This is a genomic window from Microcoleus sp. B3-A4, from assembly GCF_036705385.1.
Classification (GTDB): domain Bacteria; phylum Cyanobacteriota; class Cyanobacteriia; order Cyanobacteriales; family Microcoleaceae; genus Microcoleus.
In genome coordinates this window covers 1-57,671 of sequence record NZ_JAUBUI010000009.1, presented here as the reverse complement: position 1 = coordinate 57,671, position 57,671 = coordinate 1, and the positions used below count along the sequence as shown (strand labels likewise).

At 46.1% G+C, this 57,671-nt stretch carries 52 protein-coding genes and 1 tRNA gene; 21 read left to right on the top strand and 32 right to left on the bottom strand.

Translation table 11 applies throughout. The features are described from left to right. Positions 1 to 117: 117 nt before the first annotated feature. The 3 genes from QUB33_RS06995 to QUB33_RS06985 form a co-directional block, all read right to left on the bottom strand. Positions 118 to 837, bottom strand: a complete 720-nt coding sequence (locus QUB33_RS06995) for a PHP domain-containing protein (protein ID WP_333348888.1) — start codon at positions 835 to 837, stop codon at positions 118 to 120. A gap of 398 nt (positions 838 to 1,235) precedes the next feature. After that, positions 1,236 to 3,761 carry a bifunctional serine/threonine-protein kinase/ABC transporter substrate-binding protein gene (locus QUB33_RS06990; protein WP_333348886.1) on the bottom strand — a complete coding sequence of 842 codons (2,526 nt, stop codon included), beginning with the start codon at positions 3,759 to 3,761 and terminating at the stop codon, positions 1,236 to 1,238. 468 nt (positions 3,762 to 4,229) lie between these two features. Continuing rightward, positions 4,230 to 4,991, bottom strand: coding sequence for a ZIP family zinc transporter (locus QUB33_RS06985; protein WP_333348884.1), 762 nt, complete (start codon positions 4,989 to 4,991; stop codon positions 4,230 to 4,232). 209 nt (positions 4,992 to 5,200) lie between these two features. Between QUB33_RS06985 and QUB33_RS06980 the strand changes: the two genes are divergently transcribed. Further along, positions 5,201 to 6,391: a transposase gene (locus QUB33_RS06980; RefSeq protein ID WP_333348882.1), complete on the top strand. Its 1,191-nt coding sequence runs from the start codon at positions 5,201 to 5,203 to the stop codon at positions 6,389 to 6,391. Positions 6,392 to 6,946: 555 nt separating this feature from the next. Here the strand turns inward: QUB33_RS06980 and QUB33_RS06975 are convergent. The 6 genes from QUB33_RS06975 to QUB33_RS06950 form a co-directional block, all read right to left on the bottom strand. After that, positions 6,947 to 7,699, bottom strand: coding sequence for a hypothetical protein (locus QUB33_RS06975; RefSeq protein ID WP_333348880.1), 753 nt, complete (start codon positions 7,697 to 7,699; stop codon positions 6,947 to 6,949). Positions 7,700 to 7,707: 8 nt separating this feature from the next. After that, positions 7,708 to 7,998 (bottom strand): DUF2254 family protein, encoded by a 291-nt coding sequence (locus QUB33_RS06970; protein WP_333348878.1) that lies wholly within the window; start codon positions 7,996 to 7,998, stop codon positions 7,708 to 7,710. 7 nt (positions 7,999 to 8,005) lie between these two features. Continuing rightward, positions 8,006 to 8,425: a mechanosensitive ion channel family protein gene (locus QUB33_RS06965; protein ID WP_333348876.1), complete on the bottom strand. Its 420-nt coding sequence runs from the start codon at positions 8,423 to 8,425 to the stop codon at positions 8,006 to 8,008. A 170-nt stretch (positions 8,426 to 8,595) separates the two neighbouring features. Then, entirely contained in the window at positions 8,596 to 9,717 is a 1,122-nt protein-coding gene (locus QUB33_RS06960; RefSeq protein ID WP_333348874.1) for an EcsC family protein, read from the bottom strand. 14 nt (positions 9,718 to 9,731) lie between these two features. Then, positions 9,732 to 10,106, bottom strand: coding sequence for a hypothetical protein (locus QUB33_RS06955; RefSeq protein ID WP_333348872.1), 375 nt, complete (start codon positions 10,104 to 10,106; stop codon positions 9,732 to 9,734). Between the two features lie 155 nt (positions 10,107 to 10,261). Then, on the bottom strand, positions 10,262 to 10,873 hold the full coding sequence (locus QUB33_RS06950; protein WP_333348870.1) for a hypothetical protein: 612 nt from the start codon (positions 10,871 to 10,873) through the stop codon (positions 10,262 to 10,264). Positions 10,874 to 11,365: 492 nt separating this feature from the next. On the opposite strand from QUB33_RS06950, the gene QUB33_RS06945 reads away from it, so the two are divergent. Further along, the gene (locus QUB33_RS06945) at positions 11,366 to 11,488 is read left to right on the top strand and encodes a hypothetical protein (RefSeq protein ID WP_333348869.1); all 123 of its coding nucleotides are present in this window, start codon (positions 11,366 to 11,368) and stop codon (positions 11,486 to 11,488) included. A 5-nt stretch (positions 11,489 to 11,493) separates the two neighbouring features. On the opposite strand, the gene QUB33_RS06940 is transcribed toward QUB33_RS06945, so the two are convergent. From QUB33_RS06940 to QUB33_RS06930, 3 genes are all read right to left on the bottom strand, one after another. Beyond that, on the bottom strand, positions 11,494 to 13,125 hold the full coding sequence (locus QUB33_RS06940; protein WP_333348867.1) for an alpha-amylase family protein: 1,632 nt from the start codon (positions 13,123 to 13,125) through the stop codon (positions 11,494 to 11,496). Between the two features lie 436 nt (positions 13,126 to 13,561). Continuing rightward, positions 13,562 to 14,140 carry a DUF3611 family protein gene (locus QUB33_RS06935; protein ID WP_333219208.1) on the bottom strand — a complete coding sequence of 193 codons (579 nt, stop codon included), beginning with the start codon at positions 14,138 to 14,140 and terminating at the stop codon, positions 13,562 to 13,564. Positions 14,141 to 14,597: 457 nt separating this feature from the next. Continuing rightward, positions 14,598 to 14,723, bottom strand: coding sequence for a hypothetical protein (locus tag QUB33_RS06930; protein ID WP_333348865.1), 126 nt, complete (start codon positions 14,721 to 14,723; stop codon positions 14,598 to 14,600). Positions 14,724 to 15,196: 473 nt separating this feature from the next. Between QUB33_RS06930 and QUB33_RS06925 the strand changes: the two genes are divergently transcribed. The 3 genes from QUB33_RS06925 (at position 15,197) to QUB33_RS06915 (ending at position 17,813) form a co-directional block, all read left to right on the top strand. Then, complete coding sequence (locus tag QUB33_RS06925) at positions 15,197 to 15,586, top strand: hypothetical protein (protein WP_333348951.1); 390 nt, start codon at positions 15,197 to 15,199, stop codon at positions 15,584 to 15,586. Positions 15,587 to 15,798: 212 nt separating this feature from the next. Next, entirely contained in the window at positions 15,799 to 16,650 is an 852-nt protein-coding gene (locus QUB33_RS06920) for a DUF1206 domain-containing protein (protein ID WP_333348862.1), read from the top strand. Between the two features lie 194 nt (positions 16,651 to 16,844). Then, positions 16,845 to 17,813 carry a TIGR03885 family FMN-dependent LLM class oxidoreductase gene (locus tag QUB33_RS06915; protein WP_333348860.1) on the top strand — a complete coding sequence of 323 codons (969 nt, stop codon included), beginning with the start codon at positions 16,845 to 16,847 and terminating at the stop codon, positions 17,811 to 17,813. 181 nt (positions 17,814 to 17,994) lie between these two features. Here QUB33_RS06915 and QUB33_RS06910 read toward each other — a convergent pair whose 3' ends face one another. The 3 genes from QUB33_RS06910 to QUB33_RS06900 form a co-directional block, all read right to left on the bottom strand. Next, complete coding sequence (locus QUB33_RS06910; RefSeq protein WP_333348858.1) at positions 17,995 to 18,222, bottom strand: hypothetical protein; 228 nt, start codon at positions 18,220 to 18,222, stop codon at positions 17,995 to 17,997. Positions 18,223 to 18,387: 165 nt separating this feature from the next. Next, positions 18,388 to 19,281: a DUF2382 domain-containing protein gene (locus QUB33_RS06905; protein WP_333348856.1), complete on the bottom strand. Its 894-nt coding sequence runs from the start codon at positions 19,279 to 19,281 to the stop codon at positions 18,388 to 18,390. 857 nt (positions 19,282 to 20,138) lie between these two features. After that, positions 20,139 to 21,377, bottom strand: coding sequence for a HetZ-related protein (locus tag QUB33_RS06900; protein ID WP_333348854.1), 1,239 nt, complete (start codon positions 21,375 to 21,377; stop codon positions 20,139 to 20,141). 31 nt (positions 21,378 to 21,408) lie between these two features. On the opposite strand from QUB33_RS06900, the gene QUB33_RS06895 reads away from it, so the two are divergent. After that, the gene (locus QUB33_RS06895) at positions 21,409 to 21,672 is read left to right on the top strand and encodes a hypothetical protein (RefSeq protein WP_333348852.1); all 264 of its coding nucleotides are present in this window, start codon (positions 21,409 to 21,411) and stop codon (positions 21,670 to 21,672) included. A 292-nt stretch (positions 21,673 to 21,964) separates the two neighbouring features. Here the strand turns inward: QUB33_RS06895 and dtd are convergent, their stop codons facing one another. From dtd to QUB33_RS06880, 3 genes are all read right to left on the bottom strand, one after another. Then, a complete protein-coding gene (gene dtd, locus QUB33_RS06890; RefSeq protein ID WP_333348850.1) occupies positions 21,965 to 22,420 on the bottom strand; it encodes a D-aminoacyl-tRNA deacylase in 456 nt (151 codons plus the stop codon). 860 nt (positions 22,421 to 23,280) lie between these two features. Continuing rightward, entirely contained in the window at positions 23,281 to 24,420 is a 1,140-nt protein-coding gene (locus QUB33_RS06885) for a CobW family GTP-binding protein (RefSeq protein WP_190693252.1), read from the bottom strand. Positions 24,421 to 24,872: 452 nt separating this feature from the next. After that, positions 24,873 to 25,274 carry a fasciclin domain-containing protein gene (locus QUB33_RS06880; protein WP_333348847.1) on the bottom strand — a complete coding sequence of 134 codons (402 nt, stop codon included), beginning with the start codon at positions 25,272 to 25,274 and terminating at the stop codon, positions 24,873 to 24,875. Positions 25,275 to 25,703: 429 nt separating this feature from the next. Here QUB33_RS06880 and QUB33_RS06875 point away from each other — a divergent pair, with 429 nt between their 5' ends. The 6 genes from QUB33_RS06875 (at position 25,704) to QUB33_RS06850 (ending at position 33,558) form a co-directional block, all read left to right on the top strand. Continuing rightward, on the top strand, positions 25,704 to 26,738 hold the full coding sequence (locus tag QUB33_RS06875; protein WP_333348845.1) for an aldo/keto reductase: 1,035 nt from the start codon (positions 25,704 to 25,706) through the stop codon (positions 26,736 to 26,738). An 839-nt stretch (positions 26,739 to 27,577) separates the two neighbouring features. Next, the gene (locus QUB33_RS06870; protein ID WP_333348843.1) at positions 27,578 to 28,879 is read left to right on the top strand and encodes a glycosyltransferase family 1 protein; all 1,302 of its coding nucleotides are present in this window, start codon (positions 27,578 to 27,580) and stop codon (positions 28,877 to 28,879) included. Positions 28,880 to 29,002: 123 nt separating this feature from the next. After that, entirely contained in the window at positions 29,003 to 30,256 is a 1,254-nt protein-coding gene (gene glf / locus QUB33_RS06865; RefSeq protein WP_333348842.1) for a UDP-galactopyranose mutase, read from the top strand. Between the two features lie 104 nt (positions 30,257 to 30,360). Next, entirely contained in the window at positions 30,361 to 30,717 is a 357-nt protein-coding gene (locus QUB33_RS06860) for an STAS domain-containing protein (RefSeq protein WP_333348839.1), read from the top strand. A gap of 208 nt (positions 30,718 to 30,925) precedes the next feature. Next, positions 30,926 to 32,809 carry a glycoside hydrolase family 2 TIM barrel-domain containing protein gene (locus QUB33_RS06855; protein WP_333348837.1) on the top strand — a complete coding sequence of 628 codons (1,884 nt, stop codon included), beginning with the start codon at positions 30,926 to 30,928 and terminating at the stop codon, positions 32,807 to 32,809. Positions 32,810 to 33,117: 308 nt separating this feature from the next. Beyond that, positions 33,118 to 33,558 (top strand): hypothetical protein, encoded by a 441-nt coding sequence (locus tag QUB33_RS06850; protein ID WP_333348836.1) that lies wholly within the window; start codon positions 33,118 to 33,120, stop codon positions 33,556 to 33,558. 134 nt (positions 33,559 to 33,692) lie between these two features. Here QUB33_RS06850 and QUB33_RS06845 read toward each other — a convergent pair whose 3' ends face one another. From QUB33_RS06845 to QUB33_RS06835, 3 genes are all read right to left on the bottom strand, one after another. Next, a complete protein-coding gene (locus QUB33_RS06845) occupies positions 33,693 to 34,742 on the bottom strand; it encodes a hypothetical protein (RefSeq protein WP_333348834.1) in 1,050 nt (349 codons plus the stop codon). A gap of 276 nt (positions 34,743 to 35,018) precedes the next feature. Next, a tRNA-Glu gene (locus QUB33_RS06840) sits at positions 35,019 to 35,091 on the bottom strand. 87 nt (positions 35,092 to 35,178) lie between these two features. Next, entirely contained in the window at positions 35,179 to 36,225 is a 1,047-nt protein-coding gene (locus tag QUB33_RS06835) for a M42 family peptidase (RefSeq protein WP_333348832.1), read from the bottom strand. Between the two features lie 189 nt (positions 36,226 to 36,414). On the opposite strand from QUB33_RS06835, the gene QUB33_RS06830 reads away from it, so the two are divergent. Together QUB33_RS06830 and QUB33_RS06825 are read left to right on the top strand one after the other, a co-directional pair. Continuing rightward, positions 36,415 to 36,537, top strand: coding sequence for a hypothetical protein (locus QUB33_RS06830; RefSeq protein WP_333348830.1), 123 nt, complete (start codon positions 36,415 to 36,417; stop codon positions 36,535 to 36,537). 293 nt (positions 36,538 to 36,830) lie between these two features. Continuing rightward, complete coding sequence (locus tag QUB33_RS06825) at positions 36,831 to 38,549, top strand: ATP-binding protein (RefSeq protein ID WP_333348828.1); 1,719 nt, start codon at positions 36,831 to 36,833, stop codon at positions 38,547 to 38,549. A gap of 200 nt (positions 38,550 to 38,749) precedes the next feature. Here the strand turns inward: QUB33_RS06825 and tnpA are convergent, their stop codons facing one another. Further along, a complete protein-coding gene (tnpA, locus tag QUB33_RS06820) occupies positions 38,750 to 39,151 on the bottom strand; it encodes an IS200/IS605 family transposase (protein WP_333348826.1) in 402 nt (133 codons plus the stop codon). A gap of 51 nt (positions 39,152 to 39,202) precedes the next feature. On the opposite strand from tnpA, the gene QUB33_RS06815 reads away from it, so the two are divergent. Next, positions 39,203 to 40,387, top strand: a complete 1,185-nt coding sequence (locus QUB33_RS06815; RefSeq protein WP_333348824.1) for a transposase — start codon at positions 39,203 to 39,205, stop codon at positions 40,385 to 40,387. Here the strand turns inward: QUB33_RS06815 and QUB33_RS06810 are convergent. Continuing rightward, the gene (locus QUB33_RS06810) at positions 40,365 to 40,655 is read right to left on the bottom strand and encodes a hypothetical protein (protein WP_333348822.1); all 291 of its coding nucleotides are present in this window, start codon (positions 40,653 to 40,655) and stop codon (positions 40,365 to 40,367) included. The genes QUB33_RS06815 and QUB33_RS06810 overlap by 23 nt on opposite strands. A 282-nt stretch (positions 40,656 to 40,937) precedes the next feature. On the opposite strand from QUB33_RS06810, the gene QUB33_RS06805 reads away from it, so the two are divergent. Further along, positions 40,938 to 41,699 (top strand): FkbM family methyltransferase, encoded by a 762-nt coding sequence (locus QUB33_RS06805; RefSeq protein WP_333348820.1) that lies wholly within the window; start codon positions 40,938 to 40,940, stop codon positions 41,697 to 41,699. Between the two features lie 1,195 nt (positions 41,700 to 42,894). Here QUB33_RS06805 and QUB33_RS06795 read toward each other — a convergent pair. The 6 genes from QUB33_RS06795 to rpmI form a co-directional block, all read right to left on the bottom strand. Next, positions 42,895 to 45,087 (bottom strand): diguanylate cyclase domain-containing protein, encoded by a 2,193-nt coding sequence (locus QUB33_RS06795; protein WP_333348818.1) that lies wholly within the window; start codon positions 45,085 to 45,087, stop codon positions 42,895 to 42,897. Next, positions 45,084 to 45,692: a chemotaxis protein CheC gene (locus QUB33_RS06790; protein WP_333348815.1), complete on the bottom strand. Its 609-nt coding sequence runs from the start codon at positions 45,690 to 45,692 to the stop codon at positions 45,084 to 45,086. The genes QUB33_RS06795 and QUB33_RS06790 overlap by 4 nt, the downstream gene beginning before the upstream one ends. Beyond that, positions 45,689 to 46,066 (bottom strand): response regulator, encoded by a 378-nt coding sequence (locus tag QUB33_RS06785; RefSeq protein WP_190658171.1) that lies wholly within the window; start codon positions 46,064 to 46,066, stop codon positions 45,689 to 45,691. Before QUB33_RS06785 ends, QUB33_RS06790 begins: the two co-directional genes overlap by 4 nt. Positions 46,067 to 46,303: 237 nt before the next feature. Beyond that, the gene (locus tag QUB33_RS06780; protein ID WP_333348813.1) at positions 46,304 to 46,834 is read right to left on the bottom strand and encodes a tetratricopeptide repeat protein; all 531 of its coding nucleotides are present in this window, start codon (positions 46,832 to 46,834) and stop codon (positions 46,304 to 46,306) included. Positions 46,835 to 47,106: 272 nt separating this feature from the next. Next, positions 47,107 to 47,463 (bottom strand): 50S ribosomal protein L20, encoded by a 357-nt coding sequence (rplT, locus tag QUB33_RS06775; protein WP_006634165.1) that lies wholly within the window; start codon positions 47,461 to 47,463, stop codon positions 47,107 to 47,109. Between the two features lie 19 nt (positions 47,464 to 47,482). Next, positions 47,483 to 47,680 (bottom strand): 50S ribosomal protein L35, encoded by a 198-nt coding sequence (gene rpmI, locus QUB33_RS06770; protein WP_006634164.1) that lies wholly within the window; start codon positions 47,678 to 47,680, stop codon positions 47,483 to 47,485. Positions 47,681 to 48,032: 352 nt separating this feature from the next. Here rpmI and QUB33_RS06765 point away from each other — a divergent pair, with 352 nt between their 5' ends. Beyond that, the gene (locus QUB33_RS06765) at positions 48,033 to 48,203 is read left to right on the top strand and encodes a hypothetical protein (RefSeq protein ID WP_333348811.1); all 171 of its coding nucleotides are present in this window, start codon (positions 48,033 to 48,035) and stop codon (positions 48,201 to 48,203) included. A gap of 482 nt (positions 48,204 to 48,685) precedes the next feature. Here the strand turns inward: QUB33_RS06765 and QUB33_RS06760 are convergent, their stop codons facing one another. From QUB33_RS06760 to pdhA, 3 genes are all read right to left on the bottom strand, one after another. Beyond that, complete coding sequence (locus tag QUB33_RS06760) at positions 48,686 to 49,867, bottom strand: NAD(P)/FAD-dependent oxidoreductase (RefSeq protein WP_333348809.1); 1,182 nt, start codon at positions 49,865 to 49,867, stop codon at positions 48,686 to 48,688. 386 nt (positions 49,868 to 50,253) lie between these two features. After that, entirely contained in the window at positions 50,254 to 50,598 is a 345-nt protein-coding gene (locus QUB33_RS06755; protein ID WP_333348807.1) for a clan AA aspartic protease, read from the bottom strand. Between the two features lie 339 nt (positions 50,599 to 50,937). Beyond that, complete coding sequence (gene pdhA / locus QUB33_RS06750) at positions 50,938 to 51,975, bottom strand: pyruvate dehydrogenase (acetyl-transferring) E1 component subunit alpha (protein ID WP_333348805.1); 1,038 nt, start codon at positions 51,973 to 51,975, stop codon at positions 50,938 to 50,940. Between the two features lie 447 nt (positions 51,976 to 52,422). On the opposite strand from pdhA, the gene QUB33_RS06745 reads away from it, so the two are divergent. The 4 genes from QUB33_RS06745 (at position 52,423) to QUB33_RS06730 (ending at position 57,621) form a co-directional block, all read left to right on the top strand. Continuing rightward, positions 52,423 to 54,741, top strand: a complete 2,319-nt coding sequence (locus tag QUB33_RS06745; protein ID WP_333348803.1) for an IMS domain-containing protein — start codon at positions 52,423 to 52,425, stop codon at positions 54,739 to 54,741. A 108-nt stretch (positions 54,742 to 54,849) separates the two neighbouring features. Then, on the top strand, positions 54,850 to 56,055 hold the full coding sequence (locus QUB33_RS06740) for a glycosyltransferase family 4 protein (protein ID WP_333348801.1): 1,206 nt from the start codon (positions 54,850 to 54,852) through the stop codon (positions 56,053 to 56,055). Between the two features lie 142 nt (positions 56,056 to 56,197). Next, entirely contained in the window at positions 56,198 to 57,184 is a 987-nt protein-coding gene (locus tag QUB33_RS06735) for a leucine-rich repeat protein (RefSeq protein ID WP_333348799.1), read from the top strand. Between the two features lie 170 nt (positions 57,185 to 57,354). Beyond that, positions 57,355 to 57,621, top strand: a complete 267-nt coding sequence (locus tag QUB33_RS06730; protein ID WP_333348797.1) for a hypothetical protein — start codon at positions 57,355 to 57,357, stop codon at positions 57,619 to 57,621. Positions 57,622 to 57,671: the final 50 nt, after the last annotated feature.

Sequence of the window (57,671 nt, the reverse complement as noted above, 5' to 3'; positions counted from 1 at the left end):
AATATGACCTGATAAACTGTTTGTTTTCGGGTCATTGTGATTGCTTTTATAAGAGGTGTATCCGCTAACGCTTAGACTGGTAATGACAGGATAAAGCACTTCTTATTTCCGAACTATCTAGATTCGGACTAGAAGACTCAGGCCGTGAGAGTCCGTGCCACAACTTCCCAGCAAACCATAAGTTTCTGCTAAATTTTGGACTAAAGCAGTTTGTTTGGGACTCGGTTTCCAAGGATTTGGATTACCGTAAGCATAGTAAATTTCTACACCGTCAATTCCGAAACGGACTGCTTCTGGGATTAGTTTCTCTGCGGTCGATCGATACCTGCAAGGATGTGCGAGAACTGCTAAACCTCCTGCTTCATGAATAGCTTCAATTACCCTGGCTGCTGAATAAGCATAAGTGCCTTCAGTGCTTTTACCTCGTAGGTATGGTTGGAGACTGGGATGTTGCGGATCGAAGGCGTAACCGAGAATGTGTACCTCATTGTTGAGCAATTCGGCATTAATTTCAGCGCCTGTCCAGAGACTAGGTGCTTCGCTATTTTGGTCGGGATGGTTTAATTTCCAATTATCCAGCCACATTTGAGCTTTAACGTAGCCTTGGGTGCTGTGGTGGTCGGTGATAGCTAAGCCTTTGAGACCTCCGGCTATGGCTTGTTCCATCAATTTCTCTGGCTGCAATCGCCCGTCGGAGTAGACTGTGTGCATATGAAAGTTATAGGAACCCGGACAGCTATCGGCATCAATTGTCTGAAAGACTTGTTTGAGTGCTGATATATTCTGGGCTTCTGGTTTGAGACTAGAAGCGGGGGAGCGAGCGAAATTGACAGCCATAAGCGTTATTATAGAAAAAACTAGCTTTGTTTAATATATCTAATAAATTGATATGTTGCACCTGTGGCAATAGTCGGCTGTAGGATTGAAACATCTGGCGGATTGTTGCGTTCGGCACAAGATATCAATTCACTCGCACATCTTGCAGAATTCTTTATCCAGAATTTTATCGTCGGGTGGGGCCGGGTTTATGAGATTATTGATTTTAGGCAATTATATTTGGTAAAACTCGTCCCTGAGGGTGTGTTGACAGTGCCACAAAATATCAATTACTCCCACATATTGCCTCATTCTTAACAACAGGCAAGATGCCTGTTCTACAAAGAGTAAATTTTCTTGTGGGGTGGGCCTCCTGCCCGCCCTTGAAAGGTTTGTTGACAATGCCACAAGATATCAATTCAATCGCACTTTAAACCTGCGGCTGCGGCTGTGGGAAATTCCATCGGCACAAAGGTAACGCCATATATTGCTGTAGAACAGGGTACAATATGCGCTACTCGTTTAGGAGGATTTTTCCGATTTCCAGTCTTTGAGTCAAACTCAATTATACCCGTGGCTCCCTCGGCTTTAAAGTTTGGATCGGCTAAGGTTTTTTGCATTCCTTCGCGAGTGGGTTGCGCCTGCATTTCTAGGGCTTTAATCAGCGTCCGGGCGGCGTCGTAGGTTAAGGCCGATCGAGTATTCACCGGGCCTCCCCACAATTTTTCCGCGTTTACAGGAAATTTTTTGTCAAAGCTTGCTAGCGGATGCCAAAACAAGGATATTCCCAGTTTTTCAACAGATTTTAACTGCTTTGCTACTTCTAGCGTTCTCGGCTCATACAGCGTCCACGGCCCGACAATCCAATTGCGATCGCCGTTAGCTTTTATCATTTCGATCGCATTTTCTACGGAATTAGTTACTTGACCGTCTGGAAAGAGTGCTATGGCTTTTATTCCGGCTTTCTCAACTTCTTCGATCGCTGCTTCTGTGTTGAAATCATTTTTGGATAAGTTCTCATAATTTCTGAGTCTATAAGTTTTACCTCCTTTGGCTTCAAATTGCTCGGTAAATTGTTCCCACAAAGAATAGCTAAACGGACTGTCGGGATTGTAAAAAACTGCTACTTTTTTTCGCCCTACGCTCAGCAATTGATTTACTAAGCCTTCAGCTTCTACGCTAGTTGTCGGAGCAGTCCGAAAGAAAAATTTTCGGGGTTTTCTGGTCAGTTCTTCTGTGGTGCTTCCCGGAGAAAGGGCGACTAATTTATGGCGATTGTAAATATCTACTGTTTCCACAGTCATGTCGCTGGTATAGTGTCCGATGATTGCTAGAATATCTGGTCGCTCGACTAGGTAATTTGCTCTTTGAACTGCGTAGGATTTAATATTTCCGTCATCAGCAATGATGACTTTAAGACCTTTTCCGTTAAGAGCTTTTGGTTGGAGAAATCCTTGACCGGGAAAATCTCGATCGCTCTCCTTGGAGATTAGACTTAAATTAACTTCGGTTTGAGCTTGAGCAATGCCGCGCAGCAGTTCTTCGGCTAAGTTGGCGTTGGCAATGCTACCGTCTTGATTTCTGCGGATGGGAACAACAATGGCGATGGTATAATACTCTGCACCGCTGGCTTCCAGCAGGGCATTGTTCATGTAAATTAAAGTTTCCGGATCTCTGCGATCTTCCCTCCATGACTGTTTGAGCAATTTAAAAGCTTCGGGATAATTTGAGTCGGCAAATTCGCCAATTCCTCTTTGTTTTGACCAAAGGGCGGAGGTTTGTACCAGAAGTTTTTCGCCAGAACTTACACCATCTGCGGATGCTGTAGTCGGCGTTGGCTGTGCGGAAATTCTGGGGATTAGCGGGGAACTTCTGGGGATTAGCGGCGAATTTTTGGGGCTTAAAAGTACGATCGCCAATGCAGTAGCAATTCCCACAGAACTTAACAACAATCGGCGAAAGTGCGATTTCCCGGAACCCGGAGTTTGGACTACCGGAGGTTCAGGTGGCTGAGGTTCAGCTACGGGAGGTTCAGGTAGGGGAGTTTCGACTAACGCAGGTTCAGGTAGCGGAGGTTGTGCAACTAACAAATCCAAGTGTTGCAAAATCTCATTCAGGGATTGGTAGCGCTCTCTAAAATTCCAGCGCACCATCTCAGTTAAAATATTTCTCAAACCGTCGCTAACTTGTACCGCAGGTCGATCGGGTGTTGAGTAATGCCAAATGACCTCGCCAGTTTCCCGATCGGGGAGAAAAGGGGGAGTTCGCCCGGTGAAAGCTTCAATAGCGGTAATTCCTAGCGCGTAAATGTCATTGTAAGGTTGCGGTAACAAGTGCGGATTGTATTGTTCTGCTGGCATATAACCGTTAGTGCCGATCGCCTGGGTTGTTAATATTTCACCTGTAGAGTTAACGCTAAAAGTGGCTATTTCTCTGACAGCTCCAAAATCAATTAAAACAATTTCTCCATTGGATTCGCGTCGCATTAAGTTATCAGGTTTAATGTCGCGGTGTACAATACCTTCTTGGTGAACAGATTGTAATATTTCCAGAACTTCCCGCAAAAAAACAACGGTTCTTTCCTCGTCGGTCCACCCCTGACCCGCAACGAGTTCTTGACGGAGCTTATATCCTTCAATGTATTCTTGAACTAAGTAGAAATGGTTGTTTTCTTCAAAGCTATCGAACAATTCGGGAATGTGCGAGTTATTCCTGAGACGGCGCAGGGCGCTAGCTTCGCTTTGAAACCGCCTCCTTGCTTGTTCCAAGACGCGCGGATCGTCCGATCGGGGAAAAGGAATTTCCTTAACAACGCACAGAGGATTATTGGGTTGGTTTATTTGTGCAGCCAGATAGGTTATGGCAAACCCTCCCCGTCCCAACAAAGCGGTAATTTGGTAGCTTCCGTGCATTCCGTGCAGGATATACCCTGGTTCTAAACACATAAATTTCCCAAAAACTCTTGACAGACTGTGGTTTTTAATGTTGATTTAAAGAAGCCTGAATTAGGTGAGGGATGTCTGGCACTCGGTAATTAGTAATTGATAATTAGTAATTGGCAATCGCTCGGCGAGTACCTAACTGACTTGAAAACAGCTTTACAAGCTTTTTCGCTGCCAGATGCAGGCTGATATTATATCAAAAACGGGCAATCGATCGAACTTGCTTTAACAAGTTAGCCCGGTGTGTCAGCCAGCGAAATTTCATTCGGGCGATCGAATATTGCAAGTCGGCCGGGGCGGGTTTACAGGATCTCGGATTTGTACTGAAGATCGGGCGCGAACCCTTTCAAGGCCGTACTCGAATATGCTGTACTTGTTATTCGAGTACGACCTTGAACGCTGCAGAAATTACGGTCAATATGACACACTCTACAGCAAGCTGATGACTAATGACTGATGAGTGCTGACTAATTAAGTTTCCCCTAACTTGCTGAGTACAAAAGCAACCAGAAACCCGCCGACAGTAATTAATCCGGCAAAATCGTGAGTTTCCTCGAAGGCTTCGGGAATCATGGTATCTGAAATCATTGCTAAAATACCGCCCGCTGCTACAGCGGTAGTTGCAGCGATTATTTCCCGAGAAAAGTGGCTAAAAAGCGTATATCCTAACAATGCTGCGATACCGGAAATAACTGCGATCGCGCCCCAAACTCCAAAAACGTAACCCATCGATCTCCCTGCTTTTTTCATGCCGGCGGCGCTAGAGAGTCCTTCGGGAATGTTGGAAAGAAAAATTGCCGCTACTGTCACCCAACTGACAGCGCCTCCAGAAATCATGCTGACGCCAATGACGATCGACTCCGGTATCCCGTCTAACAGCGCGCCGAGGGCGATGGCTAATCCGCAATCGCCTGACTCTGTTTTAGCTGGGTGCAAAGCGCCCGATCGCTTGCGGTGTTTTGCTCCCTGTTGACTCAAATACCAATTGGCGGCTGTGTAGACAGCAGCGCCCCCCAAAAAGCCGATCGCCGTCGAGTCGAAACCGCCGAGCTTGTAAGCTTCATCCATCAGTTCAAAGGATAGGGCTGAAATCAGCACACCAGCGCCAAAAGCCATAATTGTCGCGATCGCGCGCTGGGGAATGCTCACAAAGTAACCCACCGCCGCTCCCAGTAGCAGCGCCGAACCCCCCACTAAACCCCAAAATCCTGCCTGCAACCACACTGGAAACATCAGCCCTACCTTAGAGGAAAATTTTTTATGCCCGCATAAAATTATATATAGGACTTACGGATGGGGGCAAAAAACCGGGTTGTTTACCAAAAAATTGGGTCTAAAGCCCCGTCCTTCTAGGACGGCTTTAATTCTATTTCTTGTTGTAAAGATTGATGGAGTAAAGGCATAAACGAGAAAAGTATTTGCAGGTGTGGTAAACTAATCGCATGATAGTCTTAGAGTTTAAATTAAAAGGCAAAGCAGAGCAATATCAGGTCATCGACGAGATGATCAGAACAGCTCAATTTGTCCGAAATAAAACTCTTAGATATTGGATGGACAATCAAGGAATTAAGCTTGTTGACCTATACAAACAATGTGCCGTCATGGCAAAAGAGTTTGAATGGGCAGGCAAGCTTAATTCAATGGCACGTCAAGCTTCGGCAGAACGTGCCATTTTTGCTATCCAACGTTTTTTCGCTAATTGCAAAGCTAAGCAACCAGGAAAAAAGGGCTACCCACAGTTTAAAAAACATACTAGATCCGTCGAATACAAAACTTCGGGTTGGGCGCTTTCTGCCGACAAAAGGTGTTTGACTCTTAAAGACGGTTTCGCAGCGGGAAAGTTTAAACTAATCGGTAGTAGGGAGCTGCATTTTTATGCACCCAATGAGATAAAAAGAATCAGAATTGTGCGTCGTACTGACGGATACTACGCCCAATTCTGTATCAACGTGGAGCGAAAAGAGGAGCTTGTTCTCACTGGGAAAGCTATCGGAATAGACGTAGGACTCAACCATTTCTACACCGATAGCGATGGTCAAACAGTTGCCAACCCTAGGTATCTCCGAAAAAGCGAAAAAGCTTTAAAAAGATTGCAGAGACGAGTTTCTAGAAAAAAGAAAGGCTCTGGTAATCGGAAGAAAGCGATCAATAAGTTAGGAAGAAAGCACCTGAAGGTCACAAGGCAGCGTAAAGACTTCGCCATTAAGACGACGCCCGGCGTGGTAAAATCTAACGATTTTGTAGCCTACGAAGAACTTCAGGTTAAGAATATGGTCAAGAATCATAAGCTTGCTAAATCAATTAGTGATGCAGCGTGGTCACAGTTTGCTCAATGGCTGGAATATTTTGGGAAGGTGTACGGAAAAACGGTAATTGCTGTCAATCCTCAGTACACTTCTCAACAGTGTTCAAATTGTGGCAACTTGGTTAAAAAAACGCTGTCAACTCGCACTCATATTTGTAATTGTGGTACAACGTTAGATCGCGATCACAATGCGGGAATTAACATTGTGAGGAAAGGATTGAAGCAGGCAGGAAGTTCTTTAAATACGGCGGGGCACGCCGAAATAAACGCTTGGGGACAGAACAATCTCTACTATGAAGGTGGTGACGCCAACGAGCAAGTTGACTGAGTGATCCAAGAATCCTCGTGCCTTCAGGTCGAGGAGTGTCAACTAATTCACTAAGTACATTGCTCATAGTTAGAGTTGCTAGTGTTCCCATCAACATTAACTTTTTTACCCCAGGATGCGATTGACTCGAAACCAGCAATAGCCGTAGGCTTCTAACGGAATAGAGGGCTAATTTTTTTAACTACCATTATTCAATCAATAATAATAACGATCTTTGCTCCTTATCGCCGTCTACGCTGACGGATATCCTGGCCCAAGAATTAGATAATTGAACCAACCAATCGTTGCTGCAATCCTGTAAGAAATTACCCGGGTTTTGACTTCGTTTGTGCTGTGTAGGATGTCTAGATAAATTAAGAATGAACTGGCAGCAATGGCTGCGAATAATTAACGTTAATTGCTCAGAAATTTGACTAAAGCTAAGACTGTTAATACCGTCGCATTTAGTAGCAGTTATCGGAAAAATTATCCCGGTAATTTTCAACGGCGTCTGAAAGAACGATTTACTCCTTCTAATGGTTTTAAGCTCGAACGTTTTGGCTTCCTGTGATTCCTCTACAAAGCCAATAAAAGAGCCGTGTAAATTCCAGCACCAAGAGCAAATGCCCAAAAGCGACTTTCTCGTTCTTCTGGCAATTCTTCTTTGAGGACGTTGAGAACAATTCCTCCGGCTAAAAAAGCAAATAAAACTGCGATCGTAGTTTTTCCAATTTCAGTAGCGCTACCCAACACCCACCCCACAATAATAGCTGCTGCTAGTATCCAGCGTCCGATGCGGTCATAAATATGTTTGTGGTGTTCCCGCAAACCAGAGTCGTTCACTGCAAAGTGCAGTGCCATTGCACAAGAAAACAACAGCAGATTGGTAATGCCCGGTTGTTCCCGATGCAGCAGCAGATAGCCAATCAGAGCGTTGTAGATGGAAAAAGAGCCTATGTGCAACCAAAAAACAGCAGGACTGGTCACATCTTCTTCGCCACGCAGACGAGATAAATTTGCCATTTGCTCCAGGCCGTAAAATACAGTCAATCCTAACAAAGCTATTAAATAAACGTGGTGTTCTAGATAGGAAATAACTCCTGCTTCTACTTTCTCTAATACCCCTTGGTGCAGATTTAATTCCGGTAAAATATGTACAAAGACATAAGCTACCGAAACCCCACTCGCCGCTGAAAGCCAGCCACTGCGAGGAATAGGAGCAAACCGCAACTTGCCGCAAAATAAATGTGTCAGCGCTAAACCAATGGCAATCAGCGCGCTTAAAGCTAAAGTATTAGGAGCCGATCGTAAAGCTGTTGTTATTACCATAATTCTGCTCAACCAAATAAATTCTGTTTTAAAGCTTTAATGACTTGGTGATACCGCTCTTGCACATCTTTCTGGTCTTGCTCGTGAGAGATTTGTTCGCGGCTACTATTTAAAATCATCTCCGCCTGACGGCGTAAAGCTTCTCGTTGTTTGAAATTGCGGGTGTAAGTGGCGATGCAAGCTATAGCTTCCAATAAGCGAATTGTTACCGCCACATCTGATTTACTGTACTGGCGAATTTGGTTAAAGGCAGCATCGACTAACCTTTCAAACGTCACTCCTTCAACAATGACGCGCAAATTTTGGTCATCGTCGTAGCGATACGGCGAGGGAAAATCCCTTTTGGAACGGTTCCGTCAAAAGAATTAGGATACCAGCTAGGAAGTTTTGTAAGATATCGCGAAATGCAAAACCAATCGCTACCCCGCTAATTCCCAGCAGTTGCACCAAATCGCCTGCTTTAAATGTGGGAATTACAATCGACAAGGCAATAAACAGACCAACCAGAACAGTAATACCCTGCGCTAACCTTCCCAACACCAGTCCCAAATTCCGCGATTGGCGGTGGTTGCGGGTAAGCCGCCTGACCGCTGTCTTAATTGACCGGCCAACAAAGAAAAAGATTGCAAAAACAATTAACGCTAGTATCATATTAGGCAGCAGGACAATGAAGTCATCGATCATGCTCTCAATCTTGTCCCAGACTGCGGATATTTCTGCTGTCATAAAACTTCCTCTTGCATCAGTCGTTATTGATAGTATTAAAATTAGCCATGTCAAACTCTATCTTAAGGCTGTATATTACTGTAACGTGAGGTTAATTTAGGATTTACACAGCGACAGTAAATATTGGGGATGGTGCGTTACGCAGAAAGCTAACGCACCAACAATTTTTTTCAAGTGGATATCGAAGCCACATCTTGACCGTTGAGTTTTTGTGCGATCGCATCCAGCACCTTCTGTTCTGCTTCGGAAACCTCTCCCTTACTTTCGGCAATGCGACGGCATTGAGCTAATAGCGGTACTGCAAAGTCGGGGTTAAGTTGCTCTAACAATGCACCCAATGGTTTGGGGGACTTGATGTTAGCAGCAATCCTTTTGAGAGAATCGGCATTTAATTGCAAGACCTTCAATTCTGGCAGAATATCTTCCCAGTTTTTGTTGGGATAAGTTGCCAAAATCATGTGAACCATAATTTGATCCATCCCTGCTTGCTGGGCGATCGCAACATCGAGATATTTCTCGCTTTGTTGCTGGATCGCTTGCAGCGTTTCGGTTCCAGGTTCTTCAGTCTCTTCCCTCACCTTGGCTTCGTAAAACTGGCGCGCCGCATATCCCAGCGCGTACAGCATCGTAGCATTCGTACTCGCACCAATCATCGCGCCAGCCAGCGGTACGTTGCGTAAAAAGCCCAAACCAGCTCTCATTGCGTTGCTACCGCCTAGCGCTAACCCAAAAATTGCCAAAACCTCGCCTTTTCGGGCTGGCTGTTGCAAATCCATCCCATAAGCGGCGGCAATTTCATAAACCATTTCGGTTTGAATCGCAGTAGTCGCGGCTAAATCGATCGCCAGCAGTGCAGCCGCGACACCGGGTAAAATGCTGCTAGCAAATCCGACACCACCGGCGTGGAGCGCTTTTTCCACCATAATGCGATGGGCAATTTCGCTGGGATCTTCATTGGGATACTTTTGTTGGAGTTCCTTGACTTGAGCTTCGGCTTTGGCTAAGTCGATGCGATCGCTCACCCCAACTAACCAATCAAGCCTGAGTACCCCTGCGACTTGTTTAACAAACGGAAGATTGCCAACATAAGTTACCGCATCTCCGGTTCCTTGCGTCGCTTGTCCAATCAATCGATAAGTTTGTTTAGCAGCCGCTTCCCCCCAATCAACTGCTGTGTCAACAACCGCTTTGCCTGCATTCAGTGCAGATTCTGTTGCCTCAGCAATGAAATTTAACAAACCAGAATTTTGCTGTGAATTAGTTTCTTTTTTTGGCTTTGATTGGTGATCCATGACTGTTTTTTTAATTAACTACAATACGCCAGGTTTTGAGTTTGGACGTAGCCTCTCAGCAGGACTGTAATCGGCACCCAACCATCCCTTCCTAAACTTTCAATCGTCACTCTTCGTCCATTCTCACCAAGACTTTGAATCGTCACATTTCGCGCGGAATCCATGATGCCAATCACTTCGCTGTTAGCCGTCGGTTGTCGCCGAACCTTAAGACCATTCCTCGCAATAACCTGGCGACAGCTATCTGGTACTTGCGTTAGCAAATATTCACCTTGAATCTGTGTTTTATTTGTATCAGTGGCGAACGAGGGAGCAACTAAAACCGTTGCCGTTAACAAGATCGAACTTGTTAACCTTGTATATTTTTGCCATATCCTCTGCTCTTGCATCGCTTTATCTCCTTTTAAATCTCTATGCCAAAACCTTAGAAAAGGTTTTTAGCTCGTTCATCTTCTCTAAGAAAGAATGAATCACCATCCCAAGGGTATAAAATAATTCGACTCGCTGCTGTGCTTGTTGAATTTTCTGGTTTTATTATCGCTAATCAAGCATAAACCCGAGGTTTGCGAGCGCCAACAGCAGCACCAATCATTGCCCCTGCCAAACCCAGCAAAGAGCCAAGTAGAAATGACCAAGCAGCTTTAGCTGTATTACCACCGATATCGCGAACTTGATTTGAGTCTACATTCGGCGCTTGATTCGGTATATTAACGCCGTCCTGTTGTTGTACTTGATTGGCAATTTCTCCAGCATTAGCAGCGGCAGCGCCAACAGCACCCGATATCCCGCTTGCTAATAACCAAGAACTAAGTGCTAAGGTAGTTTCCCACAGAATTGCTGCATTCAAAAGTGCTGTTTTCTTGGTCATCGGGCCGCAGCTTTGAGCCATCACCCAACCTCCCAAAAATAGGGAAATCAGCAAACTGATAATCGACAAAATTACGACCCCAAAACCAACGGAACCTGCATCCGCCCCTGTTGCACCCGCGCTTAATCCGATCGCGATTGCCAAAGCGCTTAAACCCAGTTGAGTGTCCAGAGCGATCGCAATTCCTGCCAAAATTGGCCCCCACCTCACTCGATCGTGGTAATCCACCAGCGGATTGACGATTGTAGGCTCAGTGAGTTGACTGCCCGATCGATCTGGATAAGTCATAAAAGATTAACCCCTGCGTTACGTTGTGACTTTTTCCTTGGGGGTAATTTAATTTTACTTAATCATCATTACCAGAATATCTACCGATGGACATAATATTTTTAAGTTGAAAATTTTAAATATCAAAAGTAGAAATTTCGCTCATAAAATCGAAATTTCCTTAAAAAAAAAACCAGCAGCTACTTTAGAGATGCCCTTAATTTTGTAGGATATCCTGTAGTTAAGGTGATAATAAAACCTAATAAATTATTGTGATAGTTGGTGCCAGAAAGGTTTTAGGTTGGCTCCACCAAACCTACGAATGATTAGATAAATTTCTCACATTAAGTACAGGGAAGCTAAATTCATCCACCTAAAGATAGAAAGCTATAAAAAAAGCTCGCTATCTTGATGATTTTCAATTTGCAGAATCCTTCATAACAAGGAAGTATTAGAAGTGATACCTATCTAAAGTAAGTGCACAAGTTGATGTAGATAGTACAGGAAACAACAATGTTACTTTACAAAAGTGAGGATTTTAATCCCAACTACCGCCAAGCAGCTTTTGATGACGACGATATCAAAGGGCTGGATGTGTATGGCGGAAGTACCGTTGATAACTCCCATCAACATTAACTTTTTCAACCCTGGATTCGATTGACTCGAAACCAGCGATAGCCGTAGGCTTCTAAGGGAATAGAGGGCGAGTCGGCACCGAGAGGTTCATACAGGCGATCGCCAAATAAATCGAACAAATGGCTGTATTCCTGAGATTTCAGCGTAGCGGTACAAGGTTTGTCGGCTAGATTGTGGACAGCAATCACCGTCCTGCCTTGCCAGTCGCAGCAGTGGGCTAACACCGAGGGAGAGTCGGTTTCCAGAATGTGCCACTTGCCCCTACCCAACTCAGGACATTGCTTGCGGATGCTGATTGCACGTTCCATCCAGTTAATTAATGACGCAGGATCGCGCTGCGCTGCGAGGACATTGACTTGTTTGTAACCGTATTCTCCGTTGGCGATCGCAGGTCTGGCAAGGGCATCAGTTGCAGCCGTCGAGAAGCCACCATTCGCTGCATCTGACCATTGCATCACCGTGCGGACGCTGCCTCGACCTTCCAGCGAAAGATCGTCGCCCATGCCAATTTCTTCGCCATAGCGCAGCATGGGTGTACCAGGCAGGGTGAACAGCAAGCTGTAGACCAGTTCAATCCGGCGGCGATCGCCTCCCATCATCGGTGGTAAGCGACGACGAATCCCGCGCCCGAAAATTTGCATAGTTTTCTCAGGGGCAAACGCTGCAAAAATTTCCTCTCGTTCCGATGAAGTAATGCGGTCTAGCGTCAGTTCATCATGGTGGCGCACAAAATTAAGCCACTGACAAATAGGAGGAATATCCGGTAAGGTTTTTAGTCCCTCGCGCAATGCTGTGGATTCTTGACGCGCCAGGGCCAAAAACAGATGCTGGTTCAGCAAAAAGTTGAACAGGATGTGCATTCTGTCGCCCTTAGCAAAGTAGATAGAAATTTGCTCGCGATCGACATTTGCTTCTGCCAGCAACACTGCATGACCCCGACGCGATGACACAAACTCTCTCATTTCTTCCAAGAAACCTCGCAGGCTTTCGGGGTCTGCACCTTCGATGCCAATTCCTTTAATTAAAAAGGGAACAGCATCAATGCGAAATCCAGACACGCCCAGTTCTAGCCAGAAACCCATAATTTTGCAGATTTCTTCTCGTACCGCCGGATTGGCAATATTCAAATCAGGCTGTTCTTTATAGAAGTGATGCAAATAGTAAGCGTTTGCTTGTTCCTCGTACTCCCAAATACTGTCCTCGGCATCGGGAAACACCAGCAACTCTGGATCAGTTTTGGGTGGATTTTCTGACCACACGTAGTAATTGCGATACTTGGAGTTTTTATCGCTTTTGGCTGCAAGAAACCAAGGATGCTGATTGGACGTATGATTTACTACCAGATCGATCAGCACGCGAATTCCTCGTTCCCTTGCTTGGTGCATGAATTCGACAAAATCTCCCAGGGTTCCGAGTCTCGGATCGATGTTGTAGTAATCCATCACGTCGTAACCATTGTCCCGGTTAGGGGAAGGATAAAACGGCAGCAACCACAAACAAGTAATTCCTAGCGCGGATAAATAGTCTAGGCGGTTGATAAGTCCCTGAAAGTCGCCGACACCATCGCCGTCAGAGTCCATGAAGGTTTCAACATCGAGGGAGTAGACAATTGCGTTTTTATACCAGAGGTCTTTCATTGCAGTAAATTTATTAATAGAGAAACTGTGTAACATGGCTTTGTTCCGAAACCCGATCACAGGGTTATTTAGGAAGCTGAATACCACGGTTATAGCTCATCTTTCGGAATATGAGCCTAAGTCCTGTTGTCCCAATTAAAAATATATCTATCCATCTAAAGGTAGATGAAATATCTATCAAGATAATAAATAAATTACGTTTTTTAAATAAAAAAACGGTAGATCGAGCTGACTACCATTAGCAAGATCGATCGCTACCAATTTCCGATTAGATGTTCATCCAAATAGCCAAGTTGTTTAGCTTGTAGCTGCACTGCCTTAGCTCTCTTTCACCAAGACAGTGCAAAACCAAAAACCTTAGTTAAATCGACCAGCGCTTGTAAGTCCTGACGGCAGAGGAGTTGTGTTTGCCTTTAGCGATCGCTAATTTTGCCAACTACTCTTCTACCCAATTGAGTAACCCAAGAGAAGTAACAGCTCCAAAAAAGTGAGCGCCAATCAAATTGACGTTGGCCATCGTCACAAAAATATCTAGGGAACGAATCACATTTTCGGGCGCATAAGCTGCCATCGCTTGCGGTTGACTAAGAGTTTTTGCTAGGACTACAGCAACTGTTTCTTCAGAAGCAACAAACGCGATTAATACCCCCACCAAACTAGAAACTAATCCAATCCGTAAGGTGTGAGTAATATGTTCTTTGCTGGGATATACCTGGGAATTTTCGGCGTGCAAAAGTCGCCCTAAAAGCCTATAGCGAAAATCCCAAAAAATTCTAAAGCACAGCAATAACAGACCAACTACCGCTAAAAATATGCCGAACCCAATACCTGCATTATTATTGGTTTGATCGCTCATGTTGCGACCCAACATAGCAAACAATAAAACAATGCCGGAAACAGCACCCAAGAATAACTGTATCCAGAAGCTAAATCTACTAAACAAGCGAAAAGTTGCGACGAATTCTGTTTGGGTCAGCGGTTGCGACAGGGATTCTGGTTGATTCAGTTGAGTCATTATATACACCTTATTGCTGAATTGAGCGTCAAAGCAAACGACGTAACAAATAGGTTCTGCTTGTCTTCCTGTCGCAAGCGATCGCCTTGTGGTTAGCTATTAGAGTTTTTCTGAAAAGTCAGTTAAGGGCAGGACAGGATGCCGGATGTTTGGGAACCGAATTCGGCAATTTCCGGTAAATCAAAAGTTGAACTCAACACAGACACTGCCATTGTGGTTGATTTAATTTTCCTAAAATCCTCCCGGTTCTGAACAATCAACTTCTTGCGACAATGGGAATTTAGAGTCTTAAAAATCGACTTAGGCAAAACGTCTATTGTCTTTGTTCACCATTTCAAAATCTTGTTTCTATCTCTATTTAATCTAACTAGCCCAGCCTTGCCATCTGTCTGATGCCATAAGAAAATATCCACCTGATGGAAGATGATTGAGGAAAAATTTATGATAATGCTTTGAGTTAAGTGCGAGCGATCGGACTATTGGCGATCGATGTTTGATTCCCAACTGCCGCACAGGGGCGCATCCATTCTTGCAACGTCCATAACCTAGTTAAGGCAGCTATTCCAGATTCCCAACTATTCATATGCGAGTTTGGATGTATTCGTTGCCAGCAAGATTACCCGGACAAATTTTTGCTCGCCTTCCCAGTATTGACGATTTAACCGAACAAAATTAAACGAGTTTTATGTGAACCACTTCGCATATTTATCTGTTGTATTCCCACTATCTAAGCCTGATTATCCATAGCTTATTAATTATATTTTTGACCATACTCCTGGTAAATCAGATGCCATACCGCCACGGAAATATCAGCCTTTTTGCGGCTTTTTACCGTCAGCGAGCCGATGCAATTATTTCAAAATTAGAAAAGGGTTTAATGGGTTGGTTGGCAGGCATTGCATAAAGCATGAGTTTTAGTGCTATAGCAATCCTTGCACGATTCCTAAATCTTTTACCCCACCCCAACCCTCCCCTTAGTAAGGGGAGGGAGTAAGAAATTCACAAATGATTTAGGCTTGCTATATTACGAGTATTATTGGTTTCTTTGCTTTGCAAGTGACACTGCTTTTTGTTGACGGAATTGTGGCATTTATCTTCGCTTTTATTCCCTGTAAAGGCGATTTTTTAAGCGTAATTTCAGCACGGCTGCCTTTATTAGATTCGCCTTGGAAAGCAGGCGAGGTGCTGTTGCTATATTTCCTAATTCCACAAATTGGAGCAGGCTGCTTTGTCACCCCTATTCTTATGAATAAGCAGGTATATTGGCTTTCCAATTACACCTTAGCACTCAAGACAGTATTTAGATTGTTATTGGTTTTTTGGGGAGTATTTTTAACACCGCCAATTATAATTGTTATTAAAACTTTGGTTAAAGAACTTTTAATCAAGGATATACTATACTGCTGGCAGACTGCTCCATCAGGGAAGCTGTCTCATAGCCCATAAAGCTAGATTTGTCAAGGGTAATAAATGTGAAATCTATCTATCAATCAACCGAGGAAAATCCCGCTTAAGACTGATGAAAAATAGCTCTAAACAAGCTAATAATTAAATCACTAGATAATAACATAAATTATTTGTTTAAAAACTCAGTTAACTGGAAAGGAATTCACCATAGGCGTATGCCAGTAGTCGTTAACAACTAAAGTAGAAAAAATATGAAACGGGACAACTCACCCACCGACAGCATTAAAGACTCTATTGGACAGGCAGCTTCTCATCCCTGGTTTGAGCGACTGGCAAGATTGGGATATGCTTCCAAAGGCTTAGTTTACTTTATTGTCGGTTTTTTAGCAGCACAAGCAGCCTTTAGTATGGGCGGCAGGACAACCGATACTAGCGGTGCATTATCAGAAATTGTTAACCAACCCTTCGGTAAATTTCTGCTATTTCTTGTAACGATTGGCATTATTGGTTATGCCCTTTGGCGTATCGTTCAGACAATTCTGGACCCAGAACACCAAGGACAAAAGATGGATGCCAAGCGAATTGCCCAACGCATTGGCTACGCCTTAAGTGCTTTAGGTTACGCAGGTTTGGCTTTAACGGCTGTAAAACTGATAATGGGTTCGGGCGGTGGTAAGAGCGATACAACCGAAGATTTGACAGCCCAAATTTTAGCGCAACCGTTTGGACAATGGCTGGTAGGATTGGCAGGCTCAATTGTTATTGGTGTAGGTTTTTCTTATTTCTACGAAGCATATAAAGCCAAATTTCGCCGCCATTTCAAGCTAGATGAAATGAGCCCAACCGAGCAAAAGTGGGCGACACGGTTGGGCCGATGTGGAATTGCTGCCCGTGGAATTGTTTTCGTTATAATCGGTTTTTTCTTAATTCAAGCAGCAAGGCTATCGGATGCCAGTCAAACGAAGGGATTGGGCGAGGTGTTGGCAATTCTGGCACAACAGCCTTTTAGTCCAGTGATTTTGGCTCTAGTACCTTTGGGTTTAATTGCCTATGGGATCTACTCGGTAATTGAAGCTCGCTATCGGCGAATTTTCCGCTCATAAGCTTGCCCGTTATACGGAAAGTTATGAATTTTGAGTACAAGATTATTTTTGGTGAAGTCAAAAGTTATCTAACCCAAAACTCAAAACTTTTACTAGGCATCCTGATTAAATCACCTCCTTTTAAGTCGGGATATTTTAACTCAAAACTTAAAATTCAAAACTCAAAACTTAAAATTCAAAACTCATAAAAACGTATGGCACAAATTGGTTATCACGCTTCCCACGAACAGTTTAAGCCCAGCGACCTGCTGAAATATGTCCAAATGGCAGAACAAGCTGGCTTTACCCATGCCCTTTCTTCCGATCACTTTCATCCTTGGAGTGAAGCGCAAGGACAAAGTGGTTTTGCTTGGTCTTGGTTGGGTGCAGCAATGCAAGCAACGCCGAGGCTTTCCTATCGGGTTGTTTGCGCTCCCGGACAGCGGTATCACCCGGCTATTATTGCTCAAGCTGCGGCAACGTTGGCAGAAATGTTTCCCAATCGTTTTTGGCTCACGGTTGGCAGCGGTCAAGCATTGAACGAACATATTACTGGGGATAAGTGGCCTACTAAGAGCGATCGCAACGCGCGCCTCAAAGAATGTGTCGATATTATCCGCGCCCTTTGGGCAGGAGAAACCGTCACCCATCGCGGTTTAGTGTGCGTAGAAGATGCAAAACTCTATACCCGCCCGGAAATTCTACCATTAATTATCGGCGCGGCAGTTACCCCAGAAACCGCAGAATGGTTGGGCAGTTGGGCTGATGGATTAATTACTACTTCTCGCCCACCTGAAAAGTTAAAAAAAGTCGTTGATGCGTTTCGTCGCGGTGGCGGAGAAGGAAAACCAATGATTTTGAAAGTGCAGCTTTCCTATGACAGTAATGCAGAGAAAGCACTACAAGGCGCTCACGATCAATGGCGCAGTAACATCTTCAAAAGCAAAATGTTGACAGAACTGATAACACCGGATCAATTTGATGCCGCCGGGGAGTTTGTGCAACCAGAGGAGTTATATCAACACGTCCGCATCTCCGCAGACCAAGGGCAGCATATTGAATGGTTGCAAAAAGATATTGAATTGGGGTTCGATCAACTAATTTTGCACAACGTCAACCGAGAACAAGAGCAGTTTATTGAGGTGTTTGGCGAAAAAGTAGTCCCAGGGCTGACAAAAAGTTGAGTCGTAATTATGATGCTACTGATATCAATTCCGGCGTCGCCGGAATGATATCAAATCCGCGCTTCATCGTCGGGCGTAAAGTCGAATCAATCTGCCAACAAATAATTCGCGCAATTTTCAGTTTTTTGACTCATAGTCAACAGTCAACTATCACCGGCGGTGCAACTGGAATCGATATGACTTACCGACTAGGATTGTCAGAATCCTGAGTGCGATCGCTCTCTCCCAAACCCAATGCGGTTGGCCACTTATCGGGATGGCGCGGTATCAGCATTCGCACATCACGATCGGGCAAGCCGATGCCAGCATCTTTGAAGGCAAGAACGATATGAAATGTCTGCTGAGCTTGTTGAGCTGCCACTGGCTCAGATTTTTCTAAAAAACTGGTCGCATAGATGCTAAACGACAAAGCTAAAAATGCTGTACTTAATTAACGCCAAACGCCAGCAATTAGACATTATAAAGCTCCTCTTTTTTTGTAACTGTAGTAATTTTTTAGGTTCGTATTTGCGCTTCAACGCATCTGTGGGCGAAGACAGCGCAACTACAAAACCTGGTTCAATTCATTCGCACTCTAACGCCCTTCCGTCTTCACATCCAACTCTTCACGACGCAGCGTTTCCGTTGCCTCAACAATCTCCGTTTCAACTTCTTTCCTGATGTTAACTTCTTCGCGCACAAAAGCTTCTTTTTTGAGGTCGGCAGTCTCTTCGTAAACTTCCATACGCATCACTTTTTCCTGCTGGAAGGGAGTATCCCGACTTACTGGCGCACCTGCATTTTCGGGAGTTATACTCTCAATTACAACTCGCTCTTTTTCTGTGGGAATTGAAACTCGTGCCGTTTCGGTTTCAACTCGCTTGCTAATTGCTACCTCGCCAGCTTTGTGACGGCTTTTCTCTGCAACCAGTCGTTCTTCGTAGAGTCGGAATTTGTGATGCTCGCGCTCGTTCATCTGATACAATTGAGGCTCTTGTTCGTAAGCGTAGGTGTTGCGGTCATAACCAGCAGCACTAGCTTGGTTAGAGACAGAACCCGGCATAGAAAGTGGTGCAGATGCCTCTAAAGGCAATGATGCTTCTACAGGTGCAGACGCTTCTACAGGTAGAGTACGATAAACACCCCGCACTTGTTCTTCATAATCGTAATCAACCACCATCTCATCCTCATACTTGGGTAGTCTTTCTGCTTGCTCTTTACTCCTCAAACCCGTCGCGTAGATGCGTTCTGCATCAACATCCACTCGACAAAGAGCAACTGGAACTAATACCTTCTTGCCAAAGATCCAGAAACCCGTGTCAACAACAAAATATCGGAAACGTCCTGTCTCATCAACTAGCGCGGTATCGATGGAGCCAATCTTTTCATCTGTATTTCCAGCATAGATATCCAGACCTTTGATATCTTCGCCATTAAAAGCCGCTTCGCGGTAGTTGGGATTAAAATCTTCAATTTTGTAAAGTAACATAGGAATCCTTCCCTTTCTATCTACATCAACTTATGCCCCCATTTTAGATATAACTCAAATTTGATGCTTCCTTCTTATGAAGTATAAAATGAAACAGAATAGTAAGATGAGTATATTTATTTGGATTGTTTTATGTCTTTGGATAGATGAATTATCATTTGTATTCGCCTTCCGCACCCTCAAGTTTTACAATCGGTTTTTAACTGTTTTTATCAAAAAATAAAATTATAAGTTATACTTTAATACGCTAAATTAACTGATATAAAACATTTTCTCGACCAATTTATTACTTTAAAACTAGAGTGATGTGGGCATTGCATATATTCATAATCGTCAAGGAAAAACAAGAAAATAATTCGGCTTTTTCTGTTTGATATAAAAAAGCCACAAACGAATCGAAAGTTGAACATCTCTTTAAACTTGGAATAATAACATAAGGTCTTGCGATGTAACCCGCGCCAGATAATGTCTGGACTCCGGTGTTATGCCCTTCGACCGCAAGCCCTAAATATTATTATGAATATATGCAATGCCTCCTCTTCAGCAAGCAATTTCCCATAACTGAGGACTAATGACTAATAAAAACAAATTCCCCGGCCTAACCAGGGAACGAAAGATATTAAAAAAAGTAATAATGACTAATAAAAACAAATTCCCCGGCCTAACCAGGGAACGAAAGATATTAAAAAAAGTAATGTTGTTTTAATAAATTGAATATGCCAAAAAGCGGCGATAAGTTAGTAGCAGCCCTTGTTGATTTGAGAGTGGACGCCGGGGCGGGCATTCCTGTGCAGGTGCCGCACCCGATCGCATTTTCCAGTCTCAAGAAAACAGTTGCATTCATATTTGAGTACCAATTAAGCTTGGCTGCTGTTGCGAGTCTGGCTAGCCAGCTCCAACAGTTGCGCCCAGCGTTTTTGGACTTGTTTGGGAGTGCATTTGAGCGCGGTGGCGATCGCCTTGTCGCTTTCTTGATTCCGCTTCATTTCTAACAGTTGCTGCATTTCTGGCGCAAGTTGAGCGCGAAATGCTTCCCATTTGTCCGAAGTCATTCCCAGCTTTTGATCGACATCAGCACCCAGCCATTCGTGGACGAGTTTCCAATTTTGAGTGCGGGCAAATTTTTCGACGTGGTACTTGAAACGTTGTTGCAAGTAGTCGCGCTGGCGGGAAGACAAACCGAGCGCGCGGTCAATTTCCGAAGCCGAAAGGTCTTGCAATTTTAAAGTTAAGTAATTCACGCATTCTGGCTGATTTTGGGATTCCAGATAGGCGATCAATTCCGAGACTACTCGATCGCGCAGCACAGCATCAGCCGGATCGACAGTTTCCGATACCATTTGCTCGCGCACTTGTTGCAGCGCCGGAGAGCGGCTGTACATTTCCGCTTCTTCTCCCTTGCCGGATTCTACAGCCATTTCAATGTCGATCGCAGTTTCGGGAGGCTGGCCCTTGGCAAATCCTTGAGCGCGCAACACGATCAGGCGTTGGCGGTTGCGGCCGGGCAAACCGATTTGGCGCTTGGCGTAGTGTTCGGTAAAAGCCATGTACTCAGCTAATTCTAGCTGCGTGCGGGGCTGGTAGGTGACATCGAGTTGGTGTTCGCGGCGGAAAGCTCGCAGAGATTCGATGTAAAAGCCTTGCAAAAAGTCTTCAATCATGTTGTAGCGAGCTTGGAAGTTCAAGTTCGATCGGAAAGAAGCAACATGGCGGTAAATCATAGCCGCGAGGTGGGAGTGCAGTTCGACGCGGCCTTGTTTGGAACCGAGGCGGTAGTATTGCAGGGTTTTTTGCAACCGGTGCTCGGCCAAGGTGATTTGCCAAGCTTCTACTTCGCCGGAAATTTGGATGCGATCGCTCTTTTGGCAAATCCGTTCGACTTCCTTAGCAATCCGCATCGCCACTGGTTGAGCGCTGCGGCTGGCAGTTTTCATTTCCGCTTGCAATTCTTTGAGGGCGAAGTTAGCCAAAGCGAGGATATCGATGCTGGGAAGAGTATTGATTTCGGCGGTTTGTTCGCTGGATGCAGCCGGAATGCTGTTGATGTCAGAAGCGGTGTTGCAGTTGACGGTGTTGGTGGCAGCTTTGAGAGTCATGGCGTTTATCGGGTGGTAGGGCACAGCGGGTGTGCGAGGACGTTTGTTAGAGAGTGAGGCGGCAGTAGCTGGCGGTTTCGCTTGCTGTGCTGATTCAACTCTCTATACATTGAATGTTACGGAAGTAGAGATAACCGCAGTTATGCCAGTGTTCCACTCTCTCATCCAACAGTTTTTGGCTGCTGAATCTGATTCTAAGCGCTGGCTGTGGAAGATTGATTTTATTGCCGTTAAAGCCTTACTGTACAAGCATTCTGAGCTGTTATTTGTGTGGGGCGATCGCGAAAAAGATTGACGGTCTTCCAGGGCCGCTGAGTGGACGATTTACAAACTGGTTTTTTAAGGGTTTGAGGTTCTGGAATCGGGATGGGAGAAAATGTAGCGAAAACCCATGTCTTCTGAACCTACGCAACAGCAGTTAGGAAACCCGGTCGATCTGAAAATTTGCTCTTAGTAAAACGCGCAACGGCCTTTTTTGAACGAACCGCGAAGACGCAAAGGACACGTTCGGCGAAGCCGTTCCCGAAGGGTAGGAAGACAAGAAAAGTAGGGTGCGGTGCGGTGCACAGAGAGGCCTGTCAACCAACTCACCCGCATTCTCTTTCTAATATCAAAGTCACTGGGCCGTCATTGTCGATCGAGACTTGCATCATCGCTCCAAACAAGCCTGTTTCAACTTTTAAGCCGCTCTGGCGCAACTTTTCGACAAATTTATCATAAAAAATTTCAGCTCGTTCAGGAGTCGCGGCTCGGTCAAATGAAGGCCGCCGACCTTTGCGGCAGTCCCCATAGAGCGTAAACTGACTTACAACCAGCAACTCGCCACCGATGTCTTGTACGGACTTGTCCCAGCGCCCGGTATCCGTGGCAGAGTCGGGAAACAAACGCAATTCCAGGCATTTGCGAGCCATCCAATCGAGTTCTGCTTCGGTGTCGGTGTCTGCAATACCTACAAGCAAGTTAAGTCCGCAGCCAATTTTGCCGACAATTTGACCGTCAATTTCGACTTGAGATGATTTTACTCGCTGGATAATGACTCGCATTGACCTGCTTTTTGGTAGCGTCCTAGGATTATTTCAACAGCAGCCCAATCGCCGTGTCGCCATGAAAATGAAATTGTCAGCCACTCACCACTAAATCTTAGATTAAGCGTGGGGGCTTCAAAGGCAAGTTTATAGTTGACCCACCTGAGTCTTAAATGACACGGCAGGCTTAGGCTCGATCACTGGTTCAGGACACTGAGATTGGAGGGTTATGCGCGCACGGCTAATGTGTATGTCAACTAGACAGAAATGACCCAGCATTAAAATCAAACCCAAAAACAAGGCAGCGTAACCAATCAATTTGAGAAGGGCTAATAAACAATTAGCAAAAAAAAGAAAACTGTCATCTTGAATTCTTACCCAAAAACACCAAAAATTCCTTTGGAGTCGTGATAAAAAGAGCGAAATATAATCACGAATTATTTTTAGCCGCCGATTGCTCATAGCCCGTCTCCTTGCAAGCTTTTTGTAATAGCTTAGCCGAAAACAATGAACGTGAGACGGTCAAGGGAAACTCCCAGACCTCGTTGGGTTTGCCAACTATTGCACTGGTTGTGGGAAGTAGGAGTGGTGAGAGGTGGTGGGAACAGCATAAAGGTGCAGAGATTACGTAAAACCAACGCAACTCTGCACCTTTGAAAGCACTGGCGATCGTGCTTTTGAGATCGGCGGACAGTATAAGTGTGCGGCTCTGTTTTTGTTAGCAACAATAAAATAGGTCGATCGCTCTTTTTATTCGAGGGCGCTCTTTTTCTTGGAGGGCGATCGCCCTTCATTGTCCCCATCCATCTCCAGTTCGCGATCGCGAAAACAATTACACCGCGACGCTCTTTGGTTTAGGTGAAAAGAATATTTTACTGTTAGTTCTTCCCAAAACCTTTACCGCGACTGGTTGAAGGCATACAAAGACAGTTTTCGAGTTGCGATCGCAAAGTCTCGGTATCCAAACCCTGACCGATGAGAACAAGCTGGTTTTTCCGCTCGCCTTTCCACTCGTCATCGTCCATCGTAAATCGCTTGCCGCTCAAGTGAAAAATATGCCGTTTGGGGCTTTCTTCAAACCACATAATCCCTTTCGCGCGAAACACGTTTGTTGGCAGTTGGTTGTCTAAGAAATATTGAAATTTCCTTAGAGAAAACGGCTTCTCGCTCTGGAAAGAAATTGAAGTAAATCCGTCATTTTCTAAATGGTGGGAGTGGTCGTGATGGCTGTGGTCGTGATGGTCGTGGTGGTCGTGGTGGTCGTGGTGGTCGTGGTGGTCGTGATGGTCGTGGTGGTCGTGGTGGTCGTGATGATCGTGATGATCGTGGTCGTGACTGCTAGGAGTTTTTTCTGATTGGAAATACTTGTCAGATTCAAACAATCCGACGCTGAGGACTAGCGGTAGGGGAACTTCCGATTTTACGGTTCGCAGAATTCTAGCACCTTCTTTGACATCCCGAATCTTAACTTCCAACAAATCTAAATCTGCTTCTTCAACCAAATCAGTTTTGTTGAGGATAATTATATCGCCGTAAGCTATTTGACTGTAAGCTGCTTGAGAGTTGAACAAATCTAAGCTGTAGTTGGCTGCGTCTACTACTGTCACTATCGAATCGAGACGAGTCAGGTCGCGCAGTTCTGTGCCTAAAAAAGTCATCGCTACTGGCAGCGGGTCGGCGAGTCCGGTTGTTTCAACTACTAAATAATCGAGATTTTCTTGACGTTCCAAAACTTTGTAAACTGCATTAACCAAATCTTCATTAATTGTGCAGCAGATGCAGCCGTTGTTCAGCTCGACCATGTTGTCGTCGGTGGTGACAATCAGTTCGTTGTCGATGCCGATTTCGCCAAATTCATTTACCAAAACTGCTGTTTTCAAACCCTGCTGGTTGGTCAGGATGTGGTTGAGCAGGGTTGTTTTACCGCTGCCGAGAAATCCTGTAATGATTGTAACGGGCAATCCGTGTTTGGGAGCGTCCATCGCCAGTTCTGTCTCGGACTGAGTTGTAGATTGCATAGCTTGAATGTCAAATAAGGTCTAAAGCTTAAACTTGTGGTTCTTATTGTATCTTAATTAGGACAAGGCCCCGTAAACCCAGTTTCTCGGAAAAATGTTGGGTTTGGTGGCCGGGTATCTACGCATCAATCGGCAATCAGCGCGAGAGTGCAAAATAAGTGCGCCGCTAATTATCGGCAATTGCTAACGCGGTCGATCGCACTTTTTTATTTTTTTGATAATTTTTTTGTTCAGAGTACCTGTCGCTGTTTGGCTGCAACGAGTTTTCCCGGTAAATCCTGCAGCGACAAATTTGGGCCCAAGTCAAGCTGAGTGCGATCGGTCAATTCCCGCTGCTCTATAATAGTTTTAATTATTAAGCTGCCTAAAATATTTCAACCTCAACGAAAACAGGGCGGCGGCTAAGTATAGCCACCGCCCTCAAGATAGTATTGCGCTATCTAAGTCTGTGCTTACGCAGGAAGCAAGACTGAATCAATAATGTGGATGACGCCATTATCAGCAGCAACATCGGCTGTGGTAACGGTAGAATCATTGATTTTGACGCCATTGGAAGCATCAATTTTAACTTCTGAACCTTCAACTGTCTTGGCAGATTTCAAATTGACTACATCAGCAGCCAGAACTTTGCCGGAAACGACATGATAAGTCAGGATTTTTGTCAGCTTAGGAATGTCATTAAGCAGTGCTTCTACAGTACCTTCGGGAAGCTTAGCAAAAGCTTCGTCAGTAGGCGCGAAAACTGTGAAGGGGCCAGCGCCTTTGAGAGTATCTACTAAACCAGCGGCTTGGACTGCAGCAACTAGGGTAGTAAAAGAGCCTGCCGAAACGGCGGTATCAACGATGTCAGCCAAGTGAGTCACCTAGTTTTTGTAATCTATAAATCAATATAACGCTAAAAAGTTAATTTAGCTACATTCATTTTTTCTCTAGTTCTGTCGGGTTTTCTGAATTGAATATTTAAGATAGCACTTTTTAATTGAACTCATTTTATCAAGTACCTATCTAAAGGTAGATCTTTTTTTAGAGATTTTACTGTATTTTAATTCATTAATGTAATCCTAAATATATTAGTAAGATGCTCCCCCCTGCCGGGTGTTTAAACTAAACGCAGGGGCGACGGCTCGGCGCCCCGAAGCTAAGACATTTTGATTGACTTGGCAAAACATTCAACATTAAGCACAGCGCTAAGGCCCCGTAAAACCAGCCACCCCGACTGATGGAAACAGTTTGGGAAATCCCGATCTAAACTGTTAACAAACATTAACTAGCAGAAGGGTGACATGAGATACAAACTACTAGGTCACAGCGGACTTCGCGTTTCCGAAATCTGCCTCGGAACCATGACTTTTGGGGAAGACTGGGGTTGGGGGAGTTCCTACGACGAAAGCCGGAAAATGTTCGACGCCTTTGCAGAAGCGGGCGGCAATTTCATTGATACCGCGAATCTCTACACCAACGGTACTAGCGAAAAATATGTCGGTGAGTTCATCGCAGCCGATCGCGAAAAATGGGTAGTTGCCACTAAGTATAGCCTCAACATGAAGAATGGCGAAATTAATGGTTTCGGCAACCACCGCAAAAATATGGTGCAAGCAGTAGAGGCCAGTTTGAAGCGATTGCAAGTTGAATACATAGATTTGCTGTGGCTGCACGCTTGGGATTTTACCACACCCGTTGAAGAAGTAATGCGCGCTTTTGACGATTTGGTGCGCGCCGGTAAAGTTCTTTATATCGGCATTTCCGATACGCCGGCTTGGATTATTTCTCAAGCAAATACGATCGCCAACCTGCGCGGTTGGACACCATTTATCGGCTTGCAAATCGAGTATTCTTTAAAAGAGCGAACTCCTGAACGGGACTTGATCCCTATGGCAAAAGCCTTTGAGATTGGCATTACAGCTTGGAGCCCCCTAGCAGCCGGTTTGCTGACAGGAAAATACAATACTTCAGAAACAGCCAGCGAAGCTAAACGGCTGAATTCACCTGAATCGGGAAAAATTAACGAACGAGACCTCCAAATTGCTGGCGAAGTTAGCAAAATAGCAGCCGGAATTGGCAAACCTGCTTCTCAAATAGCCTTAAATTGGCTGCGACAACAGCCAGTCCAAGTTATTCCGATTGTCGGTTCCCGCAAACTCTCGCAACTTCAGGAAAATCTCGCTTGTTTGGAGTTTGAATTAACGCCGGAGCAAATGCAGCAGTTAGACAACGTAAGTGCTATTGAATTGGGTTTTCCCCACGATTTCTTAAAGAGTTCGACCGTGCAAGATTTTGCCTTCGGAGGGGGACTGGCAAAAATTGACCGCCGACTTTAAAAGTGCTGCTATCTTCTAGTCTGGGCGGGTTTAGGTGGATATTTGGCGTTCGATTGCAGATATCGGCGAAGCCGCTCTTAGAGGGATGATTGACATTTGTGCTGGGGGCGCGAGGTTAAACTGACGCCCACAGCGCAAATGTCATCACCTTGGTTTCTTGTCGCAGACTCGCGCAAAATCTTAGGTTTATCGTTGCGGTTGCGTGGTTTCTTTGATATTGTTGAGACAGGTGCTTTTCGGTAAGTTTAACCCCACTCTATAAAAATGTCAATTGTTAATCTATCGGAAGTCAGAAATGTCGGCCGACTTTTTGTATATTAGGATACAAAATTTCCCAATTAGCGCTCGGATGAGTTAAAAAAAAGCCAGGTTTGTCAAATCAAAAAGCAAGATAAACTTGATGACAAATTTTCTATCATCTCCAAATAAAGCAATAAAACTCGCTCTTTTTTCACGCCGTCCCTGCCAGTTAAGAGTCATTTTACAAGGTCGATCGGCCTTTTAACGGCTTTTGAACCCCGCATGCAAGCTAAGCGCGTCCTGAGATAGAAGTCATCCTTCAGATAGAAGTTAGGGCAGAAAAACTGGGTTACATTTAACAGCAATAGCAAGTCTACCAATATTAACTTATCTCCAAGTTTCAATTCTGAAAAAAGCAGATAAGCGTGTTTCTCCGCAGCTAAACAGTTTCTTTGTTTGGCGCACTGAATGCGGCGCTTGCTAGTCAATAAAAGTTCTCAGATTTATGCTTGCGATTTTCAGTAAGAGAATGCTGAGAAATATATCCTATTGACAAATTTTAACGGACAAATTTTCATGGACAAATTCCAGAGGCTAATATGTCGCCCCCAGAAAACTCAGTAAACAATAGTTATAGCAATAAAGAGCGAGCATGGGAGATCCGATTTACCTCTATAGATCCAGCCAAATCGCCCTCTCAATTTGCTTCCTCGCCCGCATTGCGCGCCAAATTATCAAAAACTGAGGCTTTAGATCCACCAGATTTAGTTTGCCTGTCTCATTTGCGGTGGAATTTTGTCTATCAGCGTCCGCAACATCTCTTAAGTCGTTGTGCGAAAAGTCGTCGCGTATTCTTTGTAGAAGAACCGATTTATAGCGCGGCTACAGATTGGTGGCTTGATGTCAGCATCCACGAAAGCGGAGTTTGGGTAATAGTACCGCACCTGACCAAAGGAACCAGCGAAGCAACAGCACAAACTGCTCAGCAAGCCATGCTAGATGATTTGTTTCGAGCGGCCGAAATCAGCCAGTACATCCTCTGGTATTACACACCAATGGCTGTGAGTTTCACAAACCACTTAAAGCCGCTAGCTGTAGTCTACGATTGCATGGATGAATTGTCAGCATTCAAAGGCGCACACCCCGATTTAAAAGCCAATGAAAACCAACTATTAAAGCGCGCCAGCGTAGTATTTACAGGCGGACACAACCTTTACGAAGCCAAGCAGCACCAGCATCCCAACATTCACGCCTTCCCCAGCAGCATCGAAAAAGAACATTTTGCGACCGCCAGGAATCTTTCACAAGAACCGACGGATCAAAAAGACATTCCTCACCCGCGTTTGGGATTTTATGGCGTTATAGACGAACGCATGGATATCAAACTGCTGGGGGAGATAGCCCAAGCAAGGCCCGACTGGCATTTAGTCATTATTGGCCCGGTGGCGAAAATCGCTCCGACAAGTCTGCCAACCCACCCAAATATCCACTATCTCGGCGGCAAATCTTATCAAGAACTGCCAGCGTATCTTGGCGGGTGGGATATCGCAATGCTGCCTTTTGCGATAAACGAATCGACTAAGTTTATTAGTCCCACGAAAACTCCAGAATACCTCGCTGCCGGCAAACCTGTGATTTCTACTCCTATCCGCGACGTGGTGCGGCCCTACGGAGAAAAGGGCTTGGTTCGGATTGCTAGCAATTCTGAAGAATTCGTTGCTTGTGCCCAAGAAATCCTCAGCGAAAGTTCGGACGTTCGCACCAAGTGGCTCAGCCAAGTAGACGCCTTTTTAGCAGACAATTCTTGGGACAATACTTGGGGCGAAATGCTGGGGTTGATCGAAAGTGCGATCGACGAGAAACGGCAGAAAGCCGAAGGCCGGATCAAAGTTTTAAGTTAGGAATGTTGAGGTTGAATTTAAAGAGTTACACTTTACGGATTCAAAAATTAACACTCAACAATCCTCGCTTTATCTCCAATTACCAATTATTCCTTACCCTTACCCACAATTAGAGGTGTTTCAATGTTTGACTATTTAATCGTCGGAGCCGGATTTGCAGGTAGCGTCATTGCCGAAAGACTAGCAAATGAAGCTGGAAAAACTGTCCTGATAATTGATACCCGCAACCACATCGGCGGCAACGCATACGATCACTACGACGACCACGGCATCCTCGTACACAAATACGGCCCCCACATTTTTCACACCAATTCGCGCCAAGTTTTCGAGTATCTTTCGCGCTTCACCGAGTGGCGGCCCTACGAACACCGCGTCCTAGCCAGCGTTGACGGTCAACTGCTGCCAATTCCGATCAATCTCAACACCGTAAACGAACTTTACGGACTGAATCTCACCTCATTTGAAGTAGAAGATTTCTTCGCGAAAGTAGCAGAACCAAAGGATTACATTCGCACTTCCGAAGATGTAGTTGTCAGCAAAGTCGGCCGCGAACTTTACGAGAAATTCTTCCGCAACTACACCCGCAAACAGTGGGGAATGGACCCGTCGGAACTCGACAACTCAGTGATTGCGCGCGTACCCACTCGCACTAACCGGGACGATCGCTATTTCACCGATACCTATCAAGCAATGCCGCTTCACGGCTACACTCGGATGTTTGAAAAGATGCTTTCTCACCCAAACATCAAGGTGATGCTGAATACCGACTACCGGGAAATTGAGGGTTTTATCCCTTACGGAGAAATGATTTACACCGGGCCGGTCGATACCTATTTCAATTATTGCTACGGCAAACTTCCTTACCGTTCCTTGGAATTCAAGCACGAAACACTGAACGTACCCGTACACCAAAAAGCACCGGTCGTAAATTACCCCAACGAGCATTTATATACTCGCTGCACTGAGTTTAAATACCTCACCGGACAAGAGCATCAAAAAACTAGCATTGTGTACGAATATCCCCAAGCTGAGGGAGACCCTTACTACCCGGTTCCGCGTCCAGAGAATGCCGAAATTTACAAGAAATATAAGGCTTTGGCTGATGCAACTCCGGGAGTTTCTTTCGTGGGAAGGCTGGCGACTTACAAGTATTACAACATGGATCAAGTGGTCGCTCAAGCTCTGACAACTTACAAACAAATTACTACCAAGCCCGTAATTGAATTGGTAGAAAATGTTAACGGTTCGGCCTCTAATGTAAGCTCCTCCAATGCAGTTACGCCCCCTCGCCCCGCAGCTTCTCTAGAAGTCGCTGCTGTCAAAAACGGCAACAGCAACGGCAACGGTAACGGTAACGGCAACTCTGCTAGCAAGTAGCTGGAAGCTGCGAGTTAGGGGTAAAAAGGTAAGGTGCCAACAGAGCACCTTACTCGGTTTTCATCAAAAGTTATTTAATAATTCAAACAAGCACTGAGGTAAAAATGAACGTTCTAGTTAAAATTGTTTTGTCTCATGAGGTTTTGGAAAATTCTCAATTTGCTCAGTTTCAGAAAGAAATACAGCGCCTCATTGAAAGCGGTGGGAAAATTCTTATGCTGGATTTCTCAAAAATAAATTTCCTGAAAAATTCCGAGTTAATGGCTGTAGTGGCGATCGTGAAATTAGTTAGAGACAGCGAATGTATACTTTTGATCTCTGCCATGAGCGAACAAGTTAGAATTCTCTTTGAACTCACGGGACTACAGCAAATATTTCAGTGTTTGCCGTTTGCAGAAGACTTTTCTCTCAAAAGTGAGCTAACTGATCCGTTAGGAGGTTTGCACAGTCTTGCTAGCTAGAGGGAGAGGGGGAGAGGGGGAGAGTGGGGGATAGGAAAAATCTTCCTGGTTTATTCTTCTTTCTTCTGACTAATGACTTCAGCACAAGAGAGCCTTCAGATGAGCCTGTATTAAGCTGCAGAAATTTTGCAAATTAATCAGCAAAAAACTTGTCAAAGTGGTGGTAATTGTGGCTAACCTATATATATAACTTCAGGTAGATGTGCCGATGAGTTGGTTAGGAAGAGAATTAGAAAATTGCGAGATAGAAGAGTCTGCAACTCTTGATAGTAAGGTCACAGTTCAAGGACGGAAAACAGGTTATCCCCGCCCTCAACTGCGCCGGAGCAACTGGATTTGTCTCAATGGTCAGTGGAGATTTGCTTATGATGACGCGGGACGCTGCGTGCAGCCGATCGATATTTCTGAGTGGACTCACACTATAGAAGTGCCATTTGCTCCAGAATCGGCAAAAAGTGGGATCGGGGACACAAATTTTCACGCCAACTGCTGGTACGAGCGCGAATTTGACATACCCCATACAGAAGGAAGAACTCTCCTCCACTTTGGGGCCGTAGACTACCGCGCCCGCGTCTGGGTGAACGGTCAGTTTGTCATGGAACACGAAGGCGGACACACTCCTTTCAGCGCAGACATTACAGCACTTGTGAACCCCAACGGGCCGCAGCGGGTGACAGTCTGGGCCCACGACGACCCGCAAGATTTGGAGCAACCGCGCGGCAAACAAGACTGGCAAATAGAGCCACACAATATTTGGTATCCGCGCACGACCGGCATTTGGCAGACAGTCTGGGTAGAATTGGTGCCTCACACTTATATCGAGCGCATCCGCTGGACTCCCCAGTTTGAACGTTGGGAAATCGGTTTTGAAGCGTTTGTCGCGGGCGATCGCCAGTCGGGAATCCAGGTTAAAGTTAAACTGTCCATCGGCTGTATGCTGCTGGTCAACGACACCTACGAAGTCATCAACGGCGAAATCCACCGCCGCATCGCCCTCTCCGACCCTGGTATCGACGACTACCGCAACGAATTGCTGTGGAGTCCCGAAAAACCGACGCTAATTAACGCTCAAGTGCAGTTGTGGGCCGACGGCAAACTGCTCGACGAAGTTAAATCTTATACCGCCATGAGGACGGTCAGCATCCAGCGCGATCGCTTCATGCTAAACGGCCGCCCCTACTATTTGCGACTGGTGCTCGACCAAGGTTACTGGCCCGAAACCATGATGACCGCCCCCTCCGACGAAGCTTTGCGCCACGATGTCGAATTAGTCAAAGCAATGGGTTTCAACGGCGTCCGCAAGCACCAAAAAATCGAAGACCCCCGCTTTTTGTACTGGGCTGACGTGCTGGGGCTCTTAGTTTGGGAAGAAATGCCCAGCGCCTACCGCTTCACTCCCAAAGCCGTTCAACGGCTGACGCGGGAGTGGACGGAAGTCATCGACCGCGACTCCAGCCACCCCTGTATCGTAGTCTGGGTGCCGTTTAACGAATCTTGGGGAGTTCCGAATTTAGTCGAAGCAGCAGCCCACCGCAACTACGTGCAAGCGCTGTATTTCTTGACAAAAACCCTCGATCCGACTCGCCCCGTCATCGGTAACGACGGCTGGGAAAGCATCGATACCGACATCCTGGCGATTCACGACTACGACAACAACCCGCACACCCTAGCCAAGCGTTACGGGCCCGAAGTCCAGCTAGCGGATTTGTTCGATCGCGGGCGTCCGGGAGGGCGCATCCTCACCCTCGACGGCCACCCGCACCAAGGACAGCCGATGATGCTGACAGAATTCGGCGGCATCGCCTGCGCTGGCCGCGAAAACCCCGATTTTTACAGAGTTTGGGGCTATGTACGCGCGTCGGACACCCAGGAACTGCAAAGGCGTTACACTGCGCTGCTGAAGGTGGTAAACCAAGTGGAAATGTTCAGTGGATTTTGTTACACGCAGTTGACCGATACTTACCAAGAAGCTAACGGTTTGCTGTATGCCGATCGCACTCCCAAGTTCCCCCTAGAGGCGATCGCGGAGGCAACTCTCGGCGGGAATAGGGCCGAAGACAGTTCACTGCCGCAAGGTATTACTCAATGCTAATTGGTGATTGGTCAAGGAAAAAGTGAAAATCTGAGATTTTTTTCTGATTTCATTTTGAGTTTTTGCCGATCGATATACTTCTTACAAAAATACCGTTTGTAGTAAGGACTTTAGTTTTTTATGATTGAAATCTAAGGAATTTAGTCCTGACTACAAACCTGAATGCCCCATTACCCATCCGATTGATGTTTCAAAGTTTTTTCATGGGCGGATTTGAATGTTCCACCCAGAGATTGCGATCGGGAAAACGCCTCGATGTCACAGCCGCCACCGGTCACGATAAATTTGCAGCAGCCGACTAACAACGCTTGCAAGATCAAGGCATTTACACAGTCGGCATTATTGGGGTGAATTATTACGATCGCAATCAGTGGATTCACAATGAAGAGCCGATGAAATACACCGATCCGCTGTACCGCCCGTTTGGTGAAATGCTGCAAGAAGTGTTTGAGCGCTACCGTCGCCCCTTATTCATAGCAGAAACAGGCACTGAAGACGATTTTAGACCTGTCTGGTTTAATTATGTGTGCACTGAGGTAATGGCGGCGATGAAAGCAGGAGTTCCGATAGAGGGAATCTGCTTGTATCCGATTGTTAACCATCCGGGTTGGGACGACGACAGGCACTGTTACAATGGTCTGTGGGATTATTGCAATGAATCAGGCGATCTGGAAATTTACCAGCCTTTGGCGGATGAATTGCGGTTTCAAAGGCAGCAGATTGAACCGTTGCTGAAGTTGCGAGATTGATGATTGCCATATAATAATGAAACCCAACAACAGTTGAGGTTGGGTTTCACTAAGTTCCACCCAACCTACTACAGGAATTTCGAGCCATCGAGCGGACACGATCTAAGAGCCCTTCTCACAATTTTGTATGTAATCTATCCCACATCTTCGTTTTGAACTTGTTCACTTTGACTGGCTTTGGCTTCCAACTCAGCCATTTTTTCCTTCCTTAGTTCATGTAAAGTCCTCTTAGTCGAACTAAGCACTGCCCATTCATAAATATTTATAGAAGACCACCCTGTAACTTTCTTTCCCCAACTATTATAGGAGATTTCTTCCCCCTTAAATCTGACCAATGTAGGATCAATCATTATAGCTTCAGAGCTTTCAAAATCTTTAATTTCAATGCTATCCCCAGCTTTGATTAATTCCCACTCAAACAGCTTGTCCATTCGAGGTAGCCAAGTTCTATTAAAGGCAGAAGCAGTTGATATAATGTCTCCCTCGATCGGAGAACCTACCCCGGCTAAACTGACGTAAAAATCATCCAGTTGTGCCGGAGGCAAAATTTTGTCAATACTCAAAAAACCTTGCTCTCCTATAAAAACAGGAGTAATATTAAGACAGAGAACATCTACTCCATTTGAAATCAACCAAGCAACGGCAGAAAGGGTTTGCTCATCAAAGGATGAGGCTATAAGTATTATTCGTTGTTTTTTATTAAAGGTTTTGAGTGCGTCATTGCTTGACAAGAATTTATTCAACTCTCGTCTCGCTTTTTCACTAGGAGTCAAATCACCTAATTCATACTCATCTTTGTGTATCTCGATATACGAGCTATAGACCAACTCTACAAGGGATTCAGGTGTCGAAATTTTGGCATAACTCGCGGCATACCTGATAGCTTGAAATTCAAAAGGTTCTTTTCTGGCTTTGATGTCTTGTACGTCGCGTTTAATCTCGATTAGAACAATATTGCCATCTGCATCAATGGCAGTTAAGTCGCTAATCCCGTTACTTGCATTACGAACTTGTTGACCAACAACTAGGAGAGTTTCGTTATCTCCAAAGAGCAAATTAATGTTTTTGCGTAAGAACTCTTCAATATGTCTTTCCTGTAAGTTTAAGTCTTTAAAGTTTCTGACTTTTATTTCTATTGCTTCGTTCCTTTGGATGCCGCCGTCGAAAGTAACAGGTATGTACATCGCACTCCCCTTTGCTGCTATTGGCTGTCTAAGTGTTCAACTATATTGAGCCTATGTATCCGCTCAATAATCCGGGGTAAATCGCTCAACGATGCACCAGGAACCAAACTAAATAAAGCCGGGCCGGTTTTTGCGGTTGCTGCAGGCTGTCACGGGTCTTCTGGGCAAAAACCAGGTTTCTGGCTACCTGTGCGTAAGTCCTAATAGCAATAAGGGCGGGCAAAATGCCCACCCCACATACTAGATATCACTTTGATATCAGACTTAAATTTTCAATACCCCCAGGGGAATTCGAATCCCCGTCGCATCCGTGAAAGGGATGTGTCCTAGGCCTCTAGACGATGGGGGCGCGTCGTTGCGTTTGCTTGTGTTCCGCACCTTTATTACCTTAACTAATCTTTCCCAATCTGTCAACTACTTTGCGAAACTTTTTTTTCTACTCGTCCGAAAGCTCGTCACAGTAGGCTTTGAGGATGGCGGCGCAATTGCCGATCGCCCCGAGATGAGCAATTTCAAAGCCGTGGGTGTTCTGGGTGGGGAAAGCCAAACAAGCGGCGCGGGCTACGTGGCCGAACTTCATGGCGATCGAAGCATCGCTCCCAAAACCGCTAATTACCGCCAACTGCACCTCTACATCGGCTGCTGTGGCTGCTGCGCGCAATTGGGCGTTTAATCCTTCATCGTAGACTCCGTAGCCGTCCTGAACCAGCAAAACCGGGTTTTCGCTGTCACGAATCGGGTATTCCGGTGCTAGAGGGCAAATTTCCAAAGCGATCAGCGCGTCCAACGGCTGGCGCTGCGTGAAATACAAAGCTCCGATCGCCCCAACCTCCTCCTTCGCCGACGCTACCAAATAAACATTCACCGCAGGCTCTTTCAAACATTCCGCCAGAGCCAGCAAAATCGCCACTGAAGCCTTGTTGTCCAGAGTGTAGCTCGCCATCCAATCCTTCAACCGCAGCGGGCGCTTGCGGTGCTTTCCCACCACCATCCGCGTGCCCGGTCGAATTCCGGCCTCGGCTAATTCCTGGGCGGTACACTTAGTTTCGATCCAGGCATTTTCCCACTTTAAACTAACATCTTCCTGCTGAGCTTTCTGAGGAGATTCGTGAGAAACATGGCGGGAACCGAAGCTGAGAATGCCACTAATTGTTTGCTTGTCTCCGAGCAAATCCACCACGCCTTCGCCGTAAACCCAAGGAAACGAGCCACCCAATCTGCGGACTTCCACGCGGCCACTCTCGCCTATTGTTTTAACTAGGGCGCCAATTTCGTCTTTGTGGGCGGTAATGGCGATCGACTTTTCGGGATTGCGACCCTTAATTAGGGCGATCGCATTGTCCGCGCGATCGACCCAAGCATTCACTCCCAGGGCGGCGAATTTTTCCATCAACCGCTGGTTAATTTCCGATTCCGCACCGCTGGGTGAGTGCAGCATTACTAATTCTTCGATTGTTTGGAACAGGCGATCGTACTCTAACATTTTTGATTTTCGTTTTTAGGTGCGAATTTTGACATATTAAAGCACATTTACCCACTCTTTCCCGGCGGTACACTTAGTTTTAATTCAGGCATTTTCCCACTTGAAAGAAACATCTTCCTGCTGAGCTTTTTGAGGAGCGTAGGAATGAAGCAATTGGAGGCAGCAAAGGGCGATTGAGTAACAAGATTCATGCGATCGCGTGGATGCGTTGGGCAATCCGTTGGGGTTTCACCTCACCCCGAACAAGCTGGTGACGCGATCGGGAGGCGACCAACAGCAGCCGTTACTGATGGCGGATACACTGCTGGCTAACAAGGGCTATGATCCAGATCAGCGTGTGATTGACCGTCTCAATGCCGAGGGGAAGACCACCGTGATTTCACCTCGCCGCAATTGCAAGACCCTGGAAACTTACGATGCCCAATTGTACAGAGCCCCTCATTTGATTGAGAACTTTTTCCCAAGCTCAAGCAGTATCAGGCAATCGCGACGCGCTATCACCCTAGGGCGCTGAACTTTCCGGCGTGCGATTCTTCTGGCTGCTGCGGTCATCGGGTTGAATTGATGACACCCCCTAAATTAACTTGACAGTGCCGTAAACTAATATGCCTGACCTCTTGAGCACCTTCTTTTCTAATAATTTCATTCCTCACGGGCATTGTTACCTCTGGAAACCGGGGTTAGTCTGGCTGCACTTAACGTCAGATGCCTTGACTACCCTCGCTTATTTCTCTGTGGCGGTTGCCATTGTTTACTTTACGAATGAGCGTAAGGATCTGCCTGCCCACACGGTGATACTCCTGGTGGGTTTCTTTTTTATCTTTGCCTTATGTGGCACGACGCACCTGATGGGAATAGTGACACTTTGGCACCCCATTTATTGGGTTTCAGGACTGATCAAAGCTGTCACTGGTGCTTGGTCTTTGTATACCTTCACCTTTTTACTGATTCCCTTAATTCCAGTGGCACTCGATACGCCCAGTCCAGCTCAACTTGCCCTTACAAACCAGGAACTAGAAAATAGTCGCCGCCGTATCGAGGCGATTAATGTGGAGCTAGAGCAACGGGTGCAGGAACGCACTTCCCAACTCGAAGCGTCTAATCGCACCAAAGACGAATTATTGAGGCGTGAACAAATAATTCGGGCAGAGGCAGAGGCCGCTAACCGTGCCAAGGATGAGTTTCTCTCGATTCTTTCTCATGAACTCAGAACTCCTCTCAACGCGATCTTAGGGTGGTCAACGATGTTACGGCAAAAAAACCTGAGTGAGGATAAGGTGGCGCGGGCTTTGGAGACGATCGAGCGAAATGCGAAGTCTCAAGCCCAGCTCATCGAAGACATCCTCGATATTTCTCGCATCATCACAGGTAAACTGCGTCTCCGAGTCCGTCCTGTCAACCTCGTGCCGGTGATTGAATCGGCGATTGAGTCTGTACAATTGGCGGCTGAGGCAAAGTCAATTCGCCTGCAAAGCGTACTCGATTCTGAAGCGGGTCCGCTCTTGGGTGATGCCGATAGGTTGCAGCAAGTTGTGTGGAATCTACTTTCTAACGCCGTCAAATTTACGCCTAAAGACGGGCGAGTCCAGATTAGTTTGCAGCGGGTTAATTCCCATGTTGAAATTACTGTCAGCGACACTGGAGCAGGCATCAGCTCTGACTTTCTACCGTTTGTCTTCGATCGCTTCAGCCAGCACGACAGCACGACCACTCGCAGTTATGGGGGGTTGGGTTTAGGGTTAGCCATTGTGCGTCAATTAGTTGAATTACATGGCGGGACTGTAACGGTAGTGAGTCCAGGAATAGGACAGGGGACGACCTTTACAGTCAAACTGCCCGTGACGATTATCCATCTACCACCCAGCGCTCCAGAGCCATTAAACTCGCTCGTCGAGGCGAATGGGAGGTTTCAGGGCTCGCCGACCCTTGAAGGCTTACAAATCTTAGTGGTAGAGGACGAGGCTGACGCGCTAGAGTTGCTGAGCACGATTCTGGACAAGTATGGTGCTGATGTCATGGCTGTGGCTTCGGTCAAGGAGGCGTTGACCATTATCGAAACCGCAAGCGATCGCAGGCTCGATGTTTTAGTGAGCGATATTGGGATGCCGGATGAGGATGGCTACTCCCTGATCCGCAAGTTGCGTCAAGTTGAAGCGCAGCGGGGCGGTAGGCTACCCGCGATCGCGCTGACGGCTTATGCCCGGAATGACGATCGTCAGCAGGCACTATTAGCAGGTTTTCAGATGCATTTGACCAAACCCGTAGATGCTGCCGAGTTAGTGGCGGTGGTGGCCAGCCTCACCGGACGTACAAGCAGGTGCTAAAACCCACGTGTTCAAGAACAAATGTTGCGTTTGAGAATAATGGGCTTCTTGTCAGTTTGGGGTGAAGGCTAGCGGTTGTGGCAAATCAAGCTTGTGAGTGTCGTCAGCAGGACAAACGTCTGTTAACTTGATTCAGGTAACACGTCTACTGTATCCAGGATAGGTGGTTATCAGAAAATTGGGTTTAAAACCCCGTCCTTCTAGGACGGCTTTAATTGCTCCTTAATATATTGTTTTAAAATTTCAATAGGTGCACCACCTACTGACGAAGCAAAATAGCTGGGACTCCAGAGAGCGTCTTTACCGTAGGGTTTAGGGTAGCCAGCCTGTCCGTATCGCCTACTCGATACTCCTTTTAAAGCATTGACAATACTAGATATTGAAAGCTTAGGCGGATACTCAATTAGCACATGAATATGGTCGGCTTCACCATTGAATTCCAGCACTTGAAAATTCATTTTCTCAGCAACCTCTCGAAATGACTTTTCAATCAAATCAATACTTTCGCCAGTGAATACAGACCGACGATACTTTGTAACGCAGACCAAGTGAATCTTAAGTTCTGTAACACTGTGCCGTTCTCTTCTGAAAGTGGTTGACATTGCTTGTAGGCCAATATATAGTTTAAGTACAGACCAATAGTAACATACTCAATGAAAGCCAGATATCAATACAGATTCTATCCAACAGACCAACAGCAGCAGAGTTTAGCTCAGTTGTTTGGTTGTGTTCGGGTAGTCTGGAATGATAGCCTTGCTCTCTGTAAGCAGTCTGAAAATTACCCGGGTTTTAATAAGCTTTCTGCTTTGTTAACTCAAACCAAGAAAGCTGATAAACGCCAATGGCTAAAAAATGTTTCGTCTGTCCCTTTGCAACAGTCTCTCAGACAGTTGGACATGGCCTATAGAAACTTTTTCAATTCTTGTAAGGGGAAACGAAAAGGTAAAAAGTTAGGTTTACCCAAATTCAAAAAGAGGACAAATTCGCAGTCTGCTGAGTTCACAAAAGCAGCATTTTCTCTCAGGGGTGAATCTGTATACTTGGGGAAAATTGGAAGAGTCAAACCAATTTGGTCTAGAGAATTACCTTCAGCGCCTAGTTCTGTCACAGTAATCAAGGACTGTGCCGAACGCTATTTCTTGAGTTTTGTCGTAGAAGTTCAACCAATTCAATCAGAGGCTAAAAACCAAAGTATCGGAATTGACTTAGGGATTAAAAGTTTTGCAGTGATGAGCAATGGTGAAAAAGCTGAAAGTCCTACCTATAAGAAGTTAGACCGGAAAGTTCGTAAACTACAACGTAAGTTAGCTCGTCAACCAAAGGATTCTCAAAGAAGAAACTTGACTCGAATCAAGATTGCTAAGCTTCACCATCGCATTGCCGATACCCGTAAAGATTTCCTGCACAAACTATCAACCAAAATAGTCAACGAAAACCAAGTGATTGTTTTGGAAGATTTGAACGTGTCAGGAATGGTAAAGAATCGGAAACTTTCAAGAGCGATTAGCCAGCAAGGATGGAGAGAATTTAGGACTCTTTGTGAAGCCAAGTCTGAAAAGTTTGGCAGAGAGTTTCAAGTAATTAGTAGATGGGAACCTACTAGCCAAATCTGCTCAGATTGTGGCTTCAGATGGGGTAAAATCGATTTGTCTATTCGCTCAGTGCTTTGTTTGAATTGTGGCACTGAGCAAGATAGAGACGAAAATGCTGCTAAAAATATAGAAAAAGTCGGGATAGGGAATTGCCACGACTCTAAATGGACGCAGAGGGATTGTAAGACTACCTCGGTAGCAGAACCCAATGAAGCGTCAAGAATCACTGCGGCTTTAGCCCGGTGAGTATTTCAACGAGTAGAGCCTGCATGAGTGCTAGATTCTCTAGGATGCCAATTTCATCTTTGTGAGCGGTAATGGCGATCGACTTTTGGGGATTGCGGTCGGGAATTAGGGCGATCGCATTGTTCGCACGATCGACGAGCCAAGCATTCACTCCCGCGCCGGCGAATTTTTCCATCAACCGCCGGTTAATTTCCGACTCCGCAGCCCTAGGAAAGTGGAGCATTACTAACTCTTCAATTGTTGGGAGCCGCCCAGCGAACTCTAACATTTTTCAATTCCGTGTTTTGAAGCGCATTTTGACATATATTAAATCATATTTACTCTCAATTTACTCTTCTTATGAACAAAAAAATAACTTTCTGTAATGATATCTAGCGCTTTCTCAACAAACTCGTAATCAGCCGGACTGGTTGACTAAAAATCTCGCCTTCAGGTTGAATTCGCAGACTTCAACTGGATTTACAAGCCGTGGAAAACCTGAATTATTACCTAGAGGCTTTTCCATCATCTAAGGTTATTTTAAAATTACAACATATCTCAATCTCTCCCTATGCTTGTCCATAAATTTCAGCAACTACTGCAGCGTCAAATTCGAGCCAAAAAATTAGGGATTAAATTTAACAGAGTTGCTAGCTTTCAATTGCCCGAACAATTAATTGTGCAAGGAAAACTGCATCGAATAAACGTGCCTTCAGAGAAAGGCATGGACGGAGAATTTATAGAAGTGCTTTTAGACGACTGCTACGGAGTCGAGCAATTATCTGAATCGCTGATGACAATTATTGATATTGGAGCCAATGTTGGCTTATTTCCGATTGCTGCGAGGAACAGGTTTCCCCAGGCCGTAATTCACGCCTACGAACCTAATCCCTACCTAAAAAATTACCTCAAACATCAATCTCAAATCGCAAATTTTACATATTTTATGGAAGCAGTAGGAGACCGAGATGGTAAAGTAGTCCTCGACATTCGGGAAGTTTCGGGAAAAACCAGATCGACAGTTAGCGAAAGCGGCGAAATACCAATGGTATCATTTCGCAGGGCGATCGAGCGAATTGGTGGTAGCGTCGATTTAGCCAAAGTAGACTGCGAAGGTGCAGAATGGCTGTTATTTGAAGATCGAGATACTTGGCAACTTGTGCAAAACCTTTCTTTAGAATATCACTTGTGGTCTGGTCACACTCACGCGGAAACCCGACAAATTATTGAAAACTTAGGATTTCGGGTCAGAAAGCAAATACCAATAGATAAATGGTACGGCTTGATTTTAGCATCCCGAACCTGCAACCCTCAAGGATATAGCAGATGTTAAAGAAGGAAGCTCGGCAACGGATTCGCTTTTTTCTGATGTGATGGATGTCAGAAAGAAGGTTAATTCTTCTGGAGTTGTGGTGATAAGTCAAACTAATCAGAAAAGCCAGCTAATAACCGGGTACGAAAATTGTCGAAGTTAGCAAAGCCCTAAGCTGTTGTGCATTTAAATATGGTTTCATTAAAAATGAATTTAGTCAATCAGTAAAAAAATGCCAGCCAATCATTATCTCAACGAGACGAGCCAACATAAAAACTACAGAAAGCCTTACAAGAAGAAAAAGGAGATATTAGAGAAAAAATCTGATTTTATGATTGCTTAATGACGGAAAAAATCAAGCTAAAATTGCTAAATTTTTGGGTGGCTCCGTAAATAAGGTGTCTCATTGGTGTATTCAGGGATCTCCAGACCATCTAGAAACTCCAGCCAGATGCGAGAATGAATGGAAGTCATAGAAAAGCCACAGATAAATAGATAAAAATTTTACGCTCAATTATAGACCAAAAATCTCACAATTTAGGATGCGAATTTGAAAGATAAACAGCACAAAGATTAGCAAGATCTTTATAAAAGACTACCGATATAAAATTAAGTGAAGCGCCAGTTCGGAGGAGGGTAAAAAAAAAAATACGTTGACATTGGGAAAAGGTATATATTAAAAAATAAAAAAATCCTACCAAACGGCAGCCTTTAAACACAATACCTCCAAATATCTAGCTACCCTAAAAAATTAACTTCAGAACGATTAGATATTGAATTGGTGTGACCTTCAACAAAAGGATATATTGCTAATCGACGGTTTACATCAATTGAAGAACTAGAGTATTTATTACATCGCCTCTTAAATGAAGGAGAGTTTATTATTTAATGGGGACGAAAAAGCCCAAACAAGGGTAATTATTGTAGCACGGTTTAAATGCACAACAGCTTATCCAACCCATCCTTCTATTTGGGTGGATTTCTCCTTGGTTATCAATATTTGCTTATCCTAATTTATTGCTTGGGTTCAACGATTTAATTGATACAATAAATCAATTCCCACCCTTTTATTCTTCTGTTCGATCTGGCTTATTTCTTACTTCTTTAATCCGGAAAGTGACAGAAGAGGGAGAGCGGGGTTTGGATCGCGGGCTTACAGTGGCATTTTTTTGGCGGAGTGGTATAACTACTCGGAATCAACAAATATTGCAATTCGTCAAGCGCTAGTGGGAGAGGGTAAATTAGTATTGGGTATAGAAAAATCTACAGGAAGTATCGAAGTCCCTGCCCCATTCGCCTTGCCAGCAGGATCGGGCTGGTAAAGTTGGATACGATCGCGCCCAAGTCGTTTAGCTTGATAGAGCGCTTGGTCGGCTGCGGCAATCAGAATTTCGGCTCCCGATTCAGATGCAGGAACAATACTCGCTACGCCCAGACTGAGAGTGACGTACGGGCTCACTTGAGAACCAGCGTGAGGAAGCTGCAAAGCTGCGATTTTAAGCTGTATGTGTTCGGCTACCATCACGGCGCCTTGAATCGCGGTATTTGGCAAAATAACGGCAAATTCTTCGCCTCCGTAGCGAGCGACTAAATCGGCGGGGCGACTGACTGCATTGCCGATCGCCGCAGCGACTTGCCGCAAACATTCGTCTCCCCCTGGGTGCCCGTAGGTATCGTTGTAACTTTTAAAAGAATCAATATCGCAGAGAATCAGGGACAGAGGCGTTTGTTCCCGGGCTTGTCTGCGCCACTCCATTTCTAAATACTGATCGAATCGGCGGCGGTTTGCTAGCTGCGTGAGTTCGTCTAAAGTTGCCAAGCGCTCTAGCTTGAGGTTGGCCGCTTGCAACTGCTGGTAGAGTTCTGCTTGCTTGATGGCGATCGCCAACTGCGTGGCCAGAGAAGACAGCAACTCTACTTCCAACTGCATCCACTGCCGGGGACTGCACTGGTGGGCCATCAGCAGCCCCCACAAATCGTCTCCTTGCACTAAAGGCACTACCAAATAAGCTCTCACCGCGAATTGTGCGAGCAAGTCAATTTGATATTGCGGCAAATCGGCGGCCAAAACATCAGCGATCGGCCGGATCGCCCGATGTTGGTACGCTTCGATATAGAACTCGTCAAAACAGAAATTTTCCAGGGTTTCCCCCAACATCGGCGGGCAGTTGGGAGCTACAGATTCCACTGTCACCGCCCCCGTCGCCGGGCCGGCGCAGAGACTGGCGGTACAGGGGTTGAAGCGGACGATCATCACTCGATCGGCCTGAAGGAAGTGACGCACTTCTGTCACTGTCGTGCTGAGCACTTCGCCCAAATCCAGAGACTGGCGGATGTGCTGAGTAATCGTCGCCATCAGCAGTTCTCGTTCGTTCTGCTGTCGCAGCGCCTCTTCTGCCCGCTTGTACTCGGTGATATCTTGAGCGGTGCCGAAAATTTGTTTGGGGCAGCCGTCGGCTGTGCGGGCGAAAACTTGGTCGCGGCAGCGAAACCAGCGCCATTCGCCCGATCGATGTTTGAGCCGATACTCCAATTCCAAAATATGCCCGTCTTGGGTCGAAGGAAATTTTTGCTGGTGGGCTTTGAGCCTGGGCAAATCTTCTGGGTACACCAAACTGGAGTACAAAGCAGTTTGCATCTGTAAAATTTCTTGGGGAGTATAACCCAGCAATTTAGAAGCTTGACCGTTGACGTAGACGTTTCGCTGTTCGGTCAAATCGTAGATGTACAGCAAATAAGGCGCCGCGTCAGCAATCTGCTGGATGAAATGCTGGCTCGATCGCAATTCTTCCTCCACCCGCTGACGCACTTGCACTTCTTCCAAAGCTTGATCCCGCATTGTGCGGTAAGCTTGGATGCGGTGGGTGAGGTCGGTCACGTCTTGAATCACCAGCAGCGCGTAAAACGATGGGGAATTGACCCCGGGCCATATTGATGACGAAGCTGAGGGTGCAGATTCCCTAGACAAAAAAGCACTTCTTGGTGATCCGACTCCGACAGTACCGTCTGATTCCAACTCAAGAGTACGGAGAACCCAGTCTCTAATTTCCTGTTCTTCTATGCCAGCCTCTTGGGCCGGCACAGCAGTCACAGTAGTTTGCTGAATTCGCTGCTGGCCGTCTTGCCAAGTTGCCGGAATCAGGTGTTTGTGAATTTGAGAAGAAAAAATTGTTGGCGGGCCTCCTGCAAAGATTTGCTTGAAGCGAGTGGCATACTTTAACTGACTCAGGTGAGGAAAATGGGTTGTGATCTTTGTTCCCAATATTTGGCTGCGGGGAATTTTAGTCCACTCTTCCAGACAAGTGTTCCAAAACAGCACCACAAAATCATCTTGCAGCAAGCAGGCACCGACTGGTACGCTGTCGAGAACCCCAAACTTTTCCTTAATACTTTTGCTCTCCTCAATCATAGACCCCCGGCAAGTTGATTGATAGCAGTCAACAAGGTGTCAAAGGAATTAACATTGAAAATAAGAATGATATCTCCTTCAATGTGAAGCCTTTCAATCATGAAACTGGTCTGGGCTAATAAAACAACTGTATCAGTAGCTAAACCGCCAGATACCAGCAAATTAGCAATCGTCCCTTCGCTATAAGTGGGAATTGAGTAGTTCAGGCGCTGCTGAAGTACGTTGCTGATTGCACCCATGACCCCATTAATTACAATATTTCCCACTTCACTCAGCGTACCAATTTTGACTGAATCGAGATCGTGAGTTCCAACTTCTTCCCCTGTAAGCATTGTCACCAGCAGGGCAGCGCTGTTGGTGGGAAAGACTAGCTGGGCAATGCCTCCAAAGGAGCCTGTGAATTTGAGCTGGACAGCGGCGATTTGCTCGCCGTTGAGGTGTTGCTCTAACTCTTCTTCCACGTCGATGGGAGTCAGGATTTGAAGGTAGGGGATTTGCAAGCGAATCGGGGAGTCGATCATGTCGTTCAAAACCCCTGCGGCTTGACCGATCCCGATGTTGACGAGTTCCTGCAAAGCATCGAGCTGTCGAGTGCTTAATTTCATTGGGTGCTTTCCTCGCTGACACTGAGAGCTTTTTTGATCCACCCGATTAGTTCGTCTGAGTTGGGCATTTTGTGAATAACTGCCATGGCTCCGAGTTCCATGCACTCGGAGCGGGTGCTTGCTTGGATGTCTGCGGTAATTACGATCACTGGAATTTTATATCCTCGATCGCGCATGGCTTGCAGGACTTCCCGACCTTCCATTTCTGGCATCAGCAGATCTAAGAGCATACAGTTTGGGGTTTTAGTGCCGAGCTGTTCTAGAGCTTCTGGGCCGCTGGATGCTTCCCAAGTCTCGTATCCTTCTGCTCGCAAGATTTTGCATATCACCCTGCGAGTCAACCACGAATCTTCGACAACGAGAATTGATGTCACTATGTTCTCCTCCTTCTATTGTTTAGGACTGACCGGCGTTGCAGGTACTGCTTTTATCTTGACAGTAATTTAAAGTGCTGGGACGGTGTGCGATCGAGCTTCACTTGGAATTCCTGTTCTTAAAAACTAACGCATTAATGTGTTGGATAGTTTAGTATCTTGGACTATGTGAAGAAAAAACCCGGTTTCTGAATGAAACCAGGTTTGCGGGATCTCTATTGCTCCTAACATGGGCGCTCAATTATAGATTACCAAACGCTTCCGGAGCGACTCTACTCGCTGTTTGGCCGTGGTATTGTCTGGATCGCAGGCGAGAGCTTGTTCGTACATTTCCAAGGCTTGAGCTGTTAATTTCTTGCGCTCGTAGGCGTGACCCAGATTATTGAGAGATGTAACGTATCCTGGCTGTAACTTCAGGGCTTCTTTGTAGTGGCGGATTGCGATGTCGTACTGTTCTTGGCCAAAGTGTGCAAAACCGAGGGCGTTGTAAATGACAGCTTGATTTTCTTCGCCTTCTAAGTCTTTGGATTTCAGGGCTTTTTGAAACAGTACGATCGCCTGGGAGTAAAGCTTCTTATCTAGATAGATACTTCCTAATTCGTAGTATTCCTGTGCTGTTCCTTTTTCTACTGTCAGCTTATTTTCTAAGCGTTCTAGAGACATTTCCAGCTTCCGAGTTTTAAGAATCTGGCGCACCACAAACCAGGAAGTGCTGCCGAGTATAGCGAGCAGGACTGACAGGTAAACAATGAGCAAATTACTATCCATGTTTTTCTTAAAATTAGGTAGGTCTGTGGAAGGTCTTATTTATTTTAAGGCGTTAGCAATCTCTAACATTTGCCTTTGCAACTGTATAAAAAACAAGGAAATAGCGATCGACAGGCCCGATCGCGATTTCTAAAAAAGCAACAGTCCAGAAGTAAGAACAAAGAAGGAAAGTTGCTCTCAACCTCCTAAATTCATCAGGAGTTTTCCTTCTCTGGCAGACAGTTAAATCTTTCTTACTTCTGCTTTGTGCCTTCTGAAAATCAACCTAACTTTCAGGCTCCGGCTCGATTAGCCATTTCCACGACTTTACCGAATGTTGCGGGGTCAATAATCGCCATTTGTGCCAGCATTTTGCGGTTAATTTCGATGTTGGCTTTTTTCATGTTGCCGATCAGTCTGCTGTAGCTCGTTCCGTGCTGGCGCGATGCAGCATTGATCCGAGCAATCCACAGGCGGCGGAAATCGCGCTTGCGTTTTTTGCGATCGCGATAACCGTTACGCAGGGCTTGCATCACCCGTTGGTTAGCTGTGCGGAACTGTTTCGACTGTGCGCCTCGGAAACCCTTGGCTAATTTGAGAATTTTTTTGCGGCGCGCTCTGGCGACATTACCGCGTTTTACCCGTGTCATCTTTAATTTCCGTTAAACTTTACAAGTATGGAAGCATTAACCGCACGTTAGCATCGTTGGTTTCGTCGATGACGACCAGCTTAGATAGACGGCTTTTGCGAGCTGAACTTTTGTGCTGTAGCAAGTGGCTTTTGTAAGCTTTACGGCGCACAATTTTACCGCTGCCGGTCGCTCTAAAGCGCTTTGCGGCTGCTTTGCGAGTTTTGAGTTTTGGCATGAACTGGTGTTATTTGGACACAAGCTTATACCGTATCACGTTTGTGCTACTTTCTGCAAGGGAGATTTGCGGGTTGGGGGTGGCGCTGCATTTGCTGCGATATACAGGATGGGCGATCTGGTAATCTTACGGTTGTTTGCGGGAGTTGACACCTGGTATAAAATGTTATATCGCAGTTCCACTATAATTAAGGGTTATACCTCTGCGTTATCAGCAGGGTTAATATTTGAAAGCTGCTGGTGAGCCACGATAATTAAATTGAAGATGCAACTTGCAAAAGTCTGGGCGCAATGGCTGCTGTGCGTCTCTAATTCTCTTAATATTTATGAATCTGTATGAACAAATAAAATTTATGAAACAGGGATGCAGCACTCACATCTCCCAAAATCTAGTGCGAGCTGAGGGGAAAAATTTATGTACAATTAGTAGAGACTTTTTGGCAATTTTTAAAGCTAATATTCCTCAATTTTGGAACTTTATTGAGTTGATAATTATCGAGTCCAGCTATCAGATTAAATCTTGATCAGAACCGACGGTGGCGATTTGTATATCGACTCGATAAAATCCTAAAAACTTTTAGTTTCCCTTGATTATGGTAACTTAGGGTAACACTATCGTACTACATTGACAGCACTTTTAGCCCGGGCGATCGTTGAAGCTATAGTTGCTATGCACGCTTGTGATAACTCGCGATCGCGCCCACCTACTTTTGCAAGAGGTCTACTGAACAGGCGCGTGTTGCTAGCGAGAAATCCGACGTAGTGAACGCCGCGCCAGGGTAGGGGCCGAAATACCCAGGGCTGGCTAGGCTCTGCGTGCGACTGAGTACAAGCAAAGCACCCGATCGCTCCACTGACTCAACCTATTAACTAACAATGCAGCCGCTCAAAGACCGAACCCCGCAGAAAAAAAGAAGAAAAAACAGAGCATGAAAAACTGCTGACGTAAACCCCCGATCCACATTTATTCCCGCTTGCATTATCAAAAAATGTGGGAGTAACTGAATTAATCGGATATAGTCATCTCCTTTTGTCTGCGAGCAGCTAAGGCGAATTCAAAGCCTGCCTTGAGTTGGTCAGCCTGGTTCGAGGCATGGGACGCTTCTCCTGCTTGCCTTGCTTTTAGTTGTAATGGTGCGGCGATCGCAATCCGTTCCTCTTCATAGTGCGTAAGAGCTTTAGCAACACAAGCAGTATCCTGCAAGTTCAGCCCCTTGAGTGCTTTTGTTAAAGCAACAGCATCCTCAAATGCCATAGTAGACCCTAATCCTAAGGACGGTCGCATCGGGTGAGCGGCATCCCCTAACAAGGTGATTCTCTCTCTATCCCCCCATTGGGATACTGGTTCCCGATCGAACACGCCAGTTTCCACAATGGTGGTAGGGTCAGTTGCTCGAATAACCCTTTCAACAAAGGGAGTCCATTGGTCAAAAACTTGGAGAACCATAGCTAAAACATCGGTACTCTTCTCTGAAGTCGGATGGAGTGCAGTCCCTGTCCAAGCCAGTGCCTCGGCTCCTGCATCCATAATCCAAAAATTTTTCTGGTCTCCGACTACCAGTTGAAAACCAGCCCCTTCTGCAAAGGGTTCAGCGAGGGGGGCGAGGATTTGACGGGGCAAGATTCCTCGCCAAGTCATGGTTCCAGTGTAGAGAGGGTCACCATCTCCCACGGTAAGACCGCGAACCACGGAGTGATAACCATCGGCACCAATTAACAGTTGTGCGCCAACATCGGCCTGATTCTCAAAGTGCAAACGTAAGGCAGCCTCGGACGGATCGGCGACCTTCGTGAAGTTGACAAACTTATGGTTGAGGTGAAGGGATACAGTAGGTGGGAGTGTGTTGTGCAATGAGCTTTGTAGGTTATACCACGCTAGCCAAGTGAAGGGAGTACCCGCCAAGGGCGATTCATCAGAAAACAGAACCTCGCCATTGGGTCTCATCAGCAGTTGTCGCTGTGGGTTGGCAGAAGCGGCACGAACTTGGGTAGCGAGATCGGCATTGATGAGGGCCAATGCCTTATACCCCGCTTCTCCCAACCCTAGGGCAGCGCCGATAGGACGTAAAGCTCTAGCTCGTTCAAACACACCTACCGAAAAACCTAAATTGGCTAGCCCATGGGCTGCACATAGTGCGCCTGGCCCTGCACCAATAATGGCGATATCGAAAGTTGGGGTTTCACTCATTTTTAGATACGGTTAAAAGCAGCAGCGACGAAAGCGATTGCCTTGAACACTAGCGAAGCTAATCGCGATTCGTGTGAGATAATTTAGGTTCTGCTTGATAATATACACTCACGCACTAATTCATAAAAGAGATTTCTTGCAAAAGTAGGCGGGCGCGATCGCGACCTATAACATCAGGGTGAACGATCCTACAAGCCAGACAGCGAGACAACATTCCGCGAAATGATGAAGCCGTCGCACATGAATCAAGATGAGTTTCAAGAATGGCTCTACGGCTACAAGCCTTGGTAAACCTTGGAATATGTGCTGATTAAAAATGCTGACATCATGCCGCGATCGGCACTCGAACATAATAAATCAAGGAGGTATTTAAGCGGGATTTAGTATTAAACTCTCAATACAGGCCTTTCGGGATTTTCAGGATTGGGAATTAGACGCTGATTTTTGCAATCTACTAGCAAATCTAAAGTTTCTAACACAGTTTGACCGATTAGCACCATATCGCCTAAAACCATTGCCGCCTCAATCGTTTCGCGCCCTTCTCTTTCAATGATAATAGGCCCAGTCAACCCCACTGTTTCTTGTCTGCCATCAGCATATTTTGCTATTTCCTGACTCCTAATTCTTAAACCCAGGTGTTCGCAGACTTCTACAGGAATAGCTGTGCGTACTGCACCAGTATCTATGAGTGCTTCTGCTTCGTACACGCGCAACTGATTTGGATTGAGCAATCCTCTCTTGACTAACTCTTCATCAAGGGCATTCGTTAGCTTGACTTTGACTCGAACTGCACCCTTATTTTTGCTGGCTTGACTTAGAGCGCGATCGAGATTTATGATATCGCCTCTTTTCGTCTATAAAGTCTACCTTTGATTCTAGCCACAATTTAGGGTAATAAGGTTCGCAGTGCCAACCCTACAAGTAGAGTTTGTACGTAAGTCTTACAGCGTATTCCATGTTGAGGAAGTGCAGTAGGGACAAAGGCTTTCGCCGCGTCCCTACGGGGATCTATCACTCTTGTGGGGTGGGCATCCTGGCCGCCCTAAACATACAAGTTAAATCACAACAGCTTACTCATCTTCTGCATAGATAAACCGATACAATTCGCTAGGATCTGGCTCAGGGCTTTTCTCAGCAAAATCGACGGCATCATCAATTACTGCTTGAATTTTATTATCGATCTCTTTCAATTCTTCAGCAGTTGCCAAAGTTCGATCGATCAAATCAGCAGCCAACTTCTTAATCGGATCGCGGGGGAACCAATATTCCTTCTCTTCCTTAGAACGCAACTCATCAGGATCGGCCAAAGAATGGCCGCGAAAGCGATAAGTCAAAGCCTCGATCAAAGTCGGCCCCTCGCCGGCTCGCGCCCGCGCTACAGCTTCTTTCGCCACTTCCCGCACCGCCAAAACATCCATCCCGTCAACCTCAAAACCAGCCATGCCAAAAGCATGAGCTTTCTTGTAAATCAGCGGGTCAGAAGTAGCTCGCTCGTGGGCCATCCCGATCGCCCATTTGTTGTTTTCCACAACATAAATAATCGGCAACTTCCACAAAGCCGCCATATTCAAACATTCAAAAAACTGCCCGTTATTTGCAGCGCCATCGCCAAAAAAACAAGCAGTTACGCCATCGGAAGTCTCATCCCCCAAAGCTTCGCGGCGGTACTTCGATTGAAAAGCCGCCCCCGTAGCTACAGGAATCCCCTCAGCCACAAAAGCATAACCTCCCAACAGTCGGTGTTCGGCCGAAAACATGTGCATCGAACCGCCGCGGCCCTTCGAGCAACCAGTTTCCTTCCCGAACAACTCGGCCATTACCTCCCGCGCCGGGACGCCCGCGCTCAAAGCGTGAACGTGATCGCGGTAGGTGCTGCTGACGTAATCAGTGTCATCCCGGCGCATCGCTCGAATCACGCCAGTAGAGACAGCTTCCTGACCGTTGTACAAGTGGACAAAACCAAACATTTTGCCCCGGTAGTACATCTCAGCACACTTGTCCTCAAAATAGCGCCCCAAGACCATATCCTCGTAGAGCATCAAGCCCTCATCCCGAGAAATGTTTACGCTTTGCGCGTCAAAAACTGGTAAAGTCCGTTCCTGAACCATAAATAATTAATACCCGACGATCGGCTTCCTAGACATCTAAATTTAAACCGAGATGGGACACAACCGCAGCAGAAAAAGATCGAACCTTTTCTGTGCAACAGTTCACCAATTGTTAAAATGAGTTTGGCAGGCGGGGCGGATGGTCAGGAGTCCGAGAACCAAGTCCCATCTAAACCCGATGCCAACGAATGATATAATTCCATTACTCTCAAACCCGAAAATGCTCAAGAGTCAAACAACTCATTTAGCTGACGGGCAGTGGGGCAAGGCATTTTCCTCACTGTAAAACGCTGTAGAGGGAAAAAAGTCAGAGTATCTCTACGACAAGTCCAAGATACCGTGAATTGGGCGGTTGGAAGCCAACACCAAAATTTTTGATTTGGTTTGCGGGAGTATGTCACTTAAGATAGGCTAATTCAGTTGCTAGCGCTTTGGGGAAGTGGACGAGTGTTAATTCCACTAGATTACTACCGGATTTTGGGTCTACCGATTCAAGCTACTGCCGAACAGTTGCAGCAGGCTCACCGCGATCGAACTTTACAGCTTCCGCGCAGGGAGTATTCTGAAGTTGCGATCGTCGCCCGCAAACAACTGCTCGATGAAGCCTGCGCCGTTCTGTCAGACTCAGAGGGGCGCAAAGCTTACGATGCCAGTTTTTTAGCCAAAACTTACGATCGAGAGTCGGAAGCCGCACAGGAAGCCAAGCTCCAGAGGTCAAAAGCCTCAGCAGGCACGGCCACCTTCCTGCAAGACGCAGGAGAAACTGCTCCGCCAGAGTCCAAGGCCTTAGAGGCTGCTCCCGACCCCCACACTCCAAGTATTGAAATCGATGACAACCAATTCGTAGGAGCCCTGCTCATACTGCAAGAACTGGGGGAATACGAACTCGTACAGAAGCTGGGTCGCCCGTATCTTAACAATGGCAGCATCGCGATCGCAGAAGGTCGTTTCGGCGACCCCCAGCTCGTGAGACCAGATATAGTTTTAACTGTCAGCCTTGCCTGTCTAGAACTCGGCCGCGAACAGTGGCAGCAAGGTCAGTACGAAAATGCCGCAAAATCATTAGAAGCAGGTCAAGAATTGCTGCTGCGCGAAAGCCTATTTGCAAGCGTGAGGGGTGAAATGCAAGCCGACATATACAAACTCCGTCCGTACAACATTTTAGAGCTATTATCACTCCCCGAAGAAAAAGTTGACGAGCGTCGCAAGGGACTGCAAATCCTGCGAGAAATGCTTCAAGAACGAGGCGGTATCGACGGTTCGGGAGACGATCGATCTGGTTTAGGAATAGAAGACTTCCTCCGGTTCGTGCAGCAAATGCGTAAACACCTAACCAGCAGCGAGCAGCAGGCGCTATTTGAAGCCGAAGCCGGCCGCCCCTCCGCAGTCGCCACTTACCTCTCGGTCTACACCCTGTTAGCCCAAGGATTTGCCGCAAGACAGCCATCGATGATCCGTCGCGCCAAGCTGATGCTGATGCAGCTCGGTCGCCGCCAAGACGTTCACCTGGAAAAAGCCGTCTGTTCCCTGCTGCTGGGCCAGACAGAAGAAGCCAGCAGAGCCCTCGAACTCAGTTCGGAAAAAGAACCCCTGGCCTTCATTCGCGAACATTCCCAAGATTCACCCGACTTGTTGCCCGGACTGTGCTTGTACGCCGAACACTGGCTACAAGAAGAAGTGTTTCCCCACTTCCGCGACTTGGCCAACGAGTCAGTGTCCTTGAAAGACTACTTTGCCGACCCGAAAGTACAAGCTTACCTAGAAGCTTTGCCGCAGGACGCAGAAACCGCCAACGAATGGGTCGTCGTGCAGCCCCGCTCAGGCAAGCTCCCAGGGCGACTGCAACCGACAGCAGGCCGATCGCCCGCTGCCCTACCCGCACAGCCACCGACAGCCAAGCAGGGAGCCAGTACCGTCACCTTGACCGCCGTACCGGGCGAGGCTTCCACGGCAGCCTCGGGCGCTAAATCCCAGGCAACTGTGGCCGCGCCGAGCGCTGCTGCTGCGGCCGTCTCTATCCCGATAGCTACAGTGCCACACCCTGCAGACTCGACTTCCAAACAACGCAGACGCCAACATTCAGGGCGCAGCGGAGCAAGCGGCGGGCTAAAGGGCGATTTGGTCGATCGGGCGCGCACCAAGGCAGCAGAACTTACCGCCCAAGTCAAGTCCATGCCTCCAAACAGGCTGGCTTTGTTTCTAGTCGCAGGTGTCCTGAGCCTGTTACTCCTGTGGTTAATACTCAGTCTGTTGGCTAGCGCCATGCAAGCCCTATCTGGCCCCCTCCGAGGAGAGCAAGCCCTTGTCCGCCTGGAAGAACCGCCCCTAGAAATCCCTGCCTTGGCCGCGGCCCCAGAGCCGAGCGCGGCAGGCGCAGTGTCGGGAGAAATCACTGAGGAATCAGCCGGACAAATAGTTCAAAGCTGGCTGTCGGCGAAAGCAGCGGCTTTGGGCCCGAATCACGCAGTCGAAGAATTAAAGCAAGTTCTGACAGAACCGGCTTTGTCTCGCTGGCAATTGATGGCAGAAGCTCAACAGCGAAACAACGCGCACCAGCGTTACGTACACAAGCTGCAAGTTAATGGAGTTAAGACGAATCCGACTAATCCCGATCGCGCTCAAGTAGAAGCCCAAGTAGGGGAAAAAGCCGAAGTGTTCGATCGATCTCAGCTCGTTTCTTCCCGCAACGAAAACCTGCGGGTGCGCTACGACTTGATCCGCCAAGAGGGACAGTGGCGGATTATGGATTGGCAAGTGATTAAGTAAGGAATTGGTAATTAGTAATTGGTAATTGGTAATTTCTGGTGGCTAATTACTAATTACCCATTTCTGATTATTAGGTGAATTTTTAATTCCAAAAGCGGGAGTTTTGAATTGCAGATTATTGTTGAAGGCTGGCGTTTTATTTATCATTCCTATTGCGTAGCCAATCAATTTCAACTGCTGGAAATGCTCGATCGCCCGCGAAGCCAAATTGAGCTTTTCCACCGCGATATGCCCTACATTGACGCAGCTTGGGAGACGAAAATTAGTTTGTTCGATCGCCCAAATGAAACATTACTTCGCAGCATTAAGATCCCTGCAGTAAATCAGTCAGCCGATGTTACCCTGCGAATGTACTGCCCGTGGAACTTCTCGGCATCCAGCAGCAGCGCCGCAACTTGGGTATTTGCAGCCACAGAATGGGGGATTGTTACCAGTACACTATTAAAGGGGATGGGTGTTAAGTCGATCGCCCAAACCCCCGTTAACTCAGAAACGAAAATTATTACACCTTCAGCGTGGTCAAAAGCCGGCTTAATTCGCAGCGGTGTGGAGGCCGATCGCATTGCCGTCGTACCTTTGGGAGTCGAGCCTCAAATTTATTATCCTGCTGCGGGCGATCGGCGTCAATCACTGCGCCAAAGTTTCGGCTGGTCAAACTATTTTATATTTTTAAACATCGGAGGGCAAACTGATCGCAAAGGTATTCGCCCTTTATTAAAAGCCTTCGCTGCAGTAGTTGACAAATATCCAGATGCGAGATTAGTTTTAAAAGGTTCTGAACTGCTTTATCCGTCGAGAGACGAGATTGCGGAAGCCTGCCGAGTTGTGCTCAACGATGCGGAAAGAGCGAGGGTTTTACCAAGATTAATTTATACTGGTAGCCAACTATCTTTTGCTCAAATAGCAGAGTTTTACCAAGCAGCAGATGTTTATGTTTCTCCCTATTTGGCAGAAGGTTTTAATCTGCCGGTATTGGAAGCTGCAGCTTGCGGTTTGCCGGTTATTTGCACGGAGGGCGGCCCTACGGATGATTTTACGCGATCGGACTTTGCACTGCGGATTGAGAGTAAATTTACGGCTGTGGCGAGTGACGGGGAAACGTTATTTATCTTAGCTCCTGAGTGGGAACATTTGACTGATTTGATGGAAGGAGCGATCGAACAGCCTGGATTGGCTGCGAAAGCGAGGGTTGCGGGCCCGGCTTTTGTGGCTGAAAATTTTACTTGGAGGCGCGTAGTCGATCGATTGCTTGAGGTTATGGGAGGAGATAAAAAGAGAGAGGAGAAGTCTATTTTTGAGCCAATAATTTTGTAGTTTGGGCGTTTCAAGCCCTAGATGGGGAAATAGCGGTATCCTGACCGAGCCGTAACAGTTTCGAGTCATAGTTGGGAAATGGATTTTCCAACAGGCTAAATTGTTGCCACAATAAAATGAATACTACCGAGAAACAAAGGACATGACCCAAGAAGAAGCCCTACGACGAATTGAGCGACTTATCAATAAAAAAGTGACGGGACTGAATTTGTCGGGGCTGGATTTGAAAGAATTGCCACCGGAAATTTTTAAGTATACGCATCTGACACACCTTTTACTCGATACGAACCAGATTACCTTTATCCCAGATGCTATGTCGCAACTGTCGAATCTGAAATTGCTTGACCTTAGTAATAATCAGATTACTTCCATCCCAGAAGCGCTCGGACAACTGTCAAATCTGACACGGCTTAACTTCAGTAGGAATCAGATTAGCTCCATCCCAGAGGCGTTCGGGCAACTATCAAATCTGACAAGCCTTGACCTCAGTTATAATAAGATTACCTCCATCCCAGAAGCGCTAGGGCAACTGTCAAATCTGACACGGCTTGACCTCAGTGACAATGAGATTACTTCCATTCCAGAGACGCTCGGACAACTGTCAAATCTGACACGGCTTGGACTTAATAGCAATAAGATTACCTCCATCCCAGAGGCACTCGGGCAACTGTCGAATCTGAGGTGGCTTGAACTCAATAGCAATGAGATTACCTCCATCCCAGAGGCACTCGGGCAACTGTCGAATCTGACAGGACTTTGCCTCGATAGCAATCAAATTACCTCCATTCCAGAGGCGCTTGGGCAACTGTTAAATCTGAAAGGTCTTTACCTCAGTAGCAATGATATTACTTCTATTCCAGAGGCGATCGGGCAACTGTCGAATTTGGATTTGCTTGGCCTCAATAACAATAAGATTACCTACATTCCAGAGGCGCTTGGGCAACTGCCGAATCTGACAGGGCTTTGCCTCAATAACAATAAAATTACCTCTATCCCAGAGGCGCTCAAACAACTGTCAAATCTGGCATGGCTTGATGTCCATAACAATAAGATTACCTCCATCCCAGAAGCGCTTCGTGATTGGTTTGAAAACATCGGAGAAGTGATTTATGATTGGGTTGAAGAGTGATTTCACGTCAAACTCTTGCCCTGTATGGTTTTACCTGGTTTGACTATAATGTTTGTAGTTTAATGCTTATAGTTAAGTCTGCTGTGTTAACCTTTGAAACTACACTCTTATATCCAACAATGTAGCTTTTGTATCAAAGCTAGATTGTTGGGTCTGAGTTGGTTGTCAAGATGCCTATTGCATCGTTGTCTCAAGATGAGACCCCACTTCTAAAAGCTAGAGAGTCAAATAAAAACCAAAAATATTCTGAATTTCGTGAAAATAAATACTACGGAGAAACAAAGGGCATGACGCGAGACGAAGCAGCCCGACGAATTGACCAAGCAGCCGAGAAAAAATTGACGGAACTGGATTTGTCGGGGTTGGAGCTGGAAGAATTGCCACCAGAAATTGCCAAGTGTACGCATCTGATATCATGTCCGGGTGCTTACCCATAATTAAGCAGCAACTGGAACTTGAGGCCACCAGTGAAAGTTTGTTAAACCCC

Coding starts and splice junctions, on each gene's coding strand:
- QUB33_RS06855 (WP_333348837.1), top strand. CDS start 30,926: ATGAGTTGGTTAGGAAGAGAATTAGAAAATTGCGAGATAGAAGAGTCT.
- QUB33_RS06975 (WP_333348880.1), bottom strand. CDS start 7,699: ATGGTAATAACAACAGCTTTACGATCGGCTCCTAATACTTTAGCTTTA.
- QUB33_RS06830 (WP_333348830.1), top strand. CDS start 36,415: ATGCGATCGCGTGGATGCGTTGGGCAATCCGTTGGGGTTTCACCTCAC.
- QUB33_RS06860 (WP_333348839.1), top strand. CDS start 30,361: ATGAACGTTCTAGTTAAAATTGTTTTGTCTCATGAGGTTTTGGAAAAT.
- QUB33_RS06760 (WP_333348809.1), bottom strand. CDS start 49,867: ATGAGTGAAACCCCAACTTTCGATATCGCCATTATTGGTGCAGGGCCA.
- QUB33_RS06810 (WP_333348822.1), bottom strand. CDS start 40,655: ATGTTAGAGTTCGCTGGGCGGCTCCCAACAATTGAAGAGTTAGTAATG.
- QUB33_RS06950 (WP_333348870.1), bottom strand. CDS start 10,873: ATGACTTATCCAGATCGATCGGGCAGTCAACTCACTGAGCCTACAATC.
- QUB33_RS06965 (WP_333348876.1), bottom strand. CDS start 8,425: ATGACAGCAGAAATATCCGCAGTCTGGGACAAGATTGAGAGCATGATC.
- QUB33_RS06885 (WP_190693252.1), bottom strand. CDS start 24,420: ATGCAATCTACAACTCAGTCCGAGACAGAACTGGCGATGGACGCTCCC.
- QUB33_RS06905 (WP_333348856.1), bottom strand. CDS start 19,281: ATGTTACTTTACAAAATTGAAGATTTTAATCCCAACTACCGCGAAGCG.
- QUB33_RS06995 (WP_333348888.1), bottom strand. CDS start 837: ATGGCTGTCAATTTCGCTCGCTCCCCCGCTTCTAGTCTCAAACCAGAA.
- QUB33_RS06915 (WP_333348860.1), top strand. CDS start 16,845: ATGGCACAAATTGGTTATCACGCTTCCCACGAACAGTTTAAGCCCAGC.
- QUB33_RS06790 (WP_333348815.1), bottom strand. CDS start 45,692: ATGAAATTAAGCACTCGACAGCTCGATGCTTTGCAGGAACTCGTCAAC.
- pdhA (WP_333348805.1), bottom strand. CDS start 51,975: ATGGTTCAGGAACGGACTTTACCAGTTTTTGACGCGCAAAGCGTAAAC.
- QUB33_RS06960 (WP_333348874.1), bottom strand. CDS start 9,717: ATGGATCACCAATCAAAGCCAAAAAAAGAAACTAATTCACAGCAAAAT.
- QUB33_RS06765 (WP_333348811.1), top strand. CDS start 48,033: ATGAAACAGGGATGCAGCACTCACATCTCCCAAAATCTAGTGCGAGCT.
- QUB33_RS06825 (WP_333348828.1), top strand. CDS start 36,831: ATGCCTGACCTCTTGAGCACCTTCTTTTCTAATAATTTCATTCCTCAC.
- dtd (WP_333348850.1), bottom strand. CDS start 22,420: ATGCGAGTCATTATCCAGCGAGTAAAATCATCTCAAGTCGAAATTGAC.
- QUB33_RS06935 (WP_333219208.1), bottom strand. CDS start 14,140: ATGACTCAACTGAATCAACCAGAATCCCTGTCGCAACCGCTGACCCAA.
- QUB33_RS06920 (WP_333348862.1), top strand. CDS start 15,799: ATGAAACGGGACAACTCACCCACCGACAGCATTAAAGACTCTATTGGA.
- rplT (WP_006634165.1), bottom strand. CDS start 47,463: ATGACACGGGTAAAACGCGGTAATGTCGCCAGAGCGCGCCGCAAAAAA.
- QUB33_RS06815 (WP_333348824.1), top strand. CDS start 39,203: ATGAAAGCCAGATATCAATACAGATTCTATCCAACAGACCAACAGCAG.
- QUB33_RS06990 (WP_333348886.1), bottom strand. CDS start 3,761: ATGTGTTTAGAACCAGGGTATATCCTGCACGGAATGCACGGAAGCTAC.
- QUB33_RS06845 (WP_333348834.1), bottom strand. CDS start 34,742: ATGTACATACCTGTTACTTTCGACGGCGGCATCCAAAGGAACGAAGCA.
- QUB33_RS06780 (WP_333348813.1), bottom strand. CDS start 46,834: ATGGATAGTAATTTGCTCATTGTTTACCTGTCAGTCCTGCTCGCTATA.
- glf (WP_333348842.1), top strand. CDS start 29,003: ATGTTTGACTATTTAATCGTCGGAGCCGGATTTGCAGGTAGCGTCATT.
- QUB33_RS06930 (WP_333348865.1), bottom strand. CDS start 14,723: ATGAATAGTTGGGAATCTGGAATAGCTGCCTTAACTAGGTTATGGACG.
- QUB33_RS06875 (WP_333348845.1), top strand. CDS start 25,704: ATGAGATACAAACTACTAGGTCACAGCGGACTTCGCGTTTCCGAAATC.
- QUB33_RS06735 (WP_333348799.1), top strand. CDS start 56,198: ATGACCCAAGAAGAAGCCCTACGACGAATTGAGCGACTTATCAATAAA.
- QUB33_RS06940 (WP_333348867.1), bottom strand. CDS start 13,125: ATGAAAGACCTCTGGTATAAAAACGCAATTGTCTACTCCCTCGATGTT.
- QUB33_RS06980 (WP_333348882.1), top strand. CDS start 5,201: ATGATAGTCTTAGAGTTTAAATTAAAAGGCAAAGCAGAGCAATATCAG.
- QUB33_RS06805 (WP_333348820.1), top strand. CDS start 40,938: ATGCTTGTCCATAAATTTCAGCAACTACTGCAGCGTCAAATTCGAGCC.
- QUB33_RS06900 (WP_333348854.1), bottom strand. CDS start 21,377: ATGACTCTCAAAGCTGCCACCAACACCGTCAACTGCAACACCGCTTCT.
- QUB33_RS06870 (WP_333348843.1), top strand. CDS start 27,578: ATGTCGCCCCCAGAAAACTCAGTAAACAATAGTTATAGCAATAAAGAG.
- QUB33_RS06730 (WP_333348797.1), top strand. CDS start 57,355: ATGCCTATTGCATCGTTGTCTCAAGATGAGACCCCACTTCTAAAAGCT.
- QUB33_RS06795 (WP_333348818.1), bottom strand. CDS start 45,087: ATGATTGAGGAGAGCAAAAGTATTAAGGAAAAGTTTGGGGTTCTCGAC.
- QUB33_RS06955 (WP_333348872.1), bottom strand. CDS start 10,106: ATGCAAGAGCAGAGGATATGGCAAAAATATACAAGGTTAACAAGTTCG.
- tnpA (WP_333348826.1), bottom strand. CDS start 39,151: ATGTCAACCACTTTCAGAAGAGAACGGCACAGTGTTACAGAACTTAAG.
- rpmI (WP_006634164.1), bottom strand. CDS start 47,680: ATGCCAAAACTCAAAACTCGCAAAGCAGCCGCAAAGCGCTTTAGAGCG.
- QUB33_RS06835 (WP_333348832.1), bottom strand. CDS start 36,225: ATGTTAGAGTACGATCGCCTGTTCCAAACAATCGAAGAATTAGTAATG.
- QUB33_RS06945 (WP_333348869.1), top strand. CDS start 11,366: ATGTTACTTTACAAAAGTGAGGATTTTAATCCCAACTACCGCCAAGCA.
- QUB33_RS06985 (WP_333348884.1), bottom strand. CDS start 4,991: ATGTTTCCAGTGTGGTTGCAGGCAGGATTTTGGGGTTTAGTGGGGGGT.